The sequence below is a fragment of the uncultured Algibacter sp. genome (assembly GCF_947495675.1).
GTDB lineage: Bacteria > Bacteroidota > Bacteroidia > Flavobacteriales > Flavobacteriaceae > Algibacter_B.
Genome location: NZ_CANLZX010000021.1, coordinates 1 through 57,671, shown reverse-complemented (window position 1 = coordinate 57,671; position 57,671 = coordinate 1). Strand labels below are relative to the sequence as shown.

Here is a 57,671-nt window from a genome sequence, read left to right as displayed (position 1 = left end):
TATATAATAAGGAAGATTATATCGTCAGGTGCCTAGACAGTTTATTAGCACAAGATGTATCAAAAAATGAATTTGAAATCATTATAGTAGATGATGGCTCAACAGATTCTAGTTTTTCTATTGCTAAAGAATATGCAGAAAAGTATCCAAATATTCAATTGTTTAAACAAAAAAATGGAGGAGCAGGGGCAGCTCGAAATAAAGGTTTAGAGGTTTCAAAAGGGGATTATATATATTTTCTTGATGCAGATGATTACATAGCCAAAAATGTCTTTAAACGCATATTGGAGTTATCATTAGGCAATAAGCTTGAAATATTAGGATTTAACACAAAGTATGTTAGTGATGGTTCATTTACTAATTCATTAACAGAAAATATTCAAGATTTAACTATTGAAGTAATGGATGGGATGACTTATATTTCTAAAAAACGTTTCAGGAATGAAGCCTGGTGGTATATTATTAAAAGGAGCTTTTTATTAGATACTGGAATTAAATTTACTGAAGGAAGGTATTTACAAGATTCAATTTTTACAGGGACACTTTTGCTAACAACCAATAGAATTTCTAAAGTCAATATGGATGTTCATAGGTTTGTTCAAGTTGAAAATTCTGCCACTACAAATAAAAAGCCAGCACATGTATTAAAATTTATTAATGATTTGGTTTATGCAATTGAAAAATATGGTGAACTTATAAAAAGCATTAACAGTTCAAATTTAAATTACGATAAAGTTATAAACGTTTATAAGCATAAACAACATGCTTTTGTTTTTACATTGTGTATTAAAGCTTTTAATTGTTCTATTCTCAAAATTAAAGACTTAAAAACAATATTGAATAACTTTAAAAAGATAGATGCTTATCCTATTAGCCTAAAATATGGATCAATGGGAGGAAGCAAAACAAGTTTTATTTATAACAATTTTGTAGTGCCCATGTTTAATAACAAAACTTTGTTTTTTTTAGTTCTTAGAATTAAAAGGCTATTTTCATCAAACTAAACAAATTCATCAATATTATAATTATCAAAAAGTTTATTAATTAAGTTTAATAGTATTAATGATTTTGAATATATTCTTCTAATAGGTTAGTTATTAGGTTTCTACCATGGTTGTTCCAATGCTGATCATAAATAAGTGTTGGAGGTGTTTTGGAAACTTCAAAAGATTTGTTAAAATTGATTGTTTTAAATTGGTTCTGCTCAAGATAATCAAGAAATTGAGTAGAACATAAACTATAATCTAAAAGCAGTACATTCTTATGTTTATCATATCCATATTGTTTTACGAGCTGCTTAAAGTTTTCAAGTTTTAAACGGTCTTCTTTTTCTTGATTTACGTTTTCTACTTCTTTAACAGATCTATCTCCATTAATCACAGTTTTTATTTTTTCTATACTTTTAGTAATTGGATCCATTAATCCTAAATCTCTTAAATAAACAACAGTTTTTATTTCTTTTAAAAATCTATTTAAAGGGGTGTCTAAAGAAAACCTATCTGAAATAGTATAAGTATCCCTTTTTAAATCTGTTGTATATTGCATGTAAATAACAACATGTTCAATATCATCGAATAAATGCTCATAAGCTTTAATCATATGTAATTGGTCAGCAAGATCCCAACCTGCATAACCAAATTCCAATACTTTATAGTTTTTATTTAGTTTAGTTTCTAATTTTTGCCCAATTGAATTTTGGTAATTTTGGTGGAAACCTTGTATAAATGAGTCGCCTACTAAAGCTATTTCTTTCTTGTTTTTTTTAGGTTGAAACTCATCATAAACAGAGTTATAGCCAAAATTATTTATTTTGTATTCTCCAACATTCTGTCTACGATTTCCAGTAACCCATATACCAGTTTGGTTGGGTATCCATTTTTCAACATTGTATTCATCTAGATAGCGAACAGGACGGTCTTTATGTAAATGGAAAACTCTAACAAGTAGTTCTAGTCCTATAAATATACATATGAAATATAACCCTATTTTTAAAATAAATTTTTTCATAACTTAAAATTGAAAATAGATAAAAGAACGATCCATAGCATCATCATAAAACATAAATATTAAAAATATTAATAATAAATAACACGCTAAACGTACAAACCTATTATTGAAATTTAGTGGATTACGTTCATCTTTTCTAATGATATACTCAAAAATTATAAAACCAATTATTAAAACATAATAATCCCACATTCTATATCCTCTTGGATGAATATAATTCCAATGAGTAAAATCAAAAAGCATACTTTGGAGATATGAAAAAGAATCCGCAAGGGTTTCACTTCTAAAAAATACCCAGCCTAACATAACCAATATAAACATTATTAATATTTGGCCGCCATCAATAAAGAAAGTCTTTACAGAACTAAATAGATTTACATTATCTAAATGTTTTCGGTTAGTGTTAAAATAAAACGAAGGTAAAAATAGTAATGCATGAAATAGACCCCACACAACAAAAGTCCAATTGGCACCATGCCAAAGACCACTTACTAAAAAAATGATAAAAACGTTTCGTATGGCTTTTGATCGAGTACCTCTAGATCCTCCTAGAGGAATATATAAATAATCTCTAAACCAAGTGGAAAGGGAAATATGCCAACGTCTCCAAAATTCAGCTATACTTCTAGATAAATATGGGAATTTAAAATTTGACATTAATTCGACACCAAACAATTTAGATGTACCAATGGCAATGTCAGAATAACCAGAAAAGTCACAGTATATCTGAAATCCAAAAAATATCGCTCCCATAAGTAAAGTCGTGGAAGGGTAGGTACTATGGTTAGCAAATATATCGTCTACGATGAGTGCCAATGAATCTGCAATAGCTACTTTTTTAAAGAGTCCCCAAAGCATTAACTTAAGACCTTCTACAGATTGTTTATAATTAAAATGTTTTACCTTGGTTATTTGGGGAAGTAAGTGAGAAGCTCTTTCAATTGGACCAGCAACAAGTTGTGGAAAAAAACTAACATAAGTACCAAAAGAAATTAAATCATTGGTAGGTTTTAAGTCCTCTTTATAAATATCTAGAGAATAAGAAAGCGTCTGGAACGTATAAAAAGAAATACCAACAGGTAAAATTATATTTAGAGTCCAAATACTTTCAATTTGAAAACCAGCAATTAAAAATGCATCAACAAAAGAGTCAACAAAGAAATCGTAATACTTAAAAAAGCCTAGTAACCCTAAATTAAAAATAATACTTACCCATAACCATCCTTTTTTAACTTTTTTATCAGAAGATTTATATATGGCTTTACCAACAAAGTAATCAACAAAAGTGGAAAAAATTATTAAAGATAAAAAACGATAATCCCACCAACCATAAAAAACATAACTAGCTAAAAGTAGAATTATATTTTGAGTTTTAGGTTTATCTTTTCCAAATAGCCAGAATAGTATATAAACTATTGGAAGAAATATAAAAAAATCTATAGAGTTAAAAAGCATCGATGTTATTTCTTTTAATTAAAATATAGTTACCTATATGTGTGTGCTATAATCAATCATTCAAGAAATTAATTAATTAGGAAAAACAATGGCTCTATTACATTAAGAGCCGAAAAGTAAATCTTTATATTAATTCAGCATATAAATTTCGTTAAAACGTTGTTTTACTAGTTTACATGCATCCTTCTTATATTAACATTTTGTGTTGTAAAATTTTGGTTAATAGTCAGTTAAAAAAACTTTATTAATTGTAATAAACTAACTGATATTATAAAGAAATTTAATATGGCACATTAATGTGTTTTAATTAATTATTATTATTGGAGTCATAGTTATTTTACTAAAACACTATTAATTGCCTTTAATAAATCATCATTTATCAAATTTACATCAAACCTGTTTTTAGCATAGTCTCTACTTTTTAATCCCATATCTTTCAATTTTTCTGGATTTTTTATAAAGAATTCCATAGCATTTATAAGAGGTTCTAATTCTTGAGTTGGAATTAAAAAACCATTTTCACCTTCAATAACAGTTTCTCTACACCCTGGTGTATCTGTTGTGATTATAGGAAGTCCAACCGATAAAGCTTCCAAAATAGATCTTGGCACACCTTCTCTATAAAATGAAGGTAAAACAAATACGTCATTGTTTGTTAAATGTTCTAAAATATTAGACTGTGTACCATGAAACACAACAATACCTTTTTTATGCAAACTTTGTAATTCTTCTGTTTTTATAGCAGATGGAGAATCTTGTACAGAACCAATAACATTAAATTCGGTATTAGGGTATTTTTCTTTTAAAGTTTTAGCAGCCTCTAAAAAAAGATGCACGCCTTTTTCTCTAATCAATCTGGTAACAATTACAAATCGAATAATAGTGTCATCATTTTTGTAAGTTTTAAATTTATATTGATCTAAGTTTACACCAGACCCACTTACAACTTCAGTATGATTCTTTTTAGTTAAAATACCGCGATCAAAAAATAATTGGCGGTCATCGTTATTTTGAAAAACAACCACTTTATTTTTTCTTATTGAACGCTTATATAAAAACTCAGTTACGTGTTGTAATATTCTTGATTTAAGTGTTAAACCTGTAAAAGCAAAACCTAATCCAGTAATTAATGATATAACTGGTACCTTACATTTGTTAGCAGCTATAGAGCTATATACAACAGGTTTAACGGTATAAGGAAAAACTAAATCGATATTATTTTCTTTTATTAACAGTTTTAAATTCGAAATAGTTTTTAAATCCTTAAGAGGGTTTAACCCGGTTCTTTGTAATTGGTATTCTAATGTAGCTTTTACTCCATAAGCTTTAAGTGTATTTATAACTTCGTCTGTATAACTATCTGTAGCAGTATATACATCATAACCTTCAAATATTAAACGTTTAATAAAATCACCTCTAAAATTAACAAGTGAAAATGCATTCGATGATACTACTAATATTCTCTTCTTATTCATTTATATATTTTATTTATTGTTTAATGTATACATTACTGTACCATTTTTGGAAGCAATAGAATGCCCAAACTCTAAAGGTATTATCACGCTTACTGTCTAAATGATTTTGTACTAATGGAATTATTTTGTCTAAGTTAAAAATACCTTGTTTAGATAAATACTTAGGTTCTATATAAGATTCTAACTCTTTTCTTAAGCTTGATTTTAACCAATTTCCAACAGGCGATCCAAAACCACGTTTGCTTTTTTCTAAAAATTCTTCCGGAAATTGATCTTTAAATGCTTCTTTAAGAATGTGTTTTTTATTCCACCCATTCATTAAGAATTTTTCTGGAAGTGTATTGGTGTAATCCCATATTTTTTTATTTAAAAATGGTGCTCTACACTCTAGTGAATTTTGCATACTAGTTCTATCTACTTTAGCAAGCATACCACCTTCTAAACTAAGTATTTTATCAACATGTCTAAAATCTGTAAGCGATTCAACTTTATCATTATAAAGTTTATCTCTGTAGTCTTCAAATAAGTCATTTATATAATGTGATGGTGCTAAAATCTCAGCTAATTCTAACTCTGTATTTGCTAATGAAATTATATCCCAATATTGATTTCCATCATAGTTTACAGCTTTAAGCATTTTTTTAATCTTAAAACGTTTTCCTCTATTATCATTCTTAGTTGATAAGAGATGTTTGGATGTATTTAAAAGTATATTATGAATAGGCTTAGGAACTATATTGGTGTATTTAGTATTCATTTTACCAACATAATATTTATTGTAGCCGCCAAAAACTTCGTCTCCACCATCACCTGTTAAAGCTACTTTTACATAATCTCTAGTTTTTTTAGAAACAAAATATGTAGGTAAAGCTGCGGTATCTGAAAATGGTTCATCAAAATTTAATAATATTTCATGAATATTATCTTTTAAATCATCTTCACCAATTTTAAATTCATGGTGGTTACTACCAATCATTTTAGCAACTAACTGCGATTTATCTGTTTCATCCATCTTGGCCTCTTTAAAACCAATAGAGAAAGTTTCAATTTTCTTATCTGCTCCTTGTGATAAACATAATGATACTATTGAAGAATCTACACCTCCAGATAAAAAGGTGCCTAAAGGTACATCAGCAATAGATCGACTATCTACACTTTCATAAACTAAGTCTTTTACTTTTTTCTTAGCATCATCAAAAGAAATTGATTGCTCTTTAGGTTTTATTTCCTGATTTATTTCTTTTATGCTCGTATTATGATTTTCAAAATTATATTCAATATAATGATTGGCTTCAAGTTTTAAAATATTATCATAAATGGAGTAGGGCGCAGGTATATAAGTTAATCTTAGAAATAAATTAAGTCCTTTTTTAGAAATTTGTGGTTTAATGGGTAAAACATCAATAATGGATTTTAACTCCGATGCCCATAAAAATTGGTTATCAGAATGGGTATAGTAAAGTGGTTTTTCTCCAAAAAAATCACGTGCTATAAAAAGCTTATTAATGTTTTTGTCGAAGATACTAAACCCAAACATACCGTCAAGCCACTTAAAAGATTCTACACCATGTTTTTCGTAAAGTTTTAATATTACTTCGGTATCACTTGTTGTTTTAAATTGCACACCAGAAGCCTCTAAATCAGCTTTTAAAGTTCTGTAATTATAAATTTCACCATTAAAAACAATAACAATTTTTTTATCATCTGAATATATAGGTTGCTTACCAGAAGATAAATCTATAATTGATAGCCGTCTCATGGCCATTCCAACTCCAAAATCTTGTTCACAATTAACTGTAAAACCATCTTCATCTGGACCTCTATGAATAATTAAATTATTCATTTGAGTTAATGCTGTAGTTATATCTTGTTCACTACAACTTGTTTTTTTTATTATTCCGTTAATTCCACACATAGTGACTTGGCATTTTAGTTTAATATAAAATTTTTAAACTGTGAATATATTGTATTAAGCAAATAGTCATTTGATCGTTCTAAGCTTAACTTACTATATCGTTCACGTTCATCAGGGTTTTGCTCAAAATATGTTAAGGCCTTTTCTAAAGCAATATGGTCATCATTATTTATTAAAATACCATATTGTGCTTTATAAAATTCACCATTATTTATATTTACTGGTTTGTTATTATTTAATAATTCTAAAGGTCCAGACAAGCAATTAGTAGATATAGATGGTAAACCAATGGCCATAGCTTCTAATAATGCATTTGGAAATCCTTCAGTAAACGAAGATAAAACGAAGCAATTACTTTCCACTAAATAATCGTTTACATTCTTTACTTTTCCTTTTAAAGACACTTTAGCGTTTAAATTTCTAGAATAAATTTCTTTAGTTAAATAGTCTTTTAATTCTCCTCCTCCTAAAATTGATACTTTAAAATCATATTTTAAATTCTCTACAGCCCTAATAATCATTATTTGATTCTTTCTTTTATTTAAGGTTCCAGCAGTAATAATATTTAGAGAATCATTATTGTTTAAAGAATTTGGTGTAATTACTTTTTTTGGTTTTTCTATAGGATTGTATATAATGTCCATTGGTATTTTAACACCGAAATTTGCTTTTAAATCATTATTAATATGAATGGAATTAGAGAATAATTTATCGCACCTATTGTATAATAATGGGTAAAATATTTTAGAAATATAATGTGATATTTTACTTGAAGTATTGTCAGAAGGAAAACCTCTTTCACTAATAAACGTTTTTGGCTTTTTATTAAATGTTGATACAATACCAGTTAATAAATTAGGGTAAGCTAAGAAGGAAACCGCATAATCTATTTTTTTCCTTTTAATAATATTGTTATATCTACTGGTAAATCTAAAAACATTTATAGCTTTTTCATAAAAGGGGATATCATGACTTTTTTCACTTAAAATTTCAATATCAATTTCTTCTGGTATAGGGAAATGTATGTCGTTGTAAAATAGAATTAAAGTCACGTTAAAATCTTTCACCAATTCTTTAAGTAAAAGGCTTATTACTTTTTCTGCACCACCACTAGTAAGGCTTGTGTTAAGTATACTTATGTTTTTTTTTGAGGGCATAGATTTAATTATATTATTTTATAGAAAAACCTTCTCCATTATTTTTTAACCATTGCCTTAATATTATTAAAGACCATATAAGTCCAGTACGATTCCAACTTCCATCCATATGTTGGTTAATCATTTTCTGGACCTCTTTTGGTTTTATACCCGGAATATCACTTAAGTTATCAAAGCTTAATTCAGTTAAAACATAATCCTTTAAATCTTTTTTAAACCATTCTTTAAAAGGCATTGTGAAACCAGCTTTTGGTCTGTCAAATATTTCTTTAGGAACATGTTTATACAATACATCTTTAAGAATTCTTTTTTGATTCTTATTTTGAAATTTAAAATGAGTTGGTAACGACCTTCCAAATTCAACAATCCTATAATCAAGAAAAGGGGCCCTTGCTTCAAGTGAATAAGCCATAGTTGCTCTATCAACTTTAGTGTTAATATCCCAATTTAAATAAGTCTTAAGGTCAAAATCTGAAACCCTTTCAAATACATTTTTATTATCGTGATATAAATATTTAAGTTCTTCAAAATCTGAATTATTTGTTTGTTGAAATTCAAACCAGTTAGATTCTGGGTGATATAGAGTACCTAAATAAGCGTCATTTACACTTTTATTTTTTATGACAGACCCTATTACTTTAAGTTTGTAATGAGGCATGATATTTAAAGTTTTAGAAGCTAAAAGTCTAAGTGGTTTTGGCATTTTATAAATACTGTTCATGTATCTTACCCAGTTATATCTGTGATATCCTATAAAACTCTCATCTCCTGCATCTCCAGAGAGCGCAACAGTTACGTGTTTTTTTGTGTGTTTTGCCAACAACATAGAAGGAATTGCGGAAGAATCATTAAAAGGCTCATCATAGTAATGATGAAAATTATCTATAAGATCCATACCTTCTTTATAATTACATTCAATAATATGATGATTAGTGTTTAAATGATCAGCAACTTTCTTTGCATAGATACTTTCATCAAATCCTTTTTCATTAAATTTTACTGAAAAAGTTTTTATTTTTTCATTTGTACTTTTTGTTGCTAAAGCTGCTATTAATGACGAATCAACCCCTCCAGAAAGAAAAACACCCACAGGTACGTCAGCAAATAGTCTCATCTTTACAGCATCTTTTAAAAGGTCTTCTAGTTCTGATTGAGCTTCAGAATAAGTTCCTGTAAATTTATTTTTATCTTTATAATCAATATCCCAATATTCTTCCTCTATGAATTTGCCAGTTTCTAAATTATACGTAAAATAATGACCTGCTCGAAGTTTTTTTACCTCGTTAAATATAGAATTTGGATCAGGTACTGCTCCCCAAGATAAATAATCATGTATTGCATTCGTTGAAATAGTCAACCTTTTTTCATTAAAGAGCTGAATTGAAGAAATTTGACTAGAAAATTCAAATTCTTTACCATTTAAATAATAGTAAAAAGGTTTTTGTCCTAATCGATCTCTTGCTCCAAAAAACTGTTGTTCATTAATATCATAAATTACAAATGCAAACATGCCGTTTAGGTGGTCTAAACATTTTTTTCCATATTCTAAATATGCAGCACATATTACTTCAGTATCGCTTGTAGTATTAAAAACATATCCTTTTAGAGATAATTTTTTTCTTAATTCTTGAAAATTATATATTTCTCCATTAAAAGCAATATGTACTTTATCTAGATAATTAAAAGGCTGATTTGATCTTGGGTCCAAATCTATAATAGATAATCTATTATGTCCAAATGTCACATGATTACCATTGAATTTGTATGATTTATAGCCCATTTCGTCAGGACCTCTAAACTGTGTTCTTTCCAGTTTAGTCTTTATTTGATAATCCTTATAATGTATTGTTGTTCCGTATATACCACACATATATTTAAAATTTTTCTAATTAAGAATTTGTAAGAACAAGTTTTCGTATTCTTGAAGTATTTTTTCTTTGTTAAATTTTTTATAAACTGATTTTCTAATTAATTCAGGATTCCACTCATGTTTTTTATTTAGATAGTTTATATATTCCTCTTCGTTTTTTACAAGAAAACCATTTACTCCATGTTCAACAATTTCTTTTGTTCCTCCTGGAACATTAAACGCAATTACTGGAATTCCTGCTACACAGCTCTCTAATAAAGCATTAGGAAATCCTTCTACATATGAACCCTGAAGGAACATATCATTTTTTGATAAAATTTCGTTAACTTTTTTTGTAAAAGGTATATGAACTATTTTATCCATTATACCAAGTTTTTTTGCCTCATTGAATACATCTTCTTTTTCATCTCCATCGCCTACAAGTGTATAAATAAAATCAAATTTTAATTCTGATAATATTTTGATAATTCTTATGTGACCTTTCTCTTTTGAAAGTCTTCCTACAGTCACAAATCGAATTAAATTATTTTGTTTAGGTTCTATTTTAAGAGGTTGAATATTTGAAATAGGGTTGTTAATTATTTTTACTTTTGATTTTGATATACCATAATTGGTTGTCATATCTTTTGCCATATCATTTGACTGGCAAACTATAATATCCAGTTTGTTATAAATTTTTTTATAAAATAATGAAAATGCACTTTTTTTCTTTTTTCTAATTTTAGCATCTTGACTCAAAACTGTTGCTTCTCTTCCTATAAATTTAGTCTTAAAAAAAATGAAAGATATTAAACCCATGACAAGATTTACATGTCCCATAGAGCTAAAGACAATTTTCGGTTTGTTTTTTAGAAAAAAAAGAATGAACGAAGGTGCTGCAAATAACACACGCTTTTTATTTAAATAAACTACTTCTATATTTTTTATATCATAAGCAGTTTCATGCTCAAAACCAGCAATTAATAACTTCGAATTAAATTTGTTATGATCTAAATTTTCAGAGATAAATGAAGTTATTCTTTCGGCACCTCCAGCAACTAAGGACGGTAATACAAATACTATATCAATTTTTTTTATCATTTTAAAAGTATTATTAATAAGTATTAAATATGTTTTATTATTTTTTTTATATCGATTTTCCCAATAACCTTTGCCGGAACACCAGCAATAGCAGTATTTTCTTCTTGAAAAGATTTATTAACAACTGCATTAGCACCAATTGCTGTATTATTTGCTATTTTAATATTGCCATATATTTTTGCACCAGGACCAATGTATATATTGTCGCCTAATTGTGGCGCTTCTTTTTCTCCACCAGAGGCACCAATATTTACACAAGCATGAATTCTACAATTTTTGCCAACTTTTGTAGCACTATTGATAACTATAGTACCATAATGGACAATAGATAATCCGGGGCCAAAAACGTTAATTGGAATTGAAAAACCCAATTTGATAGATATTTTTCTAAACTTGTACTTTAAATAATAAAAATATAATTTATTTATACCATTGTTTTTACAATTGTTATAATATTCTAGTTGCCTTAATGTTTTTTGAAATGACCAGATAAAATCAGGAAAGAAAGTATTTTTTAATTTAAATTTATAACTATTAATATCCAATCCAAGAGCAATAGCATCAGATTTTAAATATTCTATGTATGTTTTTTTTGATAAAATCATTTAATTATTTAGTAATTGTTTAGAATTTATTTTTTCATCTAATAAGTAACCAATGTATGGGAATAGTACTAAAAGGTATGGTTGGTTTATTATAGTCTGTAAACTCATCATAAATATACATAATGCTGTTAGTATTGATAGGCAAAAATAACGAATGCTTTTATCAGCTTGAATTGATTTTTTAAAGTAGGTAATTAAAATGATTATAAATATAATGAAAGTAAAAATCCCTGCATCTGCCCATACTCCAAAATAAGTGTTATGACCATGGAGGTTGGCAGCAAAATCAATACCATTGCCTATAAATGGGTTTTCATAAATATACTTAAATAAAGTTTCGAGTAATACACCTCTCCCGGAATTATCAACTTTCTCTGTATTTAAAGATACAACATTGACTAAAGTATCAATTTTTAGTCTTTGGCCAGGTGTTAAGTCTAATCCAGCAGTTAAACTTTTTAAATTTAAGACCGTTCCTATTACTAAAATTCCAGCAATGAATAGTAAAATAATCCGCTCTTTACTAAAAAAACTAAGATTATTTATGAATAAAATAATAAGAAATGCAAACATTCCTGTTGTTGAGAACGTAAGAAATATGCTGCAGGCAATTATTAGTAATATTATTATTTTTATATGTTTTTTTGTTGAAGTATTAGTAACAAAAAATTTATTAAATAGCACATAAGTAATTATACTTGCTAAGGCCGCATTATTTGCATCGCCATAAACCCCGCCTGGTCTATCTACTTTATATAAACTAATACCACCAAAATCCAAATCAAAATTGATTATTACAAAAAATATCAAAAGAAACGAGGAAACTAAAAACGCAATTGCGGATGTTTTTAAAAATATCTTTCTATGGTTTTCAACACTTAAAAACAGGTAAAATCCAATAAAGTATATTAAAGGAATGATGGTGCGTATTATAGGAGTATAATTAGAAAATAATGCCATAGCCAACAACCCAAAGCTAAAATAAAACATGTAAAAGGCGAACCATATTTTTGCGGTTTTAGATAAAATACCAATTCTATTTATAATTAAGATAGAACCTAAAGTGATTAAAATTAAGTTGAAATATGCTAGCATTTGTGCAAGTGGAACCGATATAAAACGATACGTAAAACCTTGAAAATTTAAAATATTAGAAATTAAAGGAAACAAAAAACATATGTAAATTAAATTTTTCATTATTTATTTAAAATCCTTTTAAAAATTTCTTGATAATCATTTACTATAGTATCAACATCAAATCTATCTAAAGATTTTAGTCCATTATTAGCAAGGGATTGTCTTAATGCTTTATTATTCATAAGTTCTAAAAGTTTGTCTCCCATTACTTTTTTATTTTGATCCTCAATTAATAATCCATTAACGTTGTTTGTAATAATATCCGAAGGTCCTGTTTTACAATCATATGCAATGCAGGTCATTCCTTGTGACATGGCTTCCAATAAAACCATTGGTAAACCCTCAAATCTGGATGATAGAATGAAAATAGATGATTCTTGCATTAATTTAGAAATGGTTGTTATAAAGCCTGTAAAAATTATTTGATTAACCACATTATACTTTTTAGCCAAACCTGATAATAGTTTAAGCCCATCATCACCAGCACCAGCTATTTTAAGTGTCCAATCGGGGTTTTGTTTTAATATTGGTGCTATAAGTTCTATTAAATTATCTAGGCCTTTATGGTGATACCTATTTAAATTTCCAACAGCTAATATTGTTTTTTTTCTTTCATGGCTGTTATTTTTAATCGGAACAAAACTACATGGGTTTGGCATGACGCGTACATGAGCTCCAAATTTAGAATAATATTCAATATCGAATGATGTTAGAACCGTGATTAAATCTGCTCTCTTATAAATATATTTACGAGTAATGTGAGTTATTGTTTTTCTGTTTTTCATAAACCTCAAGTGAGAATTGTGTTCTTGAGCTATTATTTTTATTGAAAAAATCTTGGCAACTATAATAGAAATAAAATTAGTTAAAGTAATGAAAGATATTATCAGATCTGGCCTGTTCTTTTTATTAACATAATATTTACTTAAATTAACAATACTTCTAAAGGAATGACTTGGTAAAGCTTTATTCCCACTCAAAACTACACGCTTTACAGATGAATCAAGAATATAGTTATCATCTCCCTCAAATAAAGTTATAACCGATATCTCGAATTTATTATTCTTAGCAAGACCATTAACTAATAATGAAAGAACTCTTTCTGCACCTCCGCCTCTTAATGTCGATATTATAAAATCTATTTTCATTTGTTAAGTTTAAAAATTAATTGAATTTAGGGAGGAGTTTGTATTGTTTATAGGTGTAACCAAAATAGAAACAACTGCTTATAATTAACACCAAAGTAGTACTTAATGCTAAACCATACACCTCATAATATTTTACTAATATAAAATTCAAAATAAGATTAATAAAAAGATTAAAAAATGATATCCAAGCCATAAATTTATTTTTATTAATACTTGTTAGAAACTTTACAATTATTAATGTGGAAAGATAAAATGGGATATAAATTAAAGTGATTTTTTGTATTAATGAAACTTTTAAGGTGTCTTCATGTGTAAATGCACCTCTCTCAAATATTAATTCAATGATATAATCGGACATAAAAATCCCGATTATTACAATAATAGTACTAATACCAACAACCCATTTTAATATTTTAAACAAATGGTTGTAGGCTTCATCTAGGTTTTCGTTCACTAGTTTTGAGAAGTGAGGAAGAAGGACACTTCCTAATGCCATTATAACAATTGAAATTCCAAAAGAGGGGAGTCTAATCCCATAGTTTAAAGCAGAAATGGAACCTATAATTAATGCTGCTGCAAAAAATTGATCAACATAATTATTCATAGCCGAAAAAAAACTCGAGAATATTTTGGGGGGTAGTTGTCTCAGCATAAATTTTGTGTTTGAATTTATTATAGGACGACCAATTGATAGGATTTTAAATTTTATCGTTACAAACAAAAAATACAATAGAGCTATAGCATTACCAACAAGGGTGCCATAAGCTAAAACCATTGGCCCAATTTGTTCTTTTAAAAACAATAAGAAAAATATCATAGTTGCTATTGGGAAAAATGTTGAAATAGACCTTAAAAAAAACTTATTAGAGATTTCCATTAATCCACCAAGAACAGAAGTTATTCCCCAAAAAAATAGACAGGGCATAATAATAAAAAGTTGATCTTTAATTAATTGATAGTATGATGATGTGTGACCAGGATAAATAAGGTCTAGAAAAAAATCAGTAGATAAATATGCTAAAATTACTGTAAAGGTTGAAATGCCTATAGAAATTAAAAATATGACTGATTGTAAGCTAGATATATTTCCACCTTCTTTCATTTCTATAACGTAATTAGGAATAAATATACTTGTAATCGAACTTATAAAAACACTTTGTACAAACGATGGCACCAAAAGAGCTATAAAAAAGGTGTCTAATAGTTCTGATAATCCAAAATTACCAGCTATCATCATTTCCTTATAAAAAGCAATTACTTTAATTAATAAAGTTACTGCACCCACAATCATTATATTCCTAATTAGCGGATTATGAAAACTATTTTTAATAGTTTTGGGGATATCTTGCAGTTTTAAAAAAGTCATATTTGAGTTTAGAATATAATTCTTTAAATGATGATTAGTAAGTTAATTGAAAATAATAAGAAGTTTTAAGTTCTATCGGTATAAAAATCAGTTAATTACAAATTAATTTTAAGGAGTGTAAAAGGTTATGTTTACCTTAAAAAATCTAGAGGCACTATTTAGTGATAAATGTTTTATGTTTAGCCTCTTAAAAATTAAAATCCTATTTAAAACAATATTTTTTAAATTTCCCGAAAGCAGGTTTTTTTTTTGACTAGTTTTTATTATAAGAGGACTCCCTGTAAATAGTACAGTTTTGTTTTGTAGATTTTGTAGCATTCAATTTGGGTTTGATGTTAATAGCAGTTGCAAATATGTAAAAAAATAATCAAACACGTAAGTTTATTATACTAAGTTGATGTTTTTCACGATGAAAATCAAAGCGGTAAATTTTATATGAGTTTAATCGTTAAAAGAATACACTAGACTATTTGAAACCAATTTAGGATTTAATAACAACTTAAGTTGTTATTGCTTTTTTATTGTAATAATTAAGGATATATGAAAAGCAAATGGAAATCCAAATAAATTTAGATAAAGTAAGTTACGATGTTAAGAGAAGTATGCAAACTAATAACTTATGATTTGGTATATCTAATTTTTGATAAGTTTAATTTAAGCTTAACTGTATTTTTTGAATTTCACTATCAATAAATACCTGTTTGTCATTTTTAGATAATAGTCCATTTTGATTTAATTCATTAAACCATTTTGAGAATTTCGCTGCACCTTTATAATTTAAGTGGTCAAGGTCAGCAAAGTCACTATTGTTAAAAGGAAAATTATTAAAATCTAAAAAATCAATAGTCTTAAACCTTTTACTTCTAATTTTCTGAAATAGCTCTTCATTTAGTCTTCCTTTATACTTTGTATGTTGAGGACTCCTTACCAAATAAACTTTGATGTTTTTTTCATTACATAATGAAATTATTTTATCCAAAAACTCTAAGTTTTTTAAAGATAAGTTATTAATAGCCGTAATATCTATTTTATTTGGTTTTTTAGTATTTTCAATGGCTAAAAGAGAATCTATATCATTTCGTTTTGTCCATTTATAACCACCAATTTTGCTTGTATAATCATATTTTAGAGAAAATAAATTAATAAGATTTTCTCTAAAAGATTTTGAGGTTCCAGCAACAAAAGCTTTACTATTATTTTTGTATAATAGTTGGGCTTCATCTTTTTTTATAAATGGAAGATAAATAGGAATTCTGCTAGAAATAGTCATTCCATCCCATATCCAATCATCCATTTCTTTTGTAATTTGATTATTTGTAAATTCAATAAAAACAGTTTCAATGGAGTTGTTTTGTGATAAAACATTTCGCACTTTTATAAATGAATAAAAATAAGATTGACGTGATTGTGCTAAGTTTTTGAAATCACTTATTAAAGAGTCATTAAAAGCATAGGTTGGATGTGAATGTCCAATTATAATATTTTTAACAGGTACTTTTAACTTGAAGTTTGATTTTTTATTTATTACTATTAGCGAAGAAAAAAAAATCAATGCAACAATAAAAATGGATGCTAAAATAAATAATAACGTTTTATATATAAAAGATTTCATGTTTTTAAAATTGAAAGTAAATGAATTGCTGTTCCTCACCAAGAAAGACAGAAATTAAAAAAATTAAACAAACATAAAAGCATCTACGATATACAGGTTTCCATGAAAAACCAAATTTTTCTATAGCGAATTCCTTTTCTCGTCCTTTCCATTCAATAATTAAAAAAAACAAAACAGCTAATCCTACCTGCATAATATAGTTCCGGTTTATATCTAATATTGGAATTGTAAAAAGTGATTTTGAGAAAATGGTGTTTAAATAATTAAAGGCATGTTCAATATTATCTGCTCTAAAAAATATCCAAGCTATAACTGTTAAACAAAAAGTGATTAACATATTATGAAATTCCTTAAATGTTGGCAGGTTTTTCCCTTGAGCGACGACATCTGTATTTATACGGTTTTTATTTAGTAGGAGTAAAGGCAGAAAATATATTGCGTTTAGCGCTCCCCAAACTATAAAAGTCCAATTTGCACCGTGCCAAAAGCCACTAACAATAAATATAATGAACGTGTTTTTAATTTTCATTAAAGTTCCTCCACGACTACCACCTAAGGGAATATATAAATAATCTCTAAACCATGTAGATAATGACATATGCCAACGTCTCCAAAATTCAGCAATGTCCCTTGAGAAATAGGGGAAAGCAAAGTTTTGTTTTAACTCAAATCCAAAAAGTCTTGATGTTCCAATGGCAATATCTGAATAACCAGAAAAGTCACCATAAATTTGGAAAGTAAAAAATAATGCTCCCAAAACAAGTGTACTACCAGAATAATCAGAAGAATTATTAAATATTTCATTTGCTATTTGAGCAGAATTATCGGCAATTACAATTTTTTTAAATAAACCCCAAAGCATTTGTCTTAATCCGTCAACTGCTTTGCTATATTCAAATTTTCTTTTTTTATAAAATTGAGGCAAAAGGTTTGTAGCTCTTTCAATTGGACCAGCAACTAACTGCGGAAAAAAGCAAACAAAAGCTGAAAATGCCATAAAATCTTTAGTTGGCACAAGCTTCCTTTTGTAAACATCAATTGAATAACTAAGTGTTTGGAATGTGTAAAAACTTATTCCAACAGGTAATATTATATTTAATGAACTTACTTTTATATCATTTCCAAAAAACGAAAATGCAGTTACAAAGTTATCTAAAAAGAAATTGTAATATTTAAAAAACCCTAAAAAACCTAAATTTACACAAATACTTGTCCATAAAAGTACTTTTCTTATTGTCTTATTATCTTCGTTTGATAATTTTAGTCCAATTAAATAATCAATTATTGTGCTTATTATAATTAAGGATAGAAATTTCCAATCCCACCAACCATAAAAAGTATAACTTGCAATTACAATTAAAAAATTTTGAATTTTTAATTTTTTATTTGCAACAAACCAGTATAATAAAAATACTAATGGTAAAAAAACAGCAAAATCTATAGAGTTAAAAAGCATTTTTTAGTGTTTCTTAATTTTGTTGATTTATATGGGTAAAGGATATTTATTTTCCTTAAAAATGGGTTGATATAATAAGTATCCTTAAATATTAATTTAGATAATTTTCCTAAAGTTATTTTTAAAATAGATCTAATTTTAAAAAAACATGAAAATCATACTTTATTTTATATACTTATTTTTCTAAAGTCTTCCAGATACATTTTCTTTAATAATCCCTTTAACATCGTAAACTAAGCCATTTTTAGCTAATAATTTTTTGAAGTTCATGTCAAGAAATTCTGAATGCGCAACACCAAGTATAATAGTATCAAAAGTATCTTTGGGGATAGTATTAGTTGCATCTAAGTTATATTCATGTTTCACTTCTTCAGAATTTACCCAAGGATCGTAAATAGTTATATCTAGACCATATTCTTTTAAATGTTTTATAACATCAACTATTTTGGTGTTTCTTATATCTGGACAATTTTCTTTAAAAGTGATACCAAGCATCAGGACTTTTGCTCCATTAACTTTTATGTCGTTTTTCAGCATCATCTTAACCACTTCGCTTGCCACATATTGCCCCATACTATCGTTAACACGTCTTCCTGCCAAAATAATTTCTGGATGATAGCCAACTTCTTGGGCTTTTTGAGCTAAATAATAAGGATCAACACCTATACAATGACCACCAACTAATCCTGGTTTGAAAGGTAAGAAATTCCACTTTGTACCTGCTGCTTCTAAAACAGCATGGGTATCAATATCCATTAAATTAAATATTTTAGCTAATTCGTTTACAAATGCAATATTAATATCTCTTTGTGAGTTTTCTATAACTTTTGCCGCTTCAGCTACTTTAATGGTAGGGGCAAGGTGAGTTCCAGCAGTTATTACACTAGCGTATAATTTGTTTACTTTTATTCCAATTTCAGGGGTAGACCCTGCAGTAACTTTTAAAATTTTGTCTACAGTATGTTCTTTATCACCTGGATTAATTCTTTCTGGAGAATATCCAGCATAAAAATCTGTATTGAATTTTAGACCACTAATTTTTTCTAAAATTGGCACACACTCATCTTCGGTAACACCAGGGTAAACTGTTGATTCGTATATAACGACATCACCCTTCTTCAATACTTTTCCAACAGTTTCACTAGATTTATATAAAGGCGTTAAATCTGGTCTGTTATTTTTGTCTATTGGTGTAGGAACAGTAACAATATAGTAGTTACAATCTTTTAAATCTTCAATATTTGAAGAACAATATAATCCATTAGTTGCATCATTATTGTCCTTTAATACTGCTTTTAAAACACTATCTTCAATTTCTAGAGTAGCATCTTTTCCTTGTTTTAATTCTGAAATTCGTTTTTCATTAATATCAAAACCAACTACCGCATATTTTGTAGCGAATAATCGAGCTAACGGTAAACCTACATACCCTAATCCTATAATAGCAATTTTATCTGTTTTCATAATATTTTATTGACCTATTGAAGAATATTCAAAACCTATGTTTTCCATTTCAGTTTTGTCTAGTATATTTCTACCATCAAAAATAAATGCAGGTTTTTTCATTTCATTATATATTTTTTTCCAATCATATGCTTTAAATTCATCCCACTCTGTCATAATAGCGACTGCATGAGCATCTTTTAAAGCTTCATAAGGTGTTGCAGTAGCTTGAATTAATTTACTGTTTTCTTCTTCAGATCTGGTATTTAAATAATTTAAATCTGATTGCATCTTTTCATTTGATACTTTAGGATCATAAACAGCTATTTTTGCTTGTTCATTAAGTAAATGATCGGCAACATAAATCGCTGCAGATTCTCTAGTATCATTGGTGTCTTTTTTAAACGCCCATCCAAGGAAACCAATTTTCTTTCCAGAAACTGTATTATAAAGGGTACTAATAATATTATCAGCAAAACGTCTTTTTTGGTGATCGTTTAAAATGATAACTTGCTCCCAATAATCTGCTACTGCTTGTAAATTATAGCTTCTAGCAATGTATACTAAGTTTAAAATATCTTTTTGGAAACATGAACCTCCAAATCCTACTGAAGATTTTAAGAATTTAGAACCAATTCTTGAATCCATCCCAATGGCTTTGGCAACTTCATCAACATTAGCTTCTGTTTTTTCACATAATTCTGATATCGCATTAATAGACGATATACGTTGTGCTAAAAAGGCATTTGCTGTAAGTTTAGATAATTCTGAAGACCATACGTTAGTTCTTAAAATTTGCTCTTGAGGCACCCAGCTACCATATACATTAGCTAGACTTTCTATTGCTTCTTCTGATTCTCCACCTATTAAAACGCGATCAGGATTTAATAAATCTTGAATAGCGGTGCCTTCAGCTAAAAATTCAGGGTTCGATAGGATATCAAATTTCACATCACTCCCTGTGTTATCTAAAATACTTTTTATTGCTTGAGCCGTCCTTACTGGTAAAGTAGATTTTTCAACGACTATTTTATCTGTTTTAGCAACATCTGCTATGTTTCTAGCACAAAGCTCCACATATTTTAAATCGGCAGCCATTCCTTTTCCTTTTCCATAGGTCTTGGTAGGTGTGTTTACTGATATGAAAATCATTTCTGACTCATCAATAGCTTTGTTAATATCTGTTGAAAAAAACAGATTTTTACCTCTTGTTTCTTTAACAATATCCGCTAAACCTGGTTCGTAGATAGGGAGTTTAGAAACATCTGAATCATTCCAAGCATCAATTCTAGCTTGGTTTATATCCACGATGGTTACTTTAATGTTTGGATTTTTTTTAGCAATAACTGCCATTGTAGGACCTCCTACATATCCTGCACCAATGCAGCAAATTTTTGTAATTTTCATCTTATTATAAATTTTTCCAATACCAATTAACAGCTTCTTTTATACCGTTATTAATATTATATTTAGGATTATAGTTTAATAATTTCTTTGCTTTTTCAACTGAAGCAAGTGAATGAGGAATATCTCCAACTCTGTTTTCACGATGTTTAATTTCTATGTCTTTTATGGATTCATCAAATTGGGAAAGATGTTCTTTTAATAAAGAGGTTAACTCTAATAGGGTAGTTCTATCTCCATAGGCTACATTATATACTGTGTTTAATGCACTTTGATTATTAGTGGTTATAGCTAACATATTCATTTGAACAACATTATCTATATACGTAAAATCTCTTGAGTAACTACCGTCACCGTTTATTATAGGTGATTCATGATTGATAAATTGTTTTACAAAAAGTGGTATTACAGCAGCATAAGCTCCATTTGGATCTTGTCTTCTCCCAAAAACATTAAAATAACGTAAACCAATCGTATCTAATCCATATGCTTTTTGGAATATATCTGCATATAATTCATTAACATATTTTGTGATAGCATAAGGAGATAATGGTTTTCCTATAACGTCTTCTACTTTAGGTAATGCTTCATGATCTCCATAAGTTGAAGAGCTCGCTGCATAAACAAAGCGTTTTACTTTCGCATCACGTGCAGCGACAAGCATATTTAAAAAACCAGATACATTAACATCATTGGTTGTAATAGGATCGTTAATTGATCTTGGTACAGATCCTAAAGCGGCTTCGTGTAATATGTAATCAACACCTTTGCAAGCTTTATGGCAGTCTTCAATATTTCTTATATCTCCTTCAACAAGTTTAAAATTGTTGTTACTTAAAAAAGGTTCTATGTTTTCGCGTTTACCAGTAGAGAAATTGTCTAAGCAGACGGTTTTAATATTGTTTGAAAGTAATGTTTCACAAAGGTTTGAGCCTATAAAACCAGCTCCGCCTGTTACCAATACAGTCTTATTTTGTAGATTTTCTAACATTCAATTTGGGTTTGTTATTAATAGCTGTCACAAATATTAAAAAAAATATTATAACATATACTATTATTATATTAAGTTGACGTTTTTTACGATTAAAATCATTGAGGTGAATTTTAAATGATTTTAATCGATAAAAAGGTAATATACAACTTGAGTTAATTATTTATAATATCCTTTATACCAGTCAACAAAAGCTTTAACACCATGGCTTATGGTGGTGCTTGGTTTGTAGTCATAATCATTTATTAAATCCTCTACATTTGCCCAAGTACGTTCAACATCACCTGGTTGTATAGGAAGCATATTTTTTTCAGCTTCAGTTTCAAGGTTTTTTTCAATCTCTTTTATAAAATCTAATAACTTTACAGAATTGTTATTTCCTATATTATACACTTTATATAAATCGTTTTTTTCTATTCTTTCTTTATTAGGGTTTTCTATAATTCTAATAACGCCCTCGACAATATCATTTATATATGTAAAATCACGTTCCATTTTTCCATAATTAAATACTTTAATAGGTTTGTTATTTACAATCGCGTCTGTAAATAAAAACATAGCCATATCTGGTCTTCCCCATGGACCATAAACAGTAAAAAAACGAAGACCAGTAGTTGGTATTTTAAATAGATGACTATAAGTATGCGCCATTAATTCATTACTTTTTTTTGTTGCCGCATATAAACTTATAGGGTGGTCTACATTATCATCTGTAGAAAATGGAATTTTTTTGTTAAGGCCATAAACACTAGAACTACTTGCATATACTAAGTGCTTTATTTGAAAATTTCTGCAACATTCTAATATGTTTAAAAATCCTACTAAATTAGAATCAACATATGACTCAGGGTTTTCTAAACTATATCTTACCCCAGCTTGTGCGGCTAAATTACATACAACATCAAATTTTTCGTTTTCAAAAAGTTTAGGAAGTTCTTCGCGGTTTTCTAAATTCATCCGTACAAACGAAAAATTATCATGTGTTTTACTATTACAAATACTGTTGAATGTTGAGGCTTGCTTAGTATCAATACCTAATTCTTTCAATCTATTATATTTTAGTTTGGTGTCATAATAATCATTTATATTATCAAGACCAACAACAGTATGTCCTTTACTTGATAAAACTTTTGATGTGAAGAAGCCTATGAAGCCAGCGGCTCCAGTTACAAGTATTTTCATTTTTATTGATTTGAGGTTTTTCTTTAAAAAATTAACTAAATTTCAAATACAAATATGTGAAAAAGATAGTAAGACTTTGTGTATTTGTGTTAAAAAGAATAAATAATCGTTAAAATTAATATTGTTTAATGTTTTAAGCTACAACTATTATGGTGTCTCGCACTATATATTGTATCCATTTTTATTTAATGGGTTTATGTTTTAAACAATTTTACAAAGTTTATCTACTTACAAAAAAGTTATTATTAGGTTATCAACATTACTTTTAAATATTCGATTAACTACTTATTTTTACGACAAAATATATTATTTTAAAAAATATATAGTCCAATTTTAATATTATGGCGTATATGAATCAAAAGCAAAACCGATGAAATGCATTTTGAGCACGATAAAACACATTAAAAGAGAAAAATATTACAATAAAATACATAAATTCGATGAAATGCAAATAAAATCGTTTTAAAGTATATATATTTGAGTCCCCTATAAATCTAAAATTTAGTAGTATTATTATGAAACACCTACATTTAAACCCTAAAGTCTTGACAATTATTATGTTTTTCTTACTATTCTTGCCTTCTTGCAATAATGAAGAATTATTTGTTATTGAAGAATCTGCAATAGTAGCTGAAGAACCTGAACCAGCTGAACCAACAGAAGAAGAAGAAGAAGACCCAAATTCTGAAGATGTTGTTCCTGCAATTGATTTAGTAGACGATAATGTCTCCACTTTACAACATGTTCCAGTTGATATTGAAGCCTATCTTAATGATACAAATTTACCTGAAAGTATTACTTTAACTAATACTAATCCATCTAATGGAGTTTTAAGTGTTAACAATAATGATACAGAAGATAATCTATTAGATGATACTGTTGTTTACACCCCTAATTCTGGTTTTTCTGGAATAGACTCATTTGAATATACTGTTTGTGATGCTACTAACGCTGAGAATTGTGATTCAGCTACAGTAACAATAACTATTGAGCCTATTGAAGATGATATCTCTACGGAATTAAAGGCATTTCCAACAGCGTTTGGCGCGGGTGCTAATAGTACTGGTGGTCGTGGTGGAAAAGTTTGTCATGTTAATACTTTAGAATGGAATCCACCAGGTGAAGCCGTATATGATTCAACTACCGATACATACAGTGGTGGTTTTTATGATTTGTTTTATGGCTTAAATATACCTGCAAAACAAATTGTATTTGATGTAGCAGGAACTATTGTTGTAGGTGGTCCAGTAGGTGGAGTGCCATCTTCTCACGTAGCGCTTACTATGACTGGTAAAGGAAATATAACTATTAGCGGTCAAACTGCACCTGGTAAAATTGTTTTCAAAACCAACTTTTGGTGGCTTCAAAATATGCAAAATGTAATATTTAGATATGTGTCGTTCGCAAGTACTGGTGTTGGTTGGTCTAGACTTAATAACCTAAATGAGGTAGATGCATTATGGATAAGATCAAGTGCAGGTGGTACAACTGAAAATATAATGATAGACCATTGCTCATTTTTCTATGGTACTGATGAGTGTTTAGATGTAAGTGCAACTGGTGCAGGTGCTGTAATTAATAATGTAACTGTACAAAATTGTTTGATGGGAGGTGCAAAAAAAGGAGCAATGTTAGGTTCTAAAGATGGAATTTCAAATAACACATTTTGTTATTCAGCATTTGTAGATTGCAATTATCGCTATCCTAACCTTATTGGCAATGGAAATTCAAGGCAAGATGTATATAATAATTTTATAGAAAACCCAAATCAGAGATTGATTCGAACAACTGGGAATGGTAATTTTAACATACAGAATAATTATATAGCTTATAATTATTATAGTGGTGCAATATATAACAGAATGCAATATCAAGGTGATGGAGTTAATGATAATGGAAGTTTACTATGGTCAAGTGGAAACATTGTGACGAAAGGATATCATGAGTCACCTACAAGTCCAGATTTTGATGATTTATGGGATATTTTTGCAAGTTCATCATTGCCTGCAGGTGATCCAATACCTAATATAGTCAAGGCAAGTAGCCCAATGTCCTTAGTTGGACGAGCTGGTACTATTCATGGTGCAGCTGCAGTGCCTAGTGAAATTTTACCGTATGTTGGAAATAATAAAAGATTAGGTGCTGATGGTTCAGTTATAAATGAATCGTATGAGGTTGATAAATTTTATTTAGATTTAGCAATTAATCCTGTTTCTGCTGGTACATCAAATAGATATCCTAGTATTAAATTCCCTGAGCCTACAAGCAATACACCTTATGTTGACACAGATAAAGATGGAATGCCTGATGATTGGGAAACAAATAATGGATATAATCCAGTAGTAAATGATAGTGCTGAAGATCGTGATGGTGATGGATATACAAATTTAGAAGAGTTTTTAAATATTGTAGATAAATAGTATTTAATAAACAGTTTTTATAAAAATTAAAAAAGCTTTTCATTAAAAAAATGAGAAGCTTTTTTAATACAATTTAAGTGGATAAATTGTGATCATACTCAATATTCATTTAAAAAAGCAAACAAATTATTATTTTGTATCATAATCTAATACAGGTTATAGGGTAAATTTAGTTGTTTGGAGATTTTTTTTGATTGTAAATTTTTGTTAAAAGATATTTACTCCCTAATTAAAGTAAAATGTTTATTAATTAAAAAAAATAAAATTCCCAAATATGTATTTTAATTCATTAGAGTTTTTTATTTTCCTGCCAATAGTATTTATTCTATATTGGTTTATAACAAGAAGGAATTTAAACTATCAAAACCTACTCATAGTTATTGCTAGTTATGTGTTTTATGGCTGGTGGGATTGGCGCTTTTTATCATTAATAGTATTTAGTTCCATTGTTGATTATACAATTGGATTATTACTTAAAAAGGAAGTAACACCATTCAAACGAAAGTTGTTACTTTGGACAAGTATTTGTGTTAATCTAGGATTTTTGGGCTTTTTTAAATACTATAATTTCTTTATTGATAGTTTTGTTGATTCATTTGCCTTTTTTGGAAAACAGGTACAGGTTAATACTTTAAATATTATTCTTCCAGTTGGGATAAGTTTTTATACTTTTCAAACATTAAGTTATACAATTGATGTTTATAACAAAAAGCTTGAACCCACAAACAATATTTTTTCCTTTTTAGCTTTCGTTAGCTTTTTTCCTCAGTTAGTTGCAGGACCTATAGAAAGAGCAACTAATTTATTACCTCAGTTTTATAAAAAAAGAGAATTTAATTACGCTAATGCAATTGATGGACTTCGTCAAGTACTTTGGGGGTTATTTAAAAAAGTTGTTATTGCTGATAATTGTGCAAAATATGCTAATATTATTTTTAATAATTCCGATGATTATTCAGGGAGTACATTGTTATTAGGTGCTTTTTTCTTTGCTTTTCAAATTTATGGGGATTTTTCAGGATATTCAGATATTGCCATAGGAATATCCCGATTGTTTGGTTTTGATTTAAAACGAAACTTTGCATTTCCTTATTTTTCTCGAGATATAGCTGAGTTTTGGAGACGTTGGCATATATCACTTTCCACATGGTTTAGGGACTATTTATATATTCCGCTGGGAGGAAGCCGAGGAGGTACATTCATGAAAATAAGAAATACATTTATAATTTTTATTGTTAGCGGATTTTGGCATGGTGCAAATTGGACTTTTGTTATTTGGGGTTTTTTAAATGCACTTTATTTTTTACCGCTAATGTTAGCTAATAAAAATAGGGTAAATACGAATATTGTGGCACAAGGAAAGTATTTGCCAAATATTAAAGAGTTATTTCAAATAACAATTACATTTTTTATTACGTTGATTGCTTGGGTGTTTTTTAGAGCAAATAACGTTGAGCAAGCCTTTGCATTTATATGGGACATGTTTTCATGGACTTTATTTTCTGCTCCAGAAATATTTCCAAATTATATAATATATTTGGTTTTAGGGTTTATTATAATAGAATGGATTGGGAGACATGGCGAGTATGCAATTGAGCGTATTGACAATATATATAAGCCTTTAAGATGGTCATTATATTTATTATTAATTGTGCTTATGTTTCGTTTTGCTGGTGAAGAACAAGCATTTATTTATTTTCAATTTTAGGTATGAAAAAATTCATAAAAAATTTATTTTTTTTCTTTCTATTCACAATTTTAATAGGAGAATTAATTATAAGGTTTACACATGCAGTAACAGATTTGCCACAACGGACAATTGATGAATATGGAATTCAAAAGTATTATCCAAATCAAAATGGATATTGGAAAGGAGGTGGTCATAAATGGGTGGTTAATAAACTGGGTTGGCCTGGAGAATTGCCAAAGTCATATACTAATTTAATTACAATTTTAGGAGATTCATATATAGAAAATTTCATGAACCCTAATGAATGTCATCAGTCTTTCCTATTAAAAGAAAGGTTGAAAAATTATAATTTTATAGAGGCTGGTAGATCGGGAGTTTCATTTATTGAAGCAATGGAAATCTCCAAACAGTTTGATTCATTAAATCCAAAAACCGAACTTATTTATGTAAATAATAATGATTTTTACGAAAGTATTTCTAGTATTTCTCCAGCTGCAGATATAACTCAATTAAATGTAGAAAAGGAAAAAATCGTATTTGGGCAAATGAAGTCTCCTGGTCTGAAGAAAATACTATATAGTTGGAAACTTCTGTATTATTTTTATAATAGATTTCCTTTAAATTTTTCAAGAGAAAATAAAAAAAATAAAAGCATAGAAAAAACAAAAGATATAGGTAGTTTTAATTACAAGAATGAAATTATAAGTCTTTTAGAATACATTAATAAAAATTATAACATCAAGAATAAAATTATTGTGTTTCATCCTAAATCCGAATTAGAAATAATTAATTTATGCAAAGAAGCAGGGTTTAAATTTATTGTTTTGAATTCAGATAATGATAAAAGCTGGTCTTTTGAACACGATAGCCATTGGACTTGTTATGGTCATAATCAAGCAGCTGAACAAATTGCTAATTATTTAAAAGAAAATGTTCCAGTTGATTAAAAACAGATATTAATTTTTTTATTATAATGTTAATTAGGGTTAGAGTGTGTTTATAAAATGTTTTTATTTTATTGAATTTAAACAATTAATAATATAAGTCTATATCTTAATACGGTTTTGAATTAAGTTCAAAACTTACACATCATACTTAAAGAATGTAAAGAAATGAAAATATTAAATTCATTTATTAGAACCTCTTAAAACACCTTGTTTTTCTAACATTTTTAGTTTTCTTCATGTAGTTATTTTAATATAAATATTTGTTTTTAAAAAAAAGCATAATTGTAGAAATATCGATTATCAGACGATTTTTTCTTTTATAAAATTACTAATATGTAGTTAACCGATTTTAATTACTCTTTTAGCGAAATAAACAAACTCTACTCATATTGTATTAAAACAATTATTAAATTTACATCGTTAAACAGAATTGAATTGATTAATAGCAAGTTAATTTAATTGTATTAAGTAAATAATTAAAAATATTTTTTTCGAAACTCTCTAATATAATTTATTACGTTTTGTAAAAAGTTATAGAAATATTTTTAGAAGATTTAATATAAATAAACTTAAGTTATTAAAGTAAAATTGATTTTGTTACATATGCACGAAGAATTATCCTTTAAAAAATATTTTAGCTTAATGGCATAGTTATTATGACTATGAGTGTATTTGTATGTAATAAATTAAAGTGTAAAGAAAATAAATGTTGACTAAAACTAAAATATATCTTTCATCTCCACATATGGGGGGCTCCGAACAAAAGTTCGTTAATGAAGCATTTGCTACTAATTGGATTGCTCCATTAGGACCTAATGTTAATGGCTTTGAAGCAGATATTAAAAAATATTTAGGTAATAATCATCATGTTGCGGCTTTAAGTTCTGGTACATCAGCTATTCATTTAGCTCTGCAATTACTAGATGTTTGTAAAGGAGACGAAGTATTATGTCAAAGTTTTACATTTTCTGCTTCTGCTAATCCAATTATTTATCAAGGAGCAACGCCTGTTTTTATTGATAGTGAATCTGATACTTGGAATATGTCTCCTGAATTATTAGAGATTGCCATAAAAGATAGGATTGAAAAATATAAAAAACCCAAAGCTATTATAGCTGTACACTTATATGGAATGCCGTATAAGGCAAATGAAATTAACTCTATTGCTAGAAAATACAACATACCTGTAGTTGAAGATAGTGCTGAAGCATTAGGTAGTACTTATTATAATCAAAAATGTGGAAGCCTTTCTGATGCCGGTATACTTTCGTTTAATGGTAATAAAATAATTACAACTTCTGGGGGAGGTGCCCTTGTTGTAAAAACACAAGAATTAAAAGATAAAGCCGTGTTTTTATCAACTCAAGCAAGAGATAATGCTCCGCATTATGAGCATTCATCAATTGGATTCAATTACAGAATGAGTAATGTTTTAGCTGGCATTGGTAGAGGGCAAATGGAAGTATTAGATGATAGAGTTCAAGCAAGAAGAAATAATTTTGAATTTTATAAAAAAAACTTATCTCATTTTGATGGCATAAAGTTTTTAGAAGAACCAGATAATTTTTACTCTAATAGATGGATTACATGTATTGAAACTGAATCTTTTGAAATTAGAGAAAAAATAAGACTAGAATTATTAAAAGACGATATAGAATCTAGACCACTATGGAAACCTATGCACATGCAACCAATTTTTAAAGATTATTTGCATTTTACTAATGGCACATCTGAAAACCTTTTTGATAAAGGTCTTTGTTTACCAAGTGGTTCTAATTTAAGTCAAGATGACTTAGATAGAATTCTTAATAATATTACTAACACCCTCAAGTTATGATAAATAATTACTTTGCCTATTACTCTCAAAAATATGCCTCTAAATGGTTAGTGTTTGGAATTGATTTAACTTTAATTTTATCAACATTCTTTTTAGCTTATTTTATAAGGTTTAACTTTACTCTTAATTTTGATTTAAAGCAGTTTTTCTTTGAACTTCCATTTGTTTTGGTTGTATCTGCTTTAAGTTTCTTAATTGTAGGATCGTTTAAAAGTGTTATCAGACATACTGGTTTTACCGATGTTGTTAATGTTTTCAAAGCTATTACGTTAATGGCTTTTATTTGTGCTTCAGCTGTTTTTGTTAATAGAATTACAAATATAATTCCAGGATTTACAATACCTCGATCTATAATTGTTATGCATGCTTTACTAAGTTTTGTAACTTTAAGTGCAAGTAGATTGCTCTTTAAAATGATTTACAAATATTTAAAATCTAAGCTATTATTAACTAAAAGAGTACTAATTTATGGTACAGGAGATTCTGCTATAGTTACTTATAATGCTCTATTAAATAATGCTAGAACGAGTTTTAATATTATTGCTTTTGTTGATAATGACATTAAAAAGAATGGAAAAGTTATTAATGGCGTTCGTATAGTCTCATGTACTAATTTAGATCAAAACTATATTGAATCAAATGATATAGACGAAATTATAGTAGCTGACCATAATACAGATTCAAGTAAGTTGATGAAATTAATTGATAATCTTTCTGATTCTGATGTTAAAATAACAAAAGTTCCTCCAATTGAACAATGGATTAATGGTGAGTTAAGTGCTAAACAAATTAAACAAGTTCAAATTGAAGATTTATTAGGTAGACCACCTATTGAAATTGATAATCCAAATTTATTAAATGAATTTAGAGGAGAAACAGTTCTTGTTACTGGTGCAGCTGGATCTATTGGAAGTGAATTGGTTAAACAATTATCTGATTTTGATGTAAAACAATTGATTTTAGTTGATCAAGCAGAATCTGCATTATATGATGTACAACAAGATTTAAAGCGTGACGGTAAGCACAATTACACAGCCATTGTAGCAGATATTAGAGATGGTTTAAGAATTGATACAATATTTCAAACTTACAAACCTACAATGGTATTTCATGCTGCAGCTTATAAGCATGTACCACTAATGGAAAAATCTCCTTACGAGGCGATTAAGATAAATGTAAATGGTACTAAATTGTTAGCAGATACCGCTTCAAGATATAATGTTAAAAAATTCGTGTTTGTTTCTACAGATAAGGCTGTAAACCCTACAAGCGTTATGGGGGCTACAAAAAGAATGGCTGAAATGTATATTAGTTGTCTTCAAAAAGAAAGTAAAACTAAGTTTATCACAACACGTTTTGGTAATGTATTAGGTTCTAACGGTTCTGTTATTCCATTATTTAAAAAACAAATAGATGCTGGCAGTCCACTAACCTTAACACACAAAGATATAACTAGATATTTTATGACAATTCCTGAAGCTTCTCAATTAGTTTTAGAAGCTGGAACAATGGGTAAAGGAGGTGAAATATTTATATTTGATATGGGTGAGTCTGTTAAAATTTATGACTTAGCTAAGAATATGATTAAATTATCTGGTTTAAGATACCCAGAAGACATTGATATTAAGATTACAGGACTAAGACCTGGAGAAAAATTATATGAAGAGCTTTTAGCAAATGGAGAAAATACTTTATCTACATATCATAAGAAGATTTTAATTAGTAAAACTAGGGAATTAGACTATGCTAAAATTAAATCTGAAATTGAAGAGCTTTGTATAACTAATCGTTTTCAAAATAATAATATAGTTATGAAAATGAAGAGTTTAATACCTGAATATAAATCTAATAATTCAGAGTATGAGAAATTTGATACAAGAGTTAAGATTTATAAAAAGGCTAAAGGTATCATTGATAATAAATCTAAAGATTCTAAAATATTTAAGACAGTTCAATAAAATTTATTAAAAATCTCGTATTTTACCCCAAATCCTTATAATAATGAGTTTTAATCTTATTAAAAACAAGTTTAAAATAGCTAGTATAGTTATTTTAACAATACTTACTTCTTGTGTTTCTAAAAAAGAAGTTGTCTATTTTCAAAATGCAAAAGATTTTGAAACTATTGTAGACACAGATACGTTCACACCTAAATTCAAAATTAATGACATTATCACTATTTTTGTGTCAACTTTTGATTTAGAAGCTGTTAAGCCTTTTAATCTTTATATGGCAGGTGAGACAGGTACTGGAAATGCTTCTAACCCACAATTAATAGATTATTTAATTGATATTGAAGGAAATATTGACTACCCTGTACTTGGTAAAATTAAATTATTAGGTTTAACCGTACAGGAAGCACAAAAATTATTCAAAGAAAAACTTTCTGATTATCTAAAAGATCCTATTGTTAATATAAGAATTAAAAATTTTAGAGTTTCTGTATTAGGTGAAATACAATCACCTGGACGATATGAGGTTTCTGGTGAAAGAATAACTATACTTGAGGCAATTGCTTTAGCTGGTGATTTAACTATTAAAGGGCATCGAGAAAACGTATTGGTTATTAGAGATTTTAATGGTTCTAAAACTTACACTAGAGTAGATTTGACAAGCAAAGAAATTTTTAATTCTCCAGTATATTATTTGACTCAAAATGATGTTGTTTATGTAGAACCTAATAATTCTGCTGTTAGTAGTGCTTCAGGCGACACAAGAATAGGTACTATAATTAGTATTTCATCATTTTTAATAACTACAGCATTAATATTCGTAACACGAAATTAGAATTTAACAACAAATATGGAAAAAATAAATTCTATAAGCTCAACAGATAGTTTTGACTTAAAAAAAGAAATAGGAACATATTTAAAACAATGGCCTTGGTTTGTTTTAAGTTGTATTGTTTTTATTGCTTTAGCCTTTTTTCATTTGCGTTATTCTACACCAGAGTATAATGCAAAAGCAAAGATTATGCTTATGGATGATTCTGGAGTCTCAAATCCAGCTGAAATTATGCTTAAGGATATGGGGCAAATTCCGAATTCTGAAACAAAAAAAATAGAAGATGAGATTGAAATTTTAAAATCTCGTAAATTAATGGAAGGTGTAGTTACTAAATTAGAATTAAACAAACAATTCTTTGCAAAAGGTAGATTACATGATACCCAATATTTTCCGATAGAAAAATCACCCATTAAAGTTAATTTTATAGCTTTAGATTCTGTCTTATATAAATCTAAGTTTAGTTTTAGTGTTCTAATTAAATCGGACACTACTTTCGATTTTATTCAGACTTCAAAAGTAACAGGAGAGGATCTTGTAGAACAAATGTCATTCGGAAAAAATGTACCAACTCCTATTGGTGATATTGTAGTTACTCCAAATGTTTCTGATTTATCAAAACTAGTTGGTAGTACCATTTATATAGCTATAGAACCTCTAGAAAAAGTTGCTGAAAATTATAAAAATAGAATTGAAATATCTTCTGCTGCCGATGGATCTAAAGTTATTAATTTATCATTAAACGATGCTTCGGTAAATAAAGCTAAAGCTGTCATAAATAATTTAATTGAAGAATATAATAGAATATCAATTCAGGATAAAAGCACAAAATCTAATAATACTGCAGAATTTATTAACAAAAGAATTGACTTGATTGCAAAGGACTTGTCTAGTGTAGACGATCAAATTGAGCAGTTTAAAACAGGTAATAAACTTACAAATATAACATCTGAAGCAAATTTGTATTTGAACTCAAGTGCACAAACAGAGCAGCAATTAACAGAAAATAGAACTGAGTTTAGTAAAATTAATTATATGAAGAACCAATTAAGTGATGGTGCTTTTTCTAGAATACCAGGAAATATAGGTCTAGCAGATGGTTCTGTAAATTCAATTGCCGCGAAATATAATGAGCTTTTAGATAATAGAGATAGACTTTTAAAAAGTTCGAATGAGAAAAACCCAATTATAGTTAATTTAGATCAACAATTAAATACATTAAAAAGGAATCTTAAAGAGACTTTAGATAATTCAGCAAAAACAATTGGACTTCAAATTAGAAGTCTTGAGAATCAATCTGCAAAGATTAGTTCTAAAATTTATGCTGTTCCAGGGCAAGTTAGAAAATCTAGGGATATTGAAAGAGAACAGGGTATTAAAGAGTCATTATATTTATATTTACTTCAAAAAAGAGAAGAGGCTACGATATCGTTGATATCTACATCACCAAATGCTAAAATTATTGATGATGCACATTCGTCTAATATTCCAGTATCGCCTAATAAAACTATAACTTTTATTGCCTCAATTATTATTGGTTGTTGTATTCCATTTGGTTTTTTCTATATTAAAGATTTATTAGATACAAAAATTCATAATAAAGAGGATCTAAATAAAGTAATTAAAAACATAACAGTTTTAGGAGAAGTACCTAGGATATCTGGTAATGAAAAGGTCTTGATTAAGCGAAATGACAGATCTATACTATCTGAATCATTTAGAATAATAAGAACCAATTTTGATTATTTAAGACGTTCAAAGAAAGACATAAAATATAGTAATGTCACTTTTGTAACTTCTACCATAAATGGTGAAGGTAAATCGTTTTTTAGTTTAAACATGGCTCTTACCATTGCAAATACAGGTAAAAAAGTTTTGTTGCTTGGTGCAGATATACGTAACCCACAAATTTATGCTACATTCAAAGCTAAAAAAGATAAAAAATTAGATAGCTCTAAAATTGGCTTAACTGATTATTTAGCAGATAATTCTGTTAATATTCCCGAAGCTATTAATAATTATGAAATTAATGATATCAAAATAGATATTCTGCTATCTGGTAAAGTACCACCTAATCCAGCTGAGTTATTAATGAGTGATAGAATTAAAGATCTATTTGATAAGGTATCAGAAGATTATGATTATGTTATTGTTGATACAGCACCATCTATGTTAGTAACAGATACGTTGTTAATTAGTGAATACGCTGGACATACTATTTATTTAACTAGAGCCGATCATACTGAAAAGAAAATATTAAACTTTGCTCAAGAATTGCACACTGAAAACAAATTAAATAACATGATGCTAGTAGTTAATGATGTAAAGCAATCTAACTTTGGTTATGGTGCTAAATATGGTTATTACGGAGCTCCAGAAAAGAAAGGATTCTTTAAAAGATTTAGAAAGAGTTAAATTACAGTTTTAATAAATAAAAAAAAGCATCTTATAAAAGATGCTTTTTTTATGAATTATATTTTTTATTAACTAGCATAAAATTCAAAAGCATCCACAATCACATTATTATTGACTAAACAATCAATTTTACATTTTCCAATTGCTTCTAAAAGCACAAAATTGATATTACCATGATTATTTTTCTTATCATATTTAAGTAATTCTATTATAGCTGGATAATCGTTTTTTTCAAATATAACTTTATCATAATAACTTAAAAATAGCTTTTTTATATCTATTGTAGTTTCTTTTGGAAACCCAATTAATTCTGAAGAAATATAACTAGCTAATATCATCCCAATAATGATAGCCTCACCATGTAGTAAAGTTTTTTTGTTAGGGTTGCTTAAATGATAGGATTCAATAGCATGACCTAATGTGTGTCCAAAATTTAAAGTTTTTCTTAATCCATTTTCAAATGGATCTTCCTCAACAACATCCCGTTTAATAATTACCGATTCGTGAATCAACAAATCTAAATCATCCAAAGATAGTTTAGATAAATCTTGAAATTTATTCCAGTATACTTCTCCAGTAATTAGTCCATGTTTAAGCATTTCTGCTAATCCAGATCGCATTTGTTCTTGAGGTAAAGTCTCTAAAAAATCAGTATCAATTAATACTAAATCTGGATTACTAATTACACCAATTTGGTTTTTTAAATGACCTAAGTCAACTCCAGTTTTACCACCTACAGATGCATCAACCATTGAAAGTAGAGTAGTAGGTACATTTATATAGGCAATTCCCCTTTTAAATGTACATGCAACAAAACCACCCAAATCTGTAATTACTCCACCACCAATATTAATCATTAAACTTTTTCTATCCGCATCAAGTTCAGAAAGCGTATTCCAAACACCAACACATGTATCAATAGTCTTGTTTATTTCTCCCGATTCTATTTCTATAATTTCAATAGTTTTGTCGGTTTCTAAGTTTTTTAAAAATTTTGGCAAACAATATTTATGTGTGTTTTCATCCACAAGGACAAAAATTTTAGAAAAATTACATTCTTTAATGTGTTGATTTATAGATTGGTAACATTTTTCATTAAAATGAACAATACTGTCATTAGCCTTAATAGAATCCATAAAATAGATGTTGTTTTTTAAGGTTGTGAAATTAAGGAGTTTTTATATAAAATGATAACTTAGCTATAATTATATTTATGCAAATTTTTTATAAATGAATACAGATTTAATATTTGATAATACTGAAGTTGCTTTTTCATTAAAAAGTGATTCTGAACTAGAACGTGCTTATTTCTTATTTAAAATGATTTCTATAGAACCTTTAGTTAGAATAGGAACTGCTGCTACAAATTTTGCAATTAAGGCTCATTTACCAATTGAAGGGTTAATTAGATCTACAGTTTTTGATCATTTTTGTGGAGGTGTAAATGAAGATGATTGTTTATCTGTTATCGATAATATGTATTCAAAAGGAGTGAGTTCTGTTTTAGATTATTCTGTAGAAGGAAAAGAAAACGAAAATGAGTTTGATTCAGCTAAAGATAAAATTTTAAAAATTATAGATTTTGCAAAAGAAATTGATGCAATTCCTATAGCTGTTTTTAAACCCACAGGGTTTGGACGTTTATCGCTTTATGAAAAAATTAGTAACAAGGATGCTTTAACAAGTGCCGAAAACAAAGAATGGGATAGAATTGTTGAGAGATTTGATTTAGTTTGTAAAAAAGCAAAAGAAAATGATGTTGCTATATTAATAGATGCTGAAGAAAGTTGGATGCAAGTTGCTGCAGATAATTTAGTAACTAAAATGACGCAAAAATACAATACTGAAAAACCTATTGTTTACAATACACTACAAATGTATAGGCATGATAGATTAGAATTTTTAAAAGAAGAACATAAAAAAGCAATAGAAGGTAATTATTTTCTAGGTTATAAATTAGTTCGTGGCGCTTACATGGAAAAAGAAAATGAAAGGGCACAAGAGATGAATTATGAATCACCAATTTGTAAAAGTAAAGCAGCAACAGATGAAAACTTTAATAAAGGATTACATTATATAATCGATAATTTAAATTTAATGTCTGTGTTTGCAGGAACCCATAATGAAGATAGCTCTTATTTATTAATGGAATTAATGAATAAAAAGGGTTTGTTAAATAATGATCCAAGGGTTTGGTTTGGCCAATTATATGGTATGAGTGACCACATAAGCTATAATTTAGCTAATAAGGGTTATAATGTTGCAAAATACATTCCTTTTGGCCCCGTTAAGGATGTTATGCCTTATTTAATAAGACGGGCAGAAGAGAATACATCTGTTGCTGGACAAACGGGTAGAGAGTTAGCTTTATTAACTAAAGAGAAAAAACGAAGAAAATCTTTATAGATTTAATTAAACAAGTGATATTAAAATTGTTTTAATTTCATAATTAGATGTTTTTGGTGTGATTTTTAGAAGGCAATTGTAGTTTGTTTTTTTATTTACTAATGTTACTTTTTGTTTCACAATAAATATATCTTCATCATTTGTGGGAATTAATATTTCGTTATCTGAAATTAATTCTTCATTAAATTTTTCACCAGAGCGTAATCCTATTATTTTTAATCTAGTAGAATTTTTGTCTTTACCGCATTTTAAAATTAGTCTATTTATAATATCTGTAATTTTAATTGGTTTGCCCATATTAAAAGTATACATAGTTTCTGCATGATTATTTTTAGATGCTAGTTTTAAAATTAGTAGGCATGCTTTATGTCTACTAATAAAATATCTGGAAATAGTTTTATCTGTTATGGTTATTGGTTGCCCAAACTCAATTTGTCTTTTTAATAAAGGGACAACGGAACCATTTGAGCCTAGAATGTTTCCAAATCTTGTTGTAATATATGTAGTGTCACTTTGTGAGTTTAAATAGTTTATATGGTTTTCTCCAATTTTTTTGGTTAATCCCATAACATTAACTGGGTTTACTGCCTTATCTGTTGAAATAAAAATGAATTTTTTAACCTTGTATTCATGGGATAATTCAGCAAGAAGTTTTGTGCCAAAAATATTTACTTTTAGAGCTTCATAGGCATTACTTTCTATTAAAGGAACATGCTTGTAAGCAGCTGTATGAAAAACAATGGAAGGCTTATAGGATTCAAATATGTGTTCAAGAGAATCTTTATTAGTGATATCCATTAAAATAAATTTTATGTTGTCTAGGTTTTCAAACTCAATATCTTTAATTAACTCATATAAATTTGATTCTGCTTTATCTACCAATATAAGTTTTTTGTATTTGCATTGAATCAATTGATTAACAAGTCCGCTTCCAATAGAACCAGCAGCACCTGTAATTAATATAATGTCATCAGAAAAATCAAAAAATAATTTGTTTTTTGTAGTTGAATTTATTGGAGGAAATAATCCAGAATCATTTAAAAGTAGGTCAATATAATTTTTAGTTTCTGTATTCATAAAGGCTATTATAATACATTGATTTGGTAAGCTATTTGCAAATTAAGAATAATTATACTGTACTACAAGAAACTTTAAAATAGAATTCGTTTATTTTGTTATGACCTTAATAATGGTAAGTCCTATAAGTTTTAAGTCAAAAAAGAAATTTCTTTTTTTTATATATTCTTTATTATATTTTAGTTTATCGGGTATAATGGTTTTTATAAAAAATGCTTCTGGGTTTTTGGCAGCTTTTAACAACTCTACTTCGTTTCTATATTTTAATGAAGCCAATCCTGTAATTCCGGGCCTAACCTTAAATATTTTCATATCTTCTTCATTATAAAAATTAACATAATAGCGCAATTCTGGTCTTGGACCAACAAAACTCATATCGCCTTTTATAACATTTATTAATTGTGGGAATTCATCAATTTTATATCGTCTTAAAAAATATCCAATTTTTGTAACTCTAGAATCATTATTACCTAAAGTTAAAAGGCCTTTTTTATTAGACTCAACCTTCATTGTTCTAAATTTATAAATATTAAAGTCTTTATTATTTTTTCCAACACGGCCTTGAATAAATAATATAGGTCCTTTAGAGTCTAATTTAATTAAAATGGAAATTATTAGTAGAATAGGAGAGAGAACTATCAAACTAATTATAGATAAAACAACATCAAATAGACGTTTTAGCATATTAAATATGGAAAGTTAAGTTTTGAAGTGTAGCAGTACTATCGCAATTTTGTACCGTAAGGATAACTTCTTTATCATTAAAAATGCCTTCTATAATATAGACACCACAAGGTTTTTGTCTTGGTTTACTTTCAGAAAAATTAATATCTCCTTTTTTTAATATATAAGATATATCAGAAGAATCAATAACTTTTTTGTTAATGAGATTGATTATATTTTCACTATATAAAATATTTTTTGAGTTAATGTTTTTTATAACTCTAGATTCGGGTCCATAACTACAAGATGTTTTTTTACCATTTAGAAAAAATGCTAAAATGATTAATCCAATAGAAAAACCACCAAGATAATAACCAATACGCTGAATAAGTTTCATTAATCGTGTTTAAAGTTGAGAATTGGTTGTTTGATTAAAAAATAAGTAAATTGACATCACTATATTTTAAATCGAACCATTCACCAACGGGTTTGCTTGTTAAAATACCGTGGTAAAAGTACAATCCATTTTTTAAACCTTTGTCAAATCTTAAAGAATTTTCTATACCACCATCTTCAGCAATTTTAAGAAGATATGGTGTAAATATATTACTAAGTGATACTGTGGCTGTTCGAGGATATCTAGCAGGTATATTAGGCACACAATAATGTACAACATTATGCTTTACATAGGTTGGTTGCTTGTGTGAAGTAACATCGCTTGTTTCAAAACAGCCACCCATATCTATACTTACATCAATAATAATTGCGCCTTTCTTCATAGATTGTACCATATCTTCCGACACTACGATTGGCGATCTATTTGTACCTCTAACCGCACCAATTACTACATCGCATCGTTTTAATGCTTTTAATAAATTTTTAGGTTGAATGGTAGATGTAAAAAGAGGGCGTCCTAATTGAGTTTGTATAGACCTTAGCTTTGTTATAGAATTATCAAATACTTTAACGCCAGCTCCAAGACCTAAAGCACTTCTTGCAGCAAATTCACCAACAGTACCCGCTCCTAAAATAACAACTTCAATTGGCGGAACACCACTAATATTTCCAAACATTAAACCGTTTCCATTTTTTGTTTCAGATAATAATTCTGAAGCAATTAAAACAGAAGCTGTTCCAGCAATTTCACTTAACGATTTTACAGCAGGATAACTCCCATCGGTATCTCTAATAAATTCAAAAGCTAATGCAGTTATTCGTTTTGAGGCTAATGCTTCAAAATATTTTTTTGTTTGAGTTTTTATCTGCAATGCAGATATTAATATAGTTTGTGGGTTAATAAGTTTTATTTGATCTAAAGTGGGTGGTTCAACTTTCAAAATCATTGGGCATGAAAATACTTTTGCAGTATCATTTGTAATTTCGGCACCAGATTCACTATAATCTTTGTCACTAAAATTTGCACCTTTACCTGCACCAGATTCTATTAACACTCTGTGCCCATTACTTACTAACGCATATACGGCATCTGGTGTTAAGCAAATACGTTTTTCTTGAAAAGCTGTTTCTTTGGGAATGCCAATAAAAAGCTCTCCTTTTTTTTTGAAAATCTCAAGTGTTTCTTCTTGTGGTAATAATTGTTGTTTTGTAAAAGGTGAAAGCGGTTGCTTGGACATGGTTAGATCTAATTATTAAATTTCAAATTACAAATAATTTTTTTAATTTGAATAAAATATTTACAAATAAATGTTTTGCTTAAAAACATTAAAACATGAGTTTTAATAATTCTATTTGTCAGATAAAATAACTATTAAATGCATTCTTTTTTTTACGTATAGATTAATTTTTTTAAGTTTGTTCATATAAAAATAGCATATGCTTAATAAATTAATAACTCCCTTTATCTTTTTAATTTCTACCTTATGTTTTTCACAAAATTTTAATATTAGTGGTGTTGTTAATGATATTAACAAAAGTCCAATTGCTTACACAAATGTTGTAGTATTAAATAAGTTAAATTTGGATGTTGTAAAAGGATCTACAACTAATGAAGATGGATTTTTTATAATTGAAAATATTGACAAAGGAGAGTATGTAATTAAAATAAGTTTTTTAGGATTTGAGGATTACTCTCAAGAAATTAAAATTAATCAAGATATTGATTTAGGGTCAGTAACATTAAATGAAAACATACAGGAACTAGATGGGGTAAAAATAGTAGCAAAAAGACCATCAGTAAAGCGTATGGTTGATAGATTAATTTTTATTGTTGAAAACTCCACACTTTCAAATAATAACGTTTTAGATGTGTTAAAGCATACTCCTGGTGTTATAGTAAACAATGAAAAAATTACAGTAAAACAATCTATACCTGTTATTTATATAAATGATAAGCGTGTGCATTTATCTTCAAATGAAGTTCAACAACTTTTAGAAGGAACTTCTGCAAATAATATAAAATCTATTGAAGTTATTACAAGCCCACCTGCTAAATATGAAGCTGAAGGTGGAGCTGTTCTAAATATTATTACAAGCAAAAATATTGTATCTGGTTATAATGGTAGTGTTTTTGGTAATTACAAGCAAGGGAGTGAATTCCCTAAATATTCTGCAGGTACAAGTCATTTTTTAAAAACAAAAAAATTAAACACCTATTTAAATTATAGTATTAGCCCCAGAAAAGATTTTAGAAATAATGATGAGTTTGTTAATTTTATTGAAGAAAACGAAATAACATCTAGTTGGAAAACTGACTATAAAAGAATTAGAGAAACTGCAAATCAAAATATTAATGCTAATATTGATTATGAGTTAAACGAAAATAATAGTATAGGCTTTTCAACAAGTATGCTTATATCTCCTAGAGAAAACACACAGATTGATGTAAACTCTGCTACAGATGTTTTTAATGGTAATAAAGCATTAGATTCTACATTTATAACTGATAATAAATTAGTTAATGAAACCTTTAATCTTGCATTTACTCTAGACTACATACATAAATTTAAGAAAGAAGGAGAAAAGCTATCAATAAGTACACATTACACCAATTACGATTTTTCAAGTTTTCAAAATGTTGATACAGATTATTTGTTTCCAGATAATTCATTAATACGAAATAATAGGTTTCAAACATTTTCTAGTCAAGTTATAAAGCTATACACGGGCCAATTAGATTATGAACTTCCGGTAAATAATTCTGGTTTGTTTGAAGCTGGTTTTAAAATATCTAATATAAATTCCGAAAGTATTTTAAATCAATTTAATTTTGAAAATGGTGAAAGTGAAAAAGATATTCTAAATTCTGATACGTTTTTTTACGATGAAACTAATTATGCTGTTTATTACAGTTTTTCTCAAGATTGGAGTTCATGGAGTTTAAAATTAGGCTTACGAACAGAGTTAACAAAAATTGATGGAAATTCAATTTCTACAAATACAAAAAATGAAACACAATATGGTAAGTTTTTCCCTTCGTTATATGTATTACATAGTTTAAACGAAAACAATGACATATATTTTAATTATAATAAACGAATTTTTAGACCAAGGTATAGTCAATTAAATCCATTTAAATATTTTTTGAATGATAACACTTATATAGCTGGTGACCCCAATTTACAACCACAAATAGATGATGTTTTTACTTTAGGTTATACATTTAATAAAAAGTATACTTTTGAAGCTTATTATAGGTATGAAAGTGACCCAGCAATTGAAATATTGTTTCAAGACAATGAAGAAAATATTCTAAAATATGTAAATACTAATATAGATAGAAGTATTTCTTACGGATTAGATTTTACAACATATACACCAGTTGTAAATAATTGGGACTTATATGTATTATCATCTGTATTTTATTATGATAACCAGTTTTTTGCTATTGAAAGTGATAACGAACTGTTTAAAACAGAACAATGGAGTGTATATGCCCAAATAGTTAATTATCTATCATTTTTAAAAGATAAAAGTTTAACATCAGAGATTTCGTATTTGTATTTATCTTCTTTTGCTGATGGAGCCTCAAATATAAGTAAACGCTCGAGTTTAGATATTAACTTTAGAAAATCACTTTGGAATAATAGAGCTTCTTTAAGTATTGGTATTTTGGATATATTTAATAAACAAAACTTTACACAAACTACTAAATATTTAAATCAGGATGTATTGCTTAATTCAAGAATAGAAAATAGGCTATTTACCTTTGGGTTTAACTATAAATTTGGAAACTTCAGATTAAATAATAATAAGAAAGAAATAGAAAGCAATGAGCGTGAACGACTTCAAAAAACAGATTAAAAATATTCTTTTATTTTACCCCAGAAACTTTTAGGTGTTATTTTAAACTCCTCTTCTAATTCTTCTAATGATTTACTTGCTTCGTTCATTTTATTAAATATCCTAGCTCTAATTAAATAAATTGAAGGTATAACTACAGCCATTATAGGTATCATATAAATTAATTGGAATTTATCTAATTCCTGATCTTGGAAAAATAAATCGAAAATCTGAAAAATATACATAGCAAGTGGAACGAGAAGAGAATGAAACCACCAATGTCTGCATGTAAAAAACCAAATAAATAAAAGTATTAAAGGTATAATTTTACTAGTAAAAATCCAAAAAACTAAATTAGCATTTTCCCAAGATTTACTATCATAAGAAAACAAAAAAGTGTCCCAAACTTGAGTGTTTGGAACACTATTGTATAAAGAAAATAAATAAGGAGTAATAGCAATAAGTGTTGCAATAATACTCCCTTTTATTAAAGTCTGCTTCTTATCCGCTTCTAGGGACTTTGAATGGTTTTCTTTCGATTTTTGATGTTTGTTCAGCATCTAGGTTATACATGTTTGCAGCTTGTGCCATAAATACAACACCACCGAAAATTGCTATTGCAATTAAGTACTTTTTAGTCTTCATTTTAAGGGATTTTAATTAATTAATAATCCAAATTTAGTTAAAGACTATCTTGAAGTATATCGCTAAATGTTAAAATTATGTTAAAAACAATGTTTTTAAAATTTATTGATGTGGGTTTCCCGTAATACTCTAAGATTTATTGGTGGTTATAATGTTTTTTCTGTTAAGCTAATAGGTTATTGGGTTATTTATGAGTTATTTAAACTTAAATTTCTGTTGTTTTTATTATCAATAGTTATCATTATTTTTTCAAAATTATCATCTAAAATAGATTCTATTTTTTCTGGCCATTCAATCAATTTCCAATAATCAGAATCTAGATAATCTTCAATTCCAAAGCTATAAACTTCTTCAATATCTTTAATTCTGTATAAATCAAAATGAAAAATCTTTTCATCATTTAATTTATATTCATTAACAATAGAAAATGAAGGACTAGTAACTTCATCATTACAACCTAAAATTTTAACTATGGTTTTTATAAGTGTTGTTTTACCAACGCCCATATCTCCATAGAATAACAATGTTTTAGATTTTGCATTTTCAATGAGTTTTTTTGCAACTAGTTCAATGTCATCAATTCGGTATTGAATTTCCAATTTTTTTATAATATTTTAAAACAAACTTAGTTAAAATTATTCAAAAAACCTAAAAATAATGCATTTCATCGAATTTATATGCTTTTTATGGAGCTACTTTGGGTTAAAAACGCTAAATGGTATAATCATTTCTTCTAGTGAAACTCCTCCATGTTGATAAGTATTTCTATAATAACTTACATAATGGTTATAGTTATTAGGGTAAGCAAAGAATAAGTCGCTTTTTGCAAAAATATAAGAACTACTCATGTTGATAGAAGGTAGATGCAATTCTTTAGGGTCCTTAGCTAATAGTACATCTTTTTTATCATAAGTAAGACTCCTTCCTGTTTTATAACGAAGATTTAAACTGGTATCTCTGTCTCCAATAACTTTTGATGGGTTTTTTACATTTATAGTACCATGATCTGTCGTTAATATTAATTTAAAGCCCAATTGTTGCGCTTGTTGAATCATGTCTAGTAGTGGAGAGTTTTTAAACCAGCTTAAAGTTAAAGATCTATATGCTTTATCATTTGAAGCCAGTTCTTTAACAACTTCCATTTCGGTTTTAGAATGCGAAAGCATATCAACAAAATTATATACAATAACAGATAAATCGTTGTCTTTTAAAGATTTAAAGTTTTCTGCTAGTTTTTTGCCGTTTTTTAAATTTGTTATTTTATGATATTCAAAATTTAAATTAGATAAACCTAATCGTTTTAATTGAGTTTTTAAAAAATCTGCTTCATGCATGTTTTTTCCACCTTCATCAGTATCATTTTTCCAATATTCAGGAAATAATTTTTCCATATCACTTGGCATTAAACCAGAAAATATAGCATTTCTTGCATATTGAGTAGCGGTTGGTAGTATGCTATAAAAAGCTTCTTCCTTATCTTTTTTATAATAGTTATTTATAATTGGTTCGAAAACTTTCCATTGGTCGTAACGTAAATTATCAATAACAACAAGAAGAGTAGGCTGTTCTTTACTTATTTCTGGTACTATTTTTTCTTTAAATAATGTATGCGACATTATTGGAGCATCTGTATGTGGTTTAAACCAATCTGCATAATTTTTTTCAATAAATTTCCCAAATTGTATATTGGCTTCGTTTTTTTGAGATTCTAATATTTCAAACATACCAGCATCTTCAATATCTTCTAATTGAATCTCCCAGTAAATTAATTTTTGATAAAGATTAATCCATTCTTCATAACTATTTACCATAGATAAATCCATAGCTATTTTCCTGAATTCTTGCTGGTAGTTTGAAGTTGTTTTTTCTGAAACTAGCCTAGAATGATCTAGGTTCTTTTTTAAACTTAGTAATATTTGATTTGGGTTTACGGGTTTAATTAAGTAATCGGCTATTTTGTTGCCAATTGCTTCTTCCATTATATATTCTTCTTCACTTTTTGTTATCATTACAACTGGAAGATTATCTCTTTTTTCTTTAATTTCATTTAGAGTTTCTAATCCTGTAAGACCCGGCATGTTTTCATCTAAAAATACAATATCAAAATTTTCATCATCTAAAATATCAATAGCTTCTGTACCACTATTACATGTTTTAACCTCATAATTTTTCTTTTCAAGAAATAAAATGTGCGGTTTTAGCATATCAATTTCATCATCAACCCAAAGTATTTTTATCATGTTTGTTTTTTATTATGTTATTAATTCAAATGCCTTTTGTAGGCTCATATCATTATATTTGTAAATATTTAATATAAAAAAGTAAAGTTTGAACAAACTTAAAATATTAAACGACCCAATTTACGGATTTATTACAATTCCAAATTCGTTAATATTCGATTTAATCCAACATAAATATTTTCAACGCTTACGTAGAATCACGCAAATGGGTATGTCATATTTGGTATATCCTGGTGCGCATCATACAAGATTTCATCATGCTATAGGTTGTGTGCATTTAATGCAACAAGCTGTTAATGTACTTCGTTTTAAGGGAGTTGCGATATCTGAGGAGGAAGAAACAGCACTTTATGTGGCTATACTTTTACACGATATTGGGCATGGTCCATTCTCTCATGCTATGGAACATTCTATAGTTAATAACGTATCTCATGAAGAGATTTCCTTGTTGTTTATGGAGCGTTTAAATGAAGAATTTAACGGAAGTTTAACGCTTGCCATTCAAATTTTTAAAGGCGAATATCCAAGAAAGTTTATGTGTCAGCTTATTTCCGGTCAATTGGATATGGATAGAGCCGATTATTTAAAGCGCGATAGTTTTTATACAGGTGTAGCAGAAGGGAACATAAATAGTGAGCGATTAATTACCATGTTGCATGTTATAGATGATAATTTGGTTGTTGAAGAAAAAGGAATTTATAGTGTAGAGAAATTTATTATTGCCAGACGTTTAATGTATTGGCAAGTATATTTACATAAAACTGGTTTAGTTGCAGAGCAATTACTAATAAGGGTTTTACAACGCGCTAAAGAGTTAAATGATTTAGAAGTTAAACTCAATGCGAGTGATGCGTTATTATATTTTTTAAAAAATAAAATAACTATAGATAATTTTAATGAAGAAACACTTCAAGTTTTTTCAAAATTAGATGATTATGATATTATTTCGGCAATGAAACAATGGCAACATCATGAAGATTTTGTGCTTAGTAACCTTTGTGAAATGATAATTAATAGAAACCTGCTAAAAATAAAATTAAAGAATAAAAAAATTAAAGAAAACAGTTTAAGGAAGCATGTTGAAGCCATTAGAAGTAAGTATCAAATATCAGAAGAAGAGGCTAAATATTTTGTTTTTCACGGTAGTATTTCAAATCAAGCCTATCAACTTAACACAAAAAGTATTAACATATTACACAAGTCTGGTAAAATTCAAGATATTGTAAAAGCATCAGACCAATTGAACCTTAAGGCACTATCAAAACCAGTTACTAAATATTATATATGTTATCCAAAGGTTAAAGTTTAGTACATTTTTCCTATTTTTGCGTCAATCAAACAAAAAACAACATCAAACTACAAAGTGTGAAATTTACAGCGCAACAAATAGCAGGAATACTAGAAGGCGATGTAGTAGGTAATCCTGATATAGAAGTATCTAAATTAGCTAAAATTGAAGAAGGCTTTGAGGGCGCTTTAACTTTTTTATCAAATCCTAAGTATACACCACATATATATACTACAAAAGCTTCGGTAACAATTGTAAATAAAACTTTTGTGCCAGAAAACAGCATTAATACTACTTTGATAAAAGTTGATGATGCTTATTTAGCATTTTCAAAAATACTTGAATATTATAATTCAGTAAAGCTTAATAAAACAGGAGTTGAGCAACCATCTTTTATTTCAGAATCATCTAAATATGGTGATAATGTTTATATAGGAGCATTTAGTTATATTGGTGAAAATGTAGTTATGGGGGAAAATGTAAAAGTATTCCCAAATGCATATATTGGAGATAATGTAGTAATAGATAATAATACCATTGTATTTTCTGGGGCAAAAATTTATTCAGAAACCATAATAGGTAAAAATTGTGTAATAAATGCAGGCGCTATAATAGGGGCAGATGGTTTTGGCTTCGCACCTAATGAAGATGGAACTTATAGTAAAATTCCACAAACAGGTAATGTAATTATTGAAGATTTTGTTGATGTAGGTGCAGCAACAACTATCGATAGGGCTACATTAGGGTCAACAATAATTAGAACAGGCGTAAAACTAGATAATCAAATACAAATAGCACATAATGTTGAGATAGGTAGTAATACTGTAATAGCTGCTCAAACTGGTATAGCTGGTTCTTCAAAAATTGGTAAAAATTGTCAGATTGGAGGTCAAGTAGGTATAGCAGGACATATAACCATTGGTGATAATGTTAAAATACAAGCACAATCTGGAATTGCACGACATGTAAAGGATAATGAAATACTTCAGGGATCACCAGCTATTAAATTAAGTGACTACAACAAGTCTTATGTTCATTTTAAAAATTTACCGGGTATTGTTAAAAATATTAATGAATTAGAGAAGAATAAATGGGAATAGTTAATACTGAAATAAAGCAAAAAACTATAAAAGAAGCAATTTCTTTAACAGGAGTAGGTTTACACACAGGAAAAAATGTAACCTTAACATTTAGACCTGGAACTGCTAATTCAGGTTTTTCTTTTAAAAGAGTCGATTTAGAAGGAGAACCCGTTATTGAAGCAGATGCTAATTATGTTACAAACACACAACGTGGTACTTGCTTAGAAAAAAACGGAGTAACAATTCAAACTTCAGAACATGTTTTAGCAGCATTAGTTGGTTTAGATATTGATAATGCTATAATTGAACTTAATGCTTCTGAACCTCCAATAATGGATGGGTCTTCTAAGTTTTTTGTTGAAGCTATTGAAAAAGCAGGAGTTGTAGAACTTGATGCTTTTAGAGAAGAATTTGTTATTACAGATATAGTATCTTATGTAGATGAAGAATCAGGAAGTGAAATCCTTGTCATGCCTTCTAAAGAGTATCAAATAACAACTATGGTTGATTTTGGTACTAAAGTTTTAGGTACTCAAAATGCAACATTAAATCAAATTTCAGATTTTAAAAAGGATATCTCAGATTCTCGTACATTTAGTTTCTTACACGAAATTGAAATGTTATTAGAAAATGGTTTAATTAAAGGCGGTGATTTAAATAATGCTATAGTATATGTAGATAAAGCATTATCTCCAGAAACTATGGAGAAATTGAAAGTCGCTTTCAAAAAAGAATCTATAGCTGTTAAGCCAAATGGTATTCTAGATAATTTAACATTGCATCATCCTAATGAAGCTGCAAGACACAAATTGTTAGATGTTTTAGGTGATTTAGCACTTGTTAGAACAAGAATAAGAGGTAAGGTTATTGCAAATAAACCAGGCCATTATGTAAATACACAATTCGCAAAAAAATTATCTAAAATAATTAAAAATGAACGTCGTAACAATGTTCCAAATATTGATTTGAATCAACCGCCATTAATGGATGTTGTTCAAATTATGGATATGTTGCCACACAGACAACCATTTTTATTAATTGATAAAGTATTTGAATTATCTGAAAATCATGTTATAGCCACAAAAAATGTGACTATGAATGAAGAGTTTTTTAAAGGTCACTTTCCAGGAGCACCAGTTATGCCTGGAGTATTAATAGTTGAAGCCATGGCTCAAACAGGTGGTATTTTAGTTTTAAATACCGTTCCTGATCCTGAAAACTATTTAACTTTTTTCATGAAAATGGACAAAGTTAAGTTCAAACAAAAAGTAAGTCCAGGGGACACCCTAATATTTAGTTGTTCTTTAATTACCCCAATACGTCGTGGTATTTGCCACATGCAAGGGTATGCTTATGCGAATGGTAAATTATGTGCAGAAGCTGAATTAATGGCTCAAATATCTAAAGTAAAATAATTATGAACCAACCCTTAGCTTACGTACATCCTGGTGCAAAAATCGCAAAAAATGTAGTTATTGAACCGTTTACAACTATTCATAACAATGTAATAATTGGTGAAGGTACCTGGATTGGTAGTAACGTTACCATAATGGAAGGTGCCCGAATAGGCAAGAATTGCAATATTTTTCCAGGTTCTGTGATTTCTGCCGTTCCTCAAGATTTAAAATATAATGATGAAGACACAACTGTTGAGATTGGTGATAATGTTACCATAAGAGAGTGTGTTACCATTAATAGAGGTACTACAGATAGAATGAAAACAGTAGTAGGTGATAATTGCTTAATAATGGCTTATTGTCACATAGCACATGATTGCGTAGTAGGTAAAAATTGTATTTTTTCTAATAATAGTACATTAGCTGGTCATATAAATGTAGGCGATTATGTTGTTTTGGCTGGTATGACTGCTGTTCATCAATTTGTTTCAATTGGTAATCATGCTTTTGTAACTGGGGGATCTTTAGTAAGAAAAGATGTGCCACCATTTGTTAAAGCTGCTCGTGAGCCATTATCATATGTTGGAATAAACTCGGTTGGATTAAGAAGACGTGGTTTTTCAACTGAAAAAATAAGAGAAATTCAAGATATATATAGAATATTATATCAAAAAAATTATAATAATACACAAGCTGCAGAAATTATTGAAGCCGAAATGGAAGCAACTCCAGAGCGTGATGAAATTTTGCAGTTTATAAAAAATTCACATCGAGGTATCATGAAAGGATATTTCAAATCAAATTAATTATATGGCAACTACAAGTGACATTAGAAACGGATTATGTATTCGTTACAACAACGATATATACAAAATAATTGAATTTTTACATGTAAAACCAGGTAAAGGGCCTGCTTTTGTTAGAACAAAAATGAAGAGCGTAACAAGTGGAAAAGTATTAGATAATACATTTTCTGCTGGACATAAACTAGAAGATGTTCGTGTTGAAACTCATAAATTTCAGTATTTGTACAATGATGGTGAATTTTATCATTTTATGAATGAAGCAGATTATACTCAAATTCGTTTATTAGAAGCGGCTTTAGATAATCCAGGATTAATGAAAGAAGGTGAGGTAGTTACTGTACTTATAAACACAGAAGACAATATGCCCTTATCAGTAGATTTACCTGCAAGTGTTATTTTAGAAGTAACACATACAGAACCTGGAGTAAAAGGAAATACAGCTACTAATGCAACTAAACCAGCAACAGTAGAAACAGGAGCTGAGGTAAATGTGCCATTATTTATAAATGAAGGCGATAAAATTAAAATTGAAACTGCAAAAGGCACTTATAAAGAGCGTGTAAAAGAATAAGTTGTTTACAGTTTAATTAAAAATAAGCAGTTTTGCTTCAAAACTGAATACTGATTTATGAAGTTTCCAAAACCACATACTTTAAAACAAATTGCAAACTTAATTGATTGCAAATATATTGGTGATGATAATTTTCAGGTATTAGGCATGAACGAAATTCATGTAGTAGAGCCAGGTGATATCGTTTTTGTTGATCATCCAAAATATTATTCAAAAGCTTTAGAATCTGCTGCTACAATAGTATTAATCAATAAAGAGGTAGAGTGTCCAAAAGACAAAGCTTTATTAGTTAGTGATGATCCTTTTAGAGATTTTAATAAACTTACCGATTATTTTAAACCCTTTAAAGTTTCAAATATTTCAATATCTGATTCAGCTCAAATTGGAAATAACACCATTATTCAACCAAATTGTTTTATTGGCCATAATGTGGTAATAGGAGATAATTGTGTAATACATTCTAATGTAAGTATTTATGATGATGCTGTAATTGGAAATAGTGTTACTATCCATGCAGGAACTGTTTTAGGTGCTAATGCATTTTATTATAAAAACAGGCCAGAAGGCTATGATAGATTAAAATCTAGTGGGCGTGTGGTAATTAAAGACCATGTAGATATTGGTGCTAACTGTACTATTGACAGAGGTGTTTCAGGAGATACAATAATAGGAGAAGGTACAAAACTAGATAATCTTATTCAAGTTGGTCATGATACAGCCATTGGAAAAAAATGTTTAATTGCTTCTCAAGTAGGGGTAGCTGGTTGTGTTGTTATTGAAGACGAGGTAACCATTTGGGGACAAGTAGGAACCACTAGTGGAATAACAATAGGTAAAAAAGCTGTTGTTCAAGGGCAGTCTGGAGTTACAAAATCAATAGTAAGTGGTAAAACTTATTGGGGTACACCAGCACAAGAAGTTCGTAATCAGTTAAAAGAAATGGCATCAATCAAACAAATCCCTAATATTTTAAAGCGTTTAAAAAATTAAAGGAAATTAATATAATAAGTGATTTCAAAAAATTACATTTGTAAAACAATATCCAAATAAGAAAATATGAGTGTTTTAGTTAACAAAGATTCAAAAATTATAGTACAGGGATTTACTGGTAGTGAAGGTACATTTCATGCAAGTCAGATGATCGAATACGGTACAAACGTAGTTGGAGGTGTAACTCCAGGTAAAGGTGGTCAAACACATTTAGATAGACCTGTTTTTAATACAGTTAAAGATGCTGTAGAGCAAGTTGGAGCAGATACTACCATAATTTTTGTGCCACCTGCATTTGCTGCAGATGCTATCATGGAAGCTGCAGATGCTGGTATTAAAGTAATTATAACAATTACTGAGGGTATTCCGGTTGCTGATATGATTACAGCATCAAGTTATATTAAAAATAAAGATTGTAGATTAATAGGTCCTAATTGCCCAGGTGTTATTACTCCAGGTGAAGCTAAAGTTGGTATTATGCCAGGTTTTGTTTTTAAGAAAGGTAAAGTAGGTATAGTTTCTAAATCAGGAACTTTAACTTATGAAGCTGCAGACCAAGTTGTAAAGCAAGGTTTAGGAATTACTACTGCTATTGGAATAGGGGGAGATCCTATTATTGGAACAACTACAAAAGAAGCCGTTGAGTTATTAATTAACGATCCAGAAACTGAAGCTGTTGTAATGATAGGTGAAATTGGAGGACAGTTAGAGGCTGATGCTGCAAATTGGTATAAAGCTAGTGGAAGTAAAAAACCAGTTGTTGGATTTATTGCTGGCGAAACTGCTCCTGCAGGACGTACAATGGGACATGCTGGTGCTATAGTTGGTGGTAGCGATGATACTGCTCAAGCTAAAAAGAAAATTATGAGAGCATGTGGTATACATGTTGTAGATTCTCCTGCTGAAATAGGAAAAAAGATAGCCGAAGTTTTAGGTTAAAAGACATAATAAATTAATAAAAAAACCTTACAAATCTTGTAAGGTTTTTTTATTTGAAGACATTATGATTTATTATATTTGAATGAAACAAGATTAATTAACTAACCACAATAGATATATGAAATTATTGGAAGGAAAAACGGCTATTGTTACAGGAGCTAGTCGTGGAATTGGAAAAGGAATTGCTCAAGTTTTTGCACTACAAGGTGCAAACGTAGCTTTTACATATAGCTCATCAGTAGATGCAGCAAATGCATTAGAAGCAGAACTTAATGCTTTAGGAATTAAAGCAAAAGGATATAAAAGTAATGCAGCAAGTTTTGAAGAAGCTCAAAAATTAGCAGAAGATGTAGTTGCCGAATTTGGTAGTATTGATATTTTAGTAAATAATGCCGGAATTACAAAAGATAATTTATTAATGCGTATTTCTGAAGAAGATTTTGATACTGTTATTGAAGTGAATTTAAAATCGGTTTTCAATATGACCAAAGCAGTTCAAAGAACCATGCTTAAACAACGAAAAGGATCAATAATAAATATGAGTTCGGTTGTTGGTGTAAAAGGAAATGCAGGACAAACTAATTATGCAGCATCAAAAGCTGGAATTATTGGTTTCTCTAAATCTGTAGCTTTAGAGTTAGGTTCAAGAAATATTAGAAGCAATGTAGTAGCTCCTGGTTTTATAGAAACCGAAATGACAGCTAAATTAGATGAAGAAGTTGTAAAAGGATGGCGCGCAGGAATTCCTTTAAAAAGAGGAGGTACACCAGAAGATATAGCTAATGTTTGTGTGTTTTTAGCAAGCGATATGAGTGCTTATATTACTGGACAAACGATAAATGTTGATGGTGGAATGCTTACTTAATAATTATTAACAATAACCTATAGCATAGACTAAAGGTCTTTTAATGCAAACAGAAACACTTATTTACATAATACTTGCTGGAATTATAGCGCTAGGTTTAGCGCTTTTTCAGTATTTTAATAAAAAGAAGGGCTTATCTAAATTATACATGCTTTTTTCTTTTTTAAGATTTTTAAGTGTGTTTGCTATTCTGTTGTTAATCATCAACCCAAGTTTTAATCAAATTAAAATATCAACAGATAAACCAAACCTAGTTGTTGCAATTGATAATTCAAGTTCTATTAAGCATTTAAAGCAAGATGAAAATGTATTAAGGTTTGTTGACAATATAAAATCTAATAAAGAGATTCAACAAAAGTTTAATATTGATTATTACACGTTTGGCGAAAGATTAAAACCTTCAGATTCCATTACTTTTTTAGATAAACAAACAAATATTTCTGAGGCTTTCAACCAATTGAAGCAAATTTATAAGCAAACAATTTCGCCAACTATTTTAATTTCAGATGGGAATCAAACTTTTGGTAATGATTATCAGTTCTCTACAAGTGGTTACAAGCAGTCAATATACCCAATAATTTTAGGTGATACTATCACTTATACAGATTTAAAAATACAGCAACTCAACGTTAATAAATATGCTTTTTTAAAAAATAAATTTCCTGTCGAAGCTATTTTGGTTTATAATGGTAATAATACTGTAAGCACAAAGTTTGTTGTAAAGAATGGTAATACTATAGTGTTTTCTAAGGCTATTAGTTTTTCTAAAAATGACAATTCAAAAGTTGTTAATTTTACATTACCAGCAAATAGAGTAGGTGTTGCTAATTTTAAAGCAATTCTCGAACCTTTGGCTATTGAAAAAAACACTATTAATAATTCGAAGAGTTTTGCTGTAGATGTTATTAATGAAAAAACAAAAATCGCTATTGTTAGTGATTTTATTCATCCTGATTTAGGTGCCTTAAAGAAAAGTATAGAGAGTAATGAGCAACGTTCAGTAACTATATTAAAACCTAAAGAGGCAGTAGGTCAAATACTTGATTTTAATTTAGTTATACTCTATCAGCCAAATGTTAAGTTTGAATCTGTTTTTGATGAGTTAGCAACTTTAAATAAAAATAAGTTTGTAGTTATTGGTACTAAGACAGACTTGAGTTTTATGTATAAAGTTTCTGAAAATTATTCTCATGTAATAACCGGTCAACCCGAAAATTATCAAGCAGAATTAAATATAAGTTATTCTCCGTTTATTATTGATGATATCAATTTTAAGTCATTTCCACCATTACTTTCAAATTACGGAGAAGTAAAATTTAATACACCTTTCCAAACAATATTAAACAAAAAAGTTAATGGTATTTCAATAAACCAACCGCTTTTAGCAACATTAGAAACTAATGGAAGTAGAGAAGCTGTTCTTTTTGGAGAAAACATCTGGCAATGGCGATCACAAAGTTATTTAAACGATAAATCTTTTAATGGTTTTGATGATTTTATAGGTAAGCTAATTCAATATTTAGCTTCAAATAAACAAAAAAGCAGGTTAAATTTAGATTACGAATCATTTTATAATGGAAGTAGTACCATTGTAATAAAAGCCGAGTTTTTTGATAAAAATTATGTTTTTGATACACGTGAAACACTTAATATTACTGTAACTGATAAAATTTCTAAAGAGAAAAAAACATATCCATTAATTTTAAAAAACAATAATTATCAAGTAGATTTAAGTAGTTTACAACCATCTGAGTATAGTTTTACTGTTAAAACTAAAAATGAAAAAATATCTAAATCGGGTAGTTTTCAGGTCTTAGAATATAATGTAGAACAACAATTTCTAAATGCAGATGTAACAAAGTTAAAGCGGTTAGCTACTAACAGTTTGGGTTCTAGTTTTTTTGTTGCTAATTCAGAAAATGTATTTAACGAATTATTGAATGACAATCGTTTTGTACCAATTCAAAAAAGCAGTAAAAATATCATACCTTTGATAGATTGGAAATACCTTCTAGCTATAATAGCAGTAAGCTTAGGTTTAGAGTGGTTTTTAAGAAAATATAACGGATTAATTTAAATAAGAAAAATGGAAAAATTACCTAAAGTAGCATTCCCTTTCATAATTGGGGCAGTTTTATTAGTAGTAGTATTAGCAAAATCAGCAATAACTATAGATTCTGGAGAGGCAGGAGTGCTTTTTAAAACCTTTGGAGATGGTGTTGTTGTAGATGAGCCACCAATGGGAGAAGGATTTCATATTGTTGCACCTTGGAATAAGGTATATGTTTATGAAGTAAGACAGCAAGAGCTTTTTGAAAAAATGAAGGTGTTGTCTTCAAACGGATTAGAAATTCAAATTGATGCTTCTGCATGGTATGAACCTGTATATAATGAATTAGGTAATTTACATCAATCTCTTGGTCAAAATTATTTACAACGTGTAATTCAGCCTGCAATTCGTAGTGCAGCAAGAAGTGTTATTGGCCGTTATACACCAGACGATTTGTATTCAACTAAACGAGACGCTATTCAAGTTGAAATTTTTGAAGAAACTAAGAAAATACTTGATAAGCAATATGTTCAATTAAATGAAGTATTGGTAAGAGATGTAACTTTACCTCCAACAATTAAAGATGCCATAGAACGTAAATTAAAACAGGAACAAGAATCTTTAGAATATGAGTTTAGATTAGTTACAGCAGAAAAAGAAGCTGAGAAAGTAATTATTGAAGCTAAAGGTAAAGCAGATGCTAACAGGATTTTAAGTGCATCTTTAACTGATAAGATTCTTCAAGATAAAGGTATTGAGGCAACAGTTAAACTATCAGAATCTTCAAATAGCAAAGTAATTGTTATTGGTTCTGGAGAAAGTGGCATGCCAATTATTCTTGGAAATCAATAAATAAGAAATTAAATAATTCAACATTTAATGCAAACATTTAAAAATTCTTAATTTTTATATGCTTAAATATCAATATTGTTGAATAGTTATAATATTTGTATATATAATTTGGTTTTATTCACATAAATTATAGATATTTGTATAGTTTAAAAAAGAACATGACTT

General features: G+C 28.4%; 46 protein-coding genes (1 of these 46 running past the window's edge). 20 read left to right on the top strand and 26 right to left on the bottom strand.

Annotation, left to right across the window (positions count from 1 at the left end; translation table 11 throughout):
* On the top strand, positions 1-1,004 hold the 3' portion of the coding sequence (locus tag Q0842_RS13955; protein WP_298499378.1) for a glycosyltransferase. It extends 25 nt beyond the left edge of the window; 1,004 of the gene's 1,029 nt are visible here — the last part of the coding sequence; its start codon lies off the left edge, out of view; the stop codon is at positions 1,002-1,004.
* Between the two features lie 55 nt (positions 1,005-1,059).
* Here the strand turns inward: Q0842_RS13955 and Q0842_RS13950 are convergent, their stop codons facing one another.
* From Q0842_RS13950 to Q0842_RS13870, 17 genes are all read right to left on the bottom strand, one after another.
* Positions 1,060-2,007, bottom strand: a complete 948-nt coding sequence (locus Q0842_RS13950) for a hypothetical protein (RefSeq protein ID WP_298499375.1) — start codon at positions 2,005-2,007, stop codon at positions 1,060-1,062.
* A 3-nt stretch (positions 2,008-2,010) separates the two neighbouring features.
* Positions 2,011-3,462 (bottom strand): MBOAT family O-acyltransferase, encoded by a 1,452-nt coding sequence (locus tag Q0842_RS13945; protein ID WP_298499372.1) that lies wholly within the window; start codon positions 3,460-3,462, stop codon positions 2,011-2,013.
* Between the two features lie 332 nt (positions 3,463-3,794).
* On the bottom strand, positions 3,795-4,937 hold the full coding sequence (locus Q0842_RS13940; RefSeq protein ID WP_298499368.1) for a glycosyltransferase family 4 protein: 1,143 nt from the start codon (positions 4,935-4,937) through the stop codon (positions 3,795-3,797).
* A gap of 13 nt (positions 4,938-4,950) precedes the next feature.
* A complete protein-coding gene (gene asnB / locus Q0842_RS13935; protein WP_298499365.1) occupies positions 4,951-6,852 on the bottom strand; it encodes an asparagine synthase (glutamine-hydrolyzing) in 1,902 nt (633 codons plus the stop codon).
* A gap of 14 nt (positions 6,853-6,866) precedes the next feature.
* Positions 6,867-8,009 (bottom strand): glycosyltransferase, encoded by a 1,143-nt coding sequence (locus Q0842_RS13930; protein ID WP_298499362.1) that lies wholly within the window; start codon positions 8,007-8,009, stop codon positions 6,867-6,869.
* 13 nt (positions 8,010-8,022) lie between these two features.
* Complete coding sequence (gene asnB, locus Q0842_RS13925) at positions 8,023-9,879, bottom strand: asparagine synthase (glutamine-hydrolyzing) (RefSeq protein ID WP_298499359.1); 1,857 nt, start codon at positions 9,877-9,879, stop codon at positions 8,023-8,025.
* A gap of 15 nt (positions 9,880-9,894) precedes the next feature.
* Positions 9,895-10,959: a glycosyltransferase gene (locus Q0842_RS13920; protein WP_298499356.1), complete on the bottom strand. Its 1,065-nt coding sequence runs from the start codon at positions 10,957-10,959 to the stop codon at positions 9,895-9,897.
* A 23-nt stretch (positions 10,960-10,982) separates the two neighbouring features.
* On the bottom strand, positions 10,983-11,564 hold the full coding sequence (locus Q0842_RS13915) for a serine acetyltransferase (protein WP_298499354.1): 582 nt from the start codon (positions 11,562-11,564) through the stop codon (positions 10,983-10,985).
* The gene (locus tag Q0842_RS13910) at positions 11,565-12,761 is read right to left on the bottom strand and encodes an O-antigen ligase family protein (protein WP_298499350.1); all 1,197 of its coding nucleotides are present in this window, start codon (positions 12,759-12,761) and stop codon (positions 11,565-11,567) included.
* Positions 12,761-13,849, bottom strand: coding sequence for a glycosyltransferase family 4 protein (locus Q0842_RS13905; RefSeq protein WP_298499347.1), 1,089 nt, complete (start codon positions 13,847-13,849; stop codon positions 12,761-12,763). The genes Q0842_RS13910 and Q0842_RS13905 overlap by 1 nt, the downstream gene beginning before the upstream one ends.
* Positions 13,850-13,865: 16 nt before the next feature.
* Positions 13,866-15,215, bottom strand: coding sequence for a lipid II flippase MurJ (locus Q0842_RS13900; protein ID WP_298499343.1), 1,350 nt, complete (start codon positions 15,213-15,215; stop codon positions 13,866-13,868).
* A gap of 649 nt (positions 15,216-15,864) precedes the next feature.
* Positions 15,865-16,827, bottom strand: coding sequence for a hypothetical protein (locus Q0842_RS13895; protein WP_298499340.1), 963 nt, complete (start codon positions 16,825-16,827; stop codon positions 15,865-15,867).
* Between the two features lie 4 nt (positions 16,828-16,831).
* Positions 16,832-18,283, bottom strand: a complete 1,452-nt coding sequence (locus Q0842_RS13890; RefSeq protein ID WP_298499337.1) for an MBOAT family O-acyltransferase — start codon at positions 18,281-18,283, stop codon at positions 16,832-16,834.
* A 183-nt stretch (positions 18,284-18,466) separates the two neighbouring features.
* A complete protein-coding gene (locus tag Q0842_RS13885) occupies positions 18,467-19,747 on the bottom strand; it encodes a nucleotide sugar dehydrogenase (protein WP_298499334.1) in 1,281 nt (426 codons plus the stop codon).
* A 6-nt stretch (positions 19,748-19,753) separates the two neighbouring features.
* On the bottom strand, positions 19,754-21,133 hold the full coding sequence (locus tag Q0842_RS13880; RefSeq protein WP_298499331.1) for a nucleotide sugar dehydrogenase: 1,380 nt from the start codon (positions 21,131-21,133) through the stop codon (positions 19,754-19,756).
* A 4-nt stretch (positions 21,134-21,137) separates the two neighbouring features.
* A complete protein-coding gene (locus tag Q0842_RS13875; RefSeq protein ID WP_298499328.1) occupies positions 21,138-22,121 on the bottom strand; it encodes an SDR family oxidoreductase in 984 nt (327 codons plus the stop codon).
* A 159-nt stretch (positions 22,122-22,280) separates the two neighbouring features.
* Entirely contained in the window at positions 22,281-23,303 is a 1,023-nt protein-coding gene (locus Q0842_RS13870; RefSeq protein WP_298499326.1) for an NAD-dependent epimerase, read from the bottom strand.
* Positions 23,304-23,818: 515 nt separating this feature from the next.
* Here Q0842_RS13870 and Q0842_RS13865 point away from each other — a divergent pair.
* From Q0842_RS13865 to Q0842_RS13835, 7 genes are all read left to right on the top strand, one after another.
* The gene (locus tag Q0842_RS13865) at positions 23,819-25,723 is read left to right on the top strand and encodes an Ig-like domain-containing protein (RefSeq protein WP_298499323.1); all 1,905 of its coding nucleotides are present in this window, start codon (positions 23,819-23,821) and stop codon (positions 25,721-25,723) included.
* Positions 25,724-25,997: 274 nt separating this feature from the next.
* Positions 25,998-27,431 carry an MBOAT family O-acyltransferase gene (locus Q0842_RS13860; protein WP_298499320.1) on the top strand — a complete coding sequence of 478 codons (1,434 nt, stop codon included), beginning with the start codon at positions 25,998-26,000 and terminating at the stop codon, positions 27,429-27,431.
* A 2-nt stretch (positions 27,432-27,433) separates the two neighbouring features.
* On the top strand, positions 27,434-28,360 hold the full coding sequence (locus Q0842_RS13855) for a hypothetical protein (protein WP_298499317.1): 927 nt from the start codon (positions 27,434-27,436) through the stop codon (positions 28,358-28,360).
* A 706-nt stretch (positions 28,361-29,066) separates the two neighbouring features.
* Complete coding sequence (locus tag Q0842_RS13850) at positions 29,067-30,197, top strand: aminotransferase class I/II-fold pyridoxal phosphate-dependent enzyme (protein WP_298499314.1); 1,131 nt, start codon at positions 29,067-29,069, stop codon at positions 30,195-30,197.
* A complete protein-coding gene (locus Q0842_RS13845; RefSeq protein WP_298499311.1) occupies positions 30,194-32,155 on the top strand; it encodes a nucleoside-diphosphate sugar epimerase/dehydratase in 1,962 nt (653 codons plus the stop codon). The genes Q0842_RS13850 and Q0842_RS13845 overlap by 4 nt, the downstream gene beginning before the upstream one ends.
* Positions 32,156-32,198: 43 nt before the next feature.
* On the top strand, positions 32,199-32,984 hold the full coding sequence (locus Q0842_RS13840; protein ID WP_298499308.1) for a polysaccharide biosynthesis/export family protein: 786 nt from the start codon (positions 32,199-32,201) through the stop codon (positions 32,982-32,984).
* A gap of 15 nt (positions 32,985-32,999) precedes the next feature.
* Positions 33,000-35,396, top strand: a complete 2,397-nt coding sequence (locus Q0842_RS13835; RefSeq protein ID WP_298499306.1) for a tyrosine-protein kinase — start codon at positions 33,000-33,002, stop codon at positions 35,394-35,396.
* Between the two features lie 68 nt (positions 35,397-35,464).
* On the opposite strand, the gene aroB is transcribed toward Q0842_RS13835, so the two are convergent.
* The gene (gene aroB / locus Q0842_RS13830) at positions 35,465-36,532 is read right to left on the bottom strand and encodes a 3-dehydroquinate synthase (RefSeq protein ID WP_298499303.1); all 1,068 of its coding nucleotides are present in this window, start codon (positions 36,530-36,532) and stop codon (positions 35,465-35,467) included.
* Positions 36,533-36,626: 94 nt separating this feature from the next.
* Between aroB and Q0842_RS13825 the strand changes: the two genes are divergently transcribed.
* Positions 36,627-37,802 carry a proline dehydrogenase family protein gene (locus tag Q0842_RS13825; protein ID WP_298499300.1) on the top strand — a complete coding sequence of 392 codons (1,176 nt, stop codon included), beginning with the start codon at positions 36,627-36,629 and terminating at the stop codon, positions 37,800-37,802.
* Positions 37,803-37,808: 6 nt separating this feature from the next.
* Here the strand turns inward: Q0842_RS13825 and Q0842_RS13820 are convergent, their stop codons facing one another.
* The 4 genes from Q0842_RS13820 to Q0842_RS13805 form a co-directional block, all read right to left on the bottom strand.
* A complete protein-coding gene (locus tag Q0842_RS13820) occupies positions 37,809-38,879 on the bottom strand; it encodes an SDR family NAD(P)-dependent oxidoreductase (protein WP_298499297.1) in 1,071 nt (356 codons plus the stop codon).
* Positions 38,880-38,969: 90 nt separating this feature from the next.
* Complete coding sequence (locus Q0842_RS13815; RefSeq protein WP_298499294.1) at positions 38,970-39,563, bottom strand: sugar transferase; 594 nt, start codon at positions 39,561-39,563, stop codon at positions 38,970-38,972.
* 1 nt (position 39,564) lies between these two features.
* The gene (locus tag Q0842_RS13810; protein ID WP_298499291.1) at positions 39,565-39,939 is read right to left on the bottom strand and encodes a hypothetical protein; all 375 of its coding nucleotides are present in this window, start codon (positions 39,937-39,939) and stop codon (positions 39,565-39,567) included.
* A gap of 34 nt (positions 39,940-39,973) precedes the next feature.
* On the bottom strand, positions 39,974-41,176 hold the full coding sequence (locus Q0842_RS13805; protein WP_298499284.1) for an alanine dehydrogenase: 1,203 nt from the start codon (positions 41,174-41,176) through the stop codon (positions 39,974-39,976).
* 199 nt (positions 41,177-41,375) lie between these two features.
* Between Q0842_RS13805 and Q0842_RS13800 the strand changes: the two genes are divergently transcribed.
* Complete coding sequence (locus Q0842_RS13800; RefSeq protein ID WP_298499281.1) at positions 41,376-43,802, top strand: outer membrane beta-barrel family protein; 2,427 nt, start codon at positions 41,376-41,378, stop codon at positions 43,800-43,802.
* On the opposite strand, the gene Q0842_RS13795 is transcribed toward Q0842_RS13800, so the two are convergent.
* The 4 genes from Q0842_RS13795 to Q0842_RS13780 all read right to left on the bottom strand — a co-directional run bounded on the left by Q0842_RS13795 (position 43,799) and on the right by Q0842_RS13780 (position 46,666).
* Positions 43,799-44,341 (bottom strand): hypothetical protein, encoded by a 543-nt coding sequence (locus Q0842_RS13795; RefSeq protein ID WP_298499278.1) that lies wholly within the window; start codon positions 44,339-44,341, stop codon positions 43,799-43,801. The two genes, Q0842_RS13800 and Q0842_RS13795, sit on opposite strands and share 4 nt — an antisense overlap.
* Positions 44,283-44,426: a hypothetical protein gene (locus tag Q0842_RS13790; protein ID WP_298499275.1), complete on the bottom strand. Its 144-nt coding sequence runs from the start codon at positions 44,424-44,426 to the stop codon at positions 44,283-44,285. The genes Q0842_RS13795 and Q0842_RS13790 overlap by 59 nt, the downstream gene beginning before the upstream one ends.
* Positions 44,427-44,614: 188 nt before the next feature.
* On the bottom strand, positions 44,615-45,025 hold the full coding sequence (tsaE, locus tag Q0842_RS13785) for a tRNA (adenosine(37)-N6)-threonylcarbamoyltransferase complex ATPase subunit type 1 TsaE (RefSeq protein ID WP_298499272.1): 411 nt from the start codon (positions 45,023-45,025) through the stop codon (positions 44,615-44,617).
* Positions 45,026-45,118: 93 nt separating this feature from the next.
* Entirely contained in the window at positions 45,119-46,666 is a 1,548-nt protein-coding gene (locus Q0842_RS13780; RefSeq protein WP_298499269.1) for a bifunctional response regulator/alkaline phosphatase family protein, read from the bottom strand.
* 88 nt (positions 46,667-46,754) lie between these two features.
* Here Q0842_RS13780 and Q0842_RS13775 point away from each other — a divergent pair, with 88 nt between their 5' ends.
* The 10 genes from Q0842_RS13775 to Q0842_RS13730 all read left to right on the top strand — a co-directional run bounded on the left by Q0842_RS13775 (position 46,755) and on the right by Q0842_RS13730 (position 57,506).
* On the top strand, positions 46,755-47,975 hold the full coding sequence (locus Q0842_RS13775; RefSeq protein ID WP_298499266.1) for an HD domain-containing protein: 1,221 nt from the start codon (positions 46,755-46,757) through the stop codon (positions 47,973-47,975).
* Positions 47,976-48,031: 56 nt separating this feature from the next.
* Entirely contained in the window at positions 48,032-49,054 is a 1,023-nt protein-coding gene (gene lpxD / locus Q0842_RS13770) for a UDP-3-O-(3-hydroxymyristoyl)glucosamine N-acyltransferase (RefSeq protein ID WP_298499263.1), read from the top strand.
* Entirely contained in the window at positions 49,045-50,451 is a 1,407-nt protein-coding gene (locus tag Q0842_RS13765) for a bifunctional UDP-3-O-[3-hydroxymyristoyl] N-acetylglucosamine deacetylase/3-hydroxyacyl-ACP dehydratase (protein WP_298499260.1), read from the top strand. The genes lpxD and Q0842_RS13765 overlap by 10 nt, the downstream gene beginning before the upstream one ends.
* Positions 50,452-50,453: 2 nt before the next feature.
* Positions 50,454-51,239, top strand: a complete 786-nt coding sequence (gene lpxA / locus Q0842_RS13760; RefSeq protein WP_298499257.1) for an acyl-ACP--UDP-N-acetylglucosamine O-acyltransferase — start codon at positions 50,454-50,456, stop codon at positions 51,237-51,239.
* A gap of 4 nt (positions 51,240-51,243) precedes the next feature.
* Complete coding sequence (efp, locus tag Q0842_RS13755; protein WP_109352730.1) at positions 51,244-51,810, top strand: elongation factor P; 567 nt, start codon at positions 51,244-51,246, stop codon at positions 51,808-51,810.
* Between the two features lie 57 nt (positions 51,811-51,867).
* The gene (locus Q0842_RS13750) at positions 51,868-52,800 is read left to right on the top strand and encodes a UDP-3-O-(3-hydroxymyristoyl)glucosamine N-acyltransferase (RefSeq protein WP_298499247.1); all 933 of its coding nucleotides are present in this window, start codon (positions 51,868-51,870) and stop codon (positions 52,798-52,800) included.
* 66 nt (positions 52,801-52,866) lie between these two features.
* Positions 52,867-53,739, top strand: a complete 873-nt coding sequence (gene sucD, locus Q0842_RS13745) for a succinate--CoA ligase subunit alpha (protein WP_298499245.1) — start codon at positions 52,867-52,869, stop codon at positions 53,737-53,739.
* A gap of 118 nt (positions 53,740-53,857) precedes the next feature.
* Positions 53,858-54,604 (top strand): 3-oxoacyl-[acyl-carrier-protein] reductase, encoded by a 747-nt coding sequence (gene fabG / locus Q0842_RS13740; RefSeq protein ID WP_298499243.1) that lies wholly within the window; start codon positions 53,858-53,860, stop codon positions 54,602-54,604.
* 43 nt (positions 54,605-54,647) lie between these two features.
* Positions 54,648-56,681, top strand: coding sequence for a VWA domain-containing protein (locus tag Q0842_RS13735; protein ID WP_298499240.1), 2,034 nt, complete (start codon positions 54,648-54,650; stop codon positions 56,679-56,681).
* Positions 56,682-56,690: 9 nt separating this feature from the next.
* Complete coding sequence (locus Q0842_RS13730) at positions 56,691-57,506, top strand: prohibitin family protein (RefSeq protein WP_298499237.1); 816 nt, start codon at positions 56,691-56,693, stop codon at positions 57,504-57,506.
* The last annotated feature ends 165 nt before the right edge of the window (positions 57,507-57,671 follow it).

Bases quoted from the DNA above. Each gene is read 5' to 3' on its own strand.
- Q0842_RS13950 (WP_298499375.1), bottom strand. From the start codon at position 2,007: ATGAAAAAATTTATTTTAAAAATAGGGTTATATTTCATATGTATATTT.
- Q0842_RS13945 (WP_298499372.1), bottom strand. From the start codon at position 3,462: ATGCTTTTTAACTCTATAGATTTTTTTATATTTCTTCCAATAGTTTAT.
- Q0842_RS13940 (WP_298499368.1), bottom strand. From the start codon at position 4,937: ATGAATAAGAAGAGAATATTAGTAGTATCATCGAATGCATTTTCACTT.
- asnB (WP_298499365.1), bottom strand. From the start codon at position 6,852: ATGTGTGGAATTAACGGAATAATAAAAAAAACAAGTTGTAGTGAACAA.
- Q0842_RS13930 (WP_298499362.1), bottom strand. From the start codon at position 8,009: ATGCCCTCAAAAAAAAACATAAGTATACTTAACACAAGCCTTACTAGT.
- asnB (WP_298499359.1), bottom strand. From the start codon at position 9,879: ATGTGTGGTATATACGGAACAACAATACATTATAAGGATTATCAAATA.
- Q0842_RS13920 (WP_298499356.1), bottom strand. From the start codon at position 10,959: ATGATAAAAAAAATTGATATAGTATTTGTATTACCGTCCTTAGTTGCT.
- Q0842_RS13915 (WP_298499354.1), bottom strand. From the start codon at position 11,564: ATGATTTTATCAAAAAAAACATACATAGAATATTTAAAATCTGATGCT.
- Q0842_RS13910 (WP_298499350.1), bottom strand. From the start codon at position 12,761: ATGAAAAATTTAATTTACATATGTTTTTTGTTTCCTTTAATTTCTAAT.
- Q0842_RS13905 (WP_298499347.1), bottom strand. From the start codon at position 13,849: ATGAAAATAGATTTTATAATATCGACATTAAGAGGCGGAGGTGCAGAA.
- Q0842_RS13900 (WP_298499343.1), bottom strand. From the start codon at position 15,215: ATGACTTTTTTAAAACTGCAAGATATCCCCAAAACTATTAAAAATAGT.
- Q0842_RS13895 (WP_298499340.1), bottom strand. From the start codon at position 16,827: ATGAAATCTTTTATATATAAAACGTTATTATTTATTTTAGCATCCATT.
- Q0842_RS13890 (WP_298499337.1), bottom strand. From the start codon at position 18,283: ATGCTTTTTAACTCTATAGATTTTGCTGTTTTTTTACCATTAGTATTT.
- Q0842_RS13885 (WP_298499334.1), bottom strand. From the start codon at position 19,747: ATGAAAACAGATAAAATTGCTATTATAGGATTAGGGTATGTAGGTTTA.
- Q0842_RS13880 (WP_298499331.1), bottom strand. From the start codon at position 21,133: ATGAAAATTACAAAAATTTGCTGCATTGGTGCAGGATATGTAGGAGGT.
- Q0842_RS13875 (WP_298499328.1), bottom strand. From the start codon at position 22,121: ATGTTAGAAAATCTACAAAATAAGACTGTATTGGTAACAGGCGGAGCT.
- Q0842_RS13870 (WP_298499326.1), bottom strand. From the start codon at position 23,303: ATGAAAATACTTGTAACTGGAGCCGCTGGCTTCATAGGCTTCTTCACA.
- Q0842_RS13865 (WP_298499323.1), top strand. From the start codon at position 23,819: ATGAAACACCTACATTTAAACCCTAAAGTCTTGACAATTATTATGTTT.
- Q0842_RS13860 (WP_298499320.1), top strand. From the start codon at position 25,998: ATGTATTTTAATTCATTAGAGTTTTTTATTTTCCTGCCAATAGTATTT.
- Q0842_RS13855 (WP_298499317.1), top strand. From the start codon at position 27,434: ATGAAAAAATTCATAAAAAATTTATTTTTTTTCTTTCTATTCACAATT.
- Q0842_RS13850 (WP_298499314.1), top strand. From the start codon at position 29,067: ATGTTGACTAAAACTAAAATATATCTTTCATCTCCACATATGGGGGGC.
- Q0842_RS13845 (WP_298499311.1), top strand. From the start codon at position 30,194: ATGATAAATAATTACTTTGCCTATTACTCTCAAAAATATGCCTCTAAA.
- Q0842_RS13840 (WP_298499308.1), top strand. From the start codon at position 32,199: ATGAGTTTTAATCTTATTAAAAACAAGTTTAAAATAGCTAGTATAGTT.
- Q0842_RS13835 (WP_298499306.1), top strand. From the start codon at position 33,000: ATGGAAAAAATAAATTCTATAAGCTCAACAGATAGTTTTGACTTAAAA.
- aroB (WP_298499303.1), bottom strand. From the start codon at position 36,532: ATGGATTCTATTAAGGCTAATGACAGTATTGTTCATTTTAATGAAAAA.
- Q0842_RS13825 (WP_298499300.1), top strand. From the start codon at position 36,627: ATGAATACAGATTTAATATTTGATAATACTGAAGTTGCTTTTTCATTA.
- Q0842_RS13820 (WP_298499297.1), bottom strand. From the start codon at position 38,879: ATGAATACAGAAACTAAAAATTATATTGACCTACTTTTAAATGATTCT.
- Q0842_RS13815 (WP_298499294.1), bottom strand. From the start codon at position 39,563: ATGCTAAAACGTCTATTTGATGTTGTTTTATCTATAATTAGTTTGATA.
- Q0842_RS13810 (WP_298499291.1), bottom strand. From the start codon at position 39,939: ATGAAACTTATTCAGCGTATTGGTTATTATCTTGGTGGTTTTTCTATT.
- Q0842_RS13805 (WP_298499284.1), bottom strand. From the start codon at position 41,176: ATGTCCAAGCAACCGCTTTCACCTTTTACAAAACAACAATTATTACCA.
- Q0842_RS13800 (WP_298499281.1), top strand. From the start codon at position 41,376: ATGCTTAATAAATTAATAACTCCCTTTATCTTTTTAATTTCTACCTTA.
- Q0842_RS13795 (WP_298499278.1), bottom strand. From the start codon at position 44,341: ATGCTGAACAAACATCAAAAATCGAAAGAAAACCATTCAAAGTCCCTA.
- Q0842_RS13790 (WP_298499275.1), bottom strand. From the start codon at position 44,426: ATGAAGACTAAAAAGTACTTAATTGCAATAGCAATTTTCGGTGGTGTT.
- Q0842_RS13780 (WP_298499269.1), bottom strand. From the start codon at position 46,666: ATGATAAAAATACTTTGGGTTGATGATGAAATTGATATGCTAAAACCG.
- Q0842_RS13765 (WP_298499260.1), top strand. From the start codon at position 49,045: ATGGGAATAGTTAATACTGAAATAAAGCAAAAAACTATAAAAGAAGCA.
- lpxA (WP_298499257.1), top strand. From the start codon at position 50,454: ATGAACCAACCCTTAGCTTACGTACATCCTGGTGCAAAAATCGCAAAA.
- efp (WP_109352730.1), top strand. From the start codon at position 51,244: ATGGCAACTACAAGTGACATTAGAAACGGATTATGTATTCGTTACAAC.
- Q0842_RS13750 (WP_298499247.1), top strand. From the start codon at position 51,868: ATGAAGTTTCCAAAACCACATACTTTAAAACAAATTGCAAACTTAATT.
- sucD (WP_298499245.1), top strand. From the start codon at position 52,867: ATGAGTGTTTTAGTTAACAAAGATTCAAAAATTATAGTACAGGGATTT.
- fabG (WP_298499243.1), top strand. From the start codon at position 53,858: ATGAAATTATTGGAAGGAAAAACGGCTATTGTTACAGGAGCTAGTCGT.
- Q0842_RS13735 (WP_298499240.1), top strand. From the start codon at position 54,648: ATGCAAACAGAAACACTTATTTACATAATACTTGCTGGAATTATAGCG.
- Q0842_RS13730 (WP_298499237.1), top strand. From the start codon at position 56,691: ATGGAAAAATTACCTAAAGTAGCATTCCCTTTCATAATTGGGGCAGTT.